This window comes from Nocardiopsis sp. NPDC049922 (genome assembly GCF_040660275.1).
Lineage (GTDB): Bacteria > Actinomycetota > Actinomycetes > Streptosporangiales > Streptosporangiaceae > Nocardiopsis.
Map to the genome: position 1 here is coordinate 1 of NZ_JBFAME010000019.1, position 55,529 is coordinate 55,529.

The window sequence follows — 55,529 nt, forward strand, 5'->3', positions numbered from 1 at the left end:
CCGGCCGTGCGGCGCACGGGAGCGTGTGTTCGGCCAGACCGGCGCGGAGTCGCGCCGTGGTCTGGGACTTCGGTTCGGGGATCACAGGACCTCCTTGGATCGGAAGCGAAGCCCGGTTCCTGCTGGCGGCTATGAAGCAGGGCCTCGGGCTGCCGTGTCTTCGACGGTACGGACTTATGTCATAAGCGTCAAGACATATGCAATAAGTTCTTGAGAGTGTCGCCCCACGGGAAGACCCAGATGCCCCGCACGGCTACCGTGGAGGGACCACACTTATGTCAGAAGACGGAGGCCCGATGAGCAGCCTCGAAGCGCCGAAGGCGCGGTACAAGCAGGTCGCGGACCTGTTGCGCGACGCCATCAAGCGCGGGGAGTACCCGGCCGGTTCATCGCTGCCCAGTCAGCCGGAGTTGGCACGCGAGTACGACCTGAACCAGAGCTCGATCAGCCGGGCCATGGCCATGCTCCGCGCTGAAGGGTTGATCCGCACGGAGCACGGCAAGGGCTCCGTCGTCCTGGAGGTGCCCACGGTCAAGCGCGTCCGGCGCATCGACAGGGACTACCGGACCCGCCCCACTGGCAGCAGCTTCGCGGAGGAGTTGACCAAGGCGGGGCGCACCTCGCGCACGGAGCTGGTCGTCTGCGACGCCGTTGATGCGCCCGCCGACATCGCAGAAGTCCTCCGGCTGGACGAATCCGAACAGGCGCTACTGCGCAAGCGTCACATGTACGCGGAGGACAAGCCGGTGCAGATCGCGGCCTCCTACATCCCCATGAGCGTGGCCGGAAGCGTCGACATCGCCACGCCGGACACCGGCCCCAGCGGCATGTACGCCCGGATCGCGGATCGAGGGTTCGGACCGGTCCGGTTCACCGAGGACATCGAAGTGCGTGGGGCCAAGGAGGATGAGGCGACCTTCCTGAACATCACCCCTGGACAGCCGGTGTTCGCCATCCTGCGCACCGCCTTCGACAAGGACGACCGGCCCGTAGAGACCTGCCTGAACGTTCTCGCGGCTCTCCAATGGAAGCTCACCTACGCATGGGAACAGGACGTGAGGTCATGACCAGCGAGCTGCCCCGCCATAGCGTCAGCGTCACCGGTGTGGTCGTCCGGCCCACGGACGGCAAGGTGCTGGTGATCAAGCGGGCCGACGACGGCCGTTGGGTCCCGCCCGGCGGAGTCTTGGAGCTGGACGAGACTCCGGAACAGTGCGTGGTGCGGGAAGTCCGAGAGGAGACCGGGATCGAGGCCAAGCCGGTCCGGTTGGTCGGCGTGTACAAGAACATGAAGCTCGCCGTGGTCTCACTGGCCTTCCGATGTGAGCCCGTGGGCGGCGAGCTGCGCACGAGCGATGAGTCGAGCGTCGCCACGTGGCTGTCGCCGGAAGAGGCTGTGGAGCGCTGCCCCGAGGCGCGGGGGGTGCGCATCAGGGACGCACTGTCCGACGACGGCCCCCACGTTCGAGCCCACGACGGCACTTCTCTACTCCCGGGAAGCTGATCCCCACTGGGAAGGTTCTGCAATGCGGTTGGCACTAACCTCTGAGAGCGACATCAGCGGGTTGCATGCGCAGGGCCAGAATGCGGCCAACTGGAAGAATGACGCGTTCAGCCAAGAAACAGGCCGGAGGTGTGACAAGCCACCACCGGCCCTCAGTAGCGGATCGCTACTTCTTTCTCTTCGGCTTCTCGACCACAGTCGTCCTCGGGTGGCGAGCAGCGGTCGCCTTGCTCACGTAGCGGCCACTGATGGCGCTACGGGCCTTGCCGGACCCCTGACCCGAGCCAGACGGCTTCCTTTTAGCCATAGTTGACTTCACCCCCGTTCCAAGCCGGACACCAGCTCTTGACGGGGCCCTCAACTTGCCTTGAAGGCACGTCGTGTAGGGTCGAGGCCTCTGCCACGAGAACACAACCCCAGCACTGGCATCGTCCCCAGACGGTTTGCCCGTGCTGGGGTTTTCAGCTTGTGGAGATGTTATCAGTTACTCGGGCTATATCACCACGCACGACACAACATAGGCAACCATGCCCCCCTCATGGACACAAGATCTAGGGGTGAGGTGCCGGAGTCGGAGCTAAGTTGTCAGGACTCCGGGCGGCCCAAGTGTGCGCGCTGGAGGTGCCGCAGAACCCTCAGAACCTACAGAACTGGCATTCTTGCAGGTCAAGGTGTCATGTGGCGGAATCACAGAACTCCGCGATACCTCCGCAGAACCACCAGCCGGAGGGTTCTGCGGTTCTGCGGCGGTTCTGCGGGGAAGTGCGGATTGGCCTCGCGGAACGTTGACCAGCCGGGACGGGGGTTCTGCGGGTTCTGTAGGTTCTGCGGCGGGGTCCCGCTCCCCAGGAGGTGATCTTGGGCAAGCCTCTCGAAAAATCGGCTTCACCCGATGCCCGCAGACGGGCAAACGCAACCCTCCGAAGGTGATCCATCATGCGTGGAGAACCGCCACTCAGGGGCCATCTGAGGGGGCCAAATGGGGGGCCACCGGTTGCGTACTCGCCCGAACCCTGGCGAACGCTGGCGCACAGCGAGAGACACCCTTGACCTGCGTTCGGAGGCCGGTAAACTGGTCACCCACCATCGAACATGTGTTCGGGACGAAGAGGTCGTGGGTTCAAATCCCGCCACCCCGACGGAGGAACGGGTGTCCACGCAGGTGGGCACCCGTTCTTTGTTGTGCGCGCCTCACCCCACGCGGTGGCGGCACGAGGTCGTGGACACGTTCGCTGAACGGCCGTGCCCCGCCCGCGGACCACCGCGGGCGGGGCACGGCCTCCTCCTACCGCTCCTCGGCGGTCGTTCCGCCCCGGACCTGGGTGCCGACGTCGAGCGTCGCCCTCTCCTCCGCGAGACGGCGCAGCGCCTCCTCCTGGGTGATCCGCGTGCGCGGGGTGACCAGGCTGACCACCACTCCCGCCACCAGGGCCACGGCCAGCGACGGGAGCACCGCGTTCCCCCAGAACGCGCTGTAGGCGTCCACGTTGTTCACGACCAGCGCCGCCGCCGAACCGCCCGCCATCGCGGCGATCCCGCCCTGCCATGTGGCGCGGGGCCAGAACTTGCCCAGGATCGCGGCCACCAGCAGCCCCGTGAGAACCGTGGAGATCATCATCGTGATGTAGCCGATGATCGTCGTGGCCAGCAGCGCGAACACCAGGGCCAGCAGGAGCACCGCCCCCAGCGCCCACCGCGAGTAGGCCACCAGCCGCTCCGCCTTCGGCAACCGTCCCGTCACCACCTGGGAGACGTCGCGCATCAGGATGGTCACGCCGACGATCGCGTCGGAGTCACCGGAGGACATCGTCGCCGACAACCCCGCGACCAGCAGGAACGCACCCACCCAGAGCGGGAACAGGGTCGTGGCCAGGTAGGGGAAGGCCATGTCCGGGTTCTCCAGCCCGGGCGCCAGCGCGTTGGCGGACATCCCCGCGACGGCCGGGAGGAGGGAGAAGACGGCGAACAGCCCCCCGGCGAGCAGGAAGCTGCGGCGCACCGTGCGAACGTCGACCGCGGAGTAGATCCGCTGGCGGTAGGACGGCGTGGCCAGGACCCCGACGGCGATGACCACCGCGAGCGACAGCGCGGGCAGCGGGCCCAGGGCCTCGACGCCCAGCAGGGAGGCGGCCTCGTCGGAGGTGCCCTCGCGCATCCCGTCGAACCCGCCGACGGTCACCAGCGCCAGCACCGCGAGGACGGTGAAGCCGAGGAACAGGATCGTGCCCTGGACAGCGTCGGTGATGACCACCGCCAGGTACCCGCCGACCACTGTGTAGAGGCCGAAGCCCAGGGCGATGACCACCTTGGCCAGGTTCTCGTCCATGCCGGTGAGGAAGGACAGGTACATCGCCCCGCCCATGATGTGCGCGCCCAGCCAGCCGACGGAGGCCAGGAAGAGCAGGACGGCCACGACGCCCTTCACCGCGCGGCTGGCGCCGTAGTAGTAGCTCATCTCCTCGGCGAAGGTCATGAAACCGTGCTCGCGCACGTCCGCGAAGAGCCACAGGAGGAGGAAGACGCCGAGTGCGCCGCCGATCCCGTACAGGGCGCCCGCCCAGCCGTTCTGGTAGGCGAAGCCCACCGCGCCGAGGCTCGATCCGGTTCCGACGAGTGTGGCCAGCGTGCTGCCCATCACCAGGGGGGTGCTGAGTCTGCGTCCGGCGAGCAGGAAGTCCTCACCGCTGCTCGTGCGCCGGGCGACCCACCAGCTGATACCGAGCATGAGGAGGACCGCGGCGAGCAGGGCCACCAGGTAGCCCATGGAGGATTCGATCATGACACACGTCCAAAAGTCATGGGGGGAGTGACGCTCGGTGGGACCACGGGGTCCGGAGCGGTCGGGGGGTGTGGGGCCCGCCCGGCACACGTCGTGCCGGGCGGTGTCGGTTCTGGTCCCGGGCGGTGGGGACGGACCGCGTCGCGGCTCGGCCGGGCTACTCGGCGGGCTTGTACAGCACGGCGTCGACCTCGATGAGGAAGCCCGGCAGGTCGGCCTGGATGGTGGTGCGCACCGGCGGCTCGTCGCCGAAGTACTCGGCGAAGACCCCGTTCATGGCCTGGAAGTCGTCCAGGTCGCGCAGGTAGACCCGCGCCTGCACGGCGTCGGCCAGGCTCGACCCGGCGGCCGCTGCCACGGTCGCGAGGTTGTCGAAGGTCGCGCGGGCCTGTTCCTCGAACGGGCCGTCCACGAGCGAGCGGTCGGCCCGGTGCGGGGTGGCCCCGGCGAGGTGGACGAAGTCGCCGGCGATGACCGCCTGCGAGTACGGGCCTCCGGGCGGCGCGGCGTCCGGGGCCGTGACGACCTGCTTCTTCCTGGCCATGTGATACTCCTTCGGTGTGCGATACGCCGGTTCTCCGGCGCGGTCAGAACAGGGTGCGGACGGCGTCCACGACCCGGTGGTCGGCGTCGAGCACCGGCCGCGACAGCTCCGGTGGGTCGGTCATCGCGGCGCTCCCGTGGCGGTGGGGTCCTCCGACTCCCGGTCCGGGCGGGGGAAGGGTTCGTCGAAGTCCTCGGGCCGGTCCAGGTGCCGGACGGAGGCGCGGACGCGTCCGTGGCGGTCGGCCTCGGCGCGCCGCTGGGCGTCGCTGAGCGGGACCCACACCGGCGGGGGCGCGGCGACGTACGGCGGCAGGAGACGCCCCGCGGCGTAGGTGGCGGTGTTGGTCAGGCGGATCGGGGCCTCGCGCACACCCCCGTGCACGTCGACGGTGGGGAACCGGCCGTGCTCGGCCGCGAACACGGCGATGTCGGCACGGGCGCCGACCTCCAGCGTCCCGGCGGCGAGCCCGAGGGCGCGGGCGGGGCGGACGGTCGCGGCCGCCACCGTCTCGGTCAGGCCCATCCCGGCGGCCAACGCCTTGCCCATGACGGTCGGCAGGTCGAAGGCGGGGCCGTGGACGGACCGGATGTGCAGGTCGGTGGAGACGATCGGCTCGATCCCGGCGGCCAGTTCGGTTTCGAGGACGTCGAAGTCGAAGGCGCCCGAGCCGTGTCCGAGGTCGAAGACCACTCCGGCGTCGCGCAGCCGCAGGAGGGCGTCCGTGGGTCGGCCGTCGGCGACGAGGTCGGTGGCCACGCCCGTGGCGCAGTGGGTGAGGATGTCGCCCTCGGAGAGGAAGGGCTCGACGTCGGCGAGGTCGGGCGGCCCGTAGCCGATGTGCACCATGAGCGGCCGTTGGAGCCGTCGGGCGAGGTCCGCCGCCCGGCGCAGCGGTTCGAGCCCGTGCTCGCCGACGGTGTGGCGGTCGATCCGCGCCTTGACACCGCGGACCAGGTCGCCGTGCTGGGCGGCGACCGCGACGGCGGCGTCCACGTCGAGGTTCTCCAGCACGTGGTGTTCGCCGGTGCGGCCGACGAGCCCGAGCCCGGAGACATTGATCATCGCGTGTACCCGGAACGGCGCGGGGTCGACGACCGCGCGGCGCAGGCCCTCCATCGCGTAGGCCCCCGCCGATCCGGCGTCGACCCAGGTCGTCACGCCGGTGCGCCAGGCCAGCGCCTCGGGGTCGAGCCCCCAGTAGGTGGCGCCGTGCCACACGTGCGTGTGCAGGTCGACCAGCCCCGGCAGGACCAGCCGACCGCACACGTCGACGGTCGACGCGGCCCGCTCCTCGGGGAGCCCGGTGGCGACGGCGGCGATCCGACCCGCGCGTACGGCGACGTCGACGGTCTCGTCACGCCCCGACGCCGGGTCGATGACGCGACCGCTCCGCAGCAACAGGTCCCACACGCCAACCATTCCCTTCGATGCTGCACTATACGCAACAGTGTTGCGCATTTTCCATCGCCAGGAATAGCATTCGGTCGTGCCGCGGGTCAACACCCCGCGTGACGCGGACAACAGTCGGGAGGTCGTGGGTGAACGAGCCGCAGCGGACCGAGGACGAGGCGCGCTCCCCAGCCGAACGCCCGAATGAGCCGACGGTCGACGCCGTCTGCGTGGGCGAGACGATGGCGCTCCTGGTCCCGCACGGCCCCGCGCCGGGCGACCGCTCCCCGGACCCCGCGCCCCTGTTCCGCGCCGAGATCGGCGGCGCCGAGTCCAACGTCGCCGTCCACCTCGCCCGTGCCGGGCGGCCGGTCGCCTGGCACAGCGCCCTGGGCGACGACCCGTTCGGCCAGCGGATCCGCGACCGCCTCGCCGCCGCCGGGGTGCGCTGCGCCGCCCGCACCGACACCGCGCGCCCCACCGGCCTGTACATGAAGGAGCCGCTGCCCCGGGGCACGCGAGTGCGCTACTGGCGGCGGGGGTCGGCCGCCTCCGCCCTCACCCGGTCGGACGCCGTCGAGGTCTGGCGCCTGCGCCCGCGCCTGGTCCACACCTCCGGGATCACCGCGGCCCTGTCCGCGTCCGCGCACGGGCTGGTCGAGGAGCTCCTGGACACCGCCCCCACCGGAACCCTGCGTTCCTTCGACGTGAACTACCGGCCCGCGCTGCACGGCGACCACAACGCCGCGCCCCTCCTCGACCTCGCCCGACGCGCCGACGTCGTCTTCTGCGGGCTCGACGAGGCCCAGGCGCTGTGGGGCGTCACCGACCTGGCCGAGCTGCGCGACCTCCTGCACGGCGCCGCGCCGCACGGCCCCGTCCCGCACGGGCCCGACCTGCTCGTCATCAAACAGGGCGCCGAGGGCGCCACCGCCGTCCGCGGTGACCGGACCTGGTTCCAGCCCGCGCCCAGCGTCGAGGTCGTCGAACCCGTCGGCGCCGGTGACGCGTTCGCCGCGGGGTTCCTGGACCGCCTCCTGGACGGAGCGCCGATCCCCGACTGCCTGGCCGAGGGCGCCCGGCTGGCCGGGATCGTCCTGCGCCTGACCGGCGACATCCCTCCGCCACGGACGGGCGCGGCCGCGGCCTGGGAGACTGACTCAGGCCCTGACCTGGGGTCGTGCCCGCAGTGACGAGAACGAGGGGGAGGACCGGCGGTGTCCAACAGCGTCGAACGTGCCATGCGCATCCTGGTGGAGCTGGCGGAGGGCCCGACCACCATCAGTGAGCTCGGCCGCCGTCTGGACGTGCACCGCACGACCTCGCTCCGCCTGCTGCGCACCCTGGAGGAACAGCGCTTCGTGCGCCGCACGGACGACGGCAGGTACCAGTTGGGGCCACGCATGGCCACCCTGGCCGCCGCCGCGCTGGAGGGGTTCGACGTGCGCGGACTCGCCGCGCGTCACCTCAGGGACCTGGGCGCCTCCAGCGGCCAGACCATCCACCTGGGAGCGTTGGAGGGCGACCGCGTCGTGTACCTGGACAAGGTCGAGTCGCGGCACGCCGTCCGCATGTACTCCCACATCGGCGCGCTCGCCCCGCTGCACGCCACCGGCATCGGCAAGGCGATCCTCGCCCACCTGCCGGGGCGCGAGCGCGACACCCTGCTCGGCGACCCGCCGTTCGCCCGGTGCACGCCGAACACCCTCACCGACCGGGCGGCGCTCGACCAGGAGCTCGCCCGGACCGCCGAACGCGGCTGGGCACTGGACGACTTCGAGCACGAGGAGTTCATCCACTGCGTCGCCGCGCCCGTCTTCGACGCCTCCGGGAGGGTGCGGGCGGCGATCTCGATCTCGGCGCCCAGCATGGTCCTCGACCGGCAGGACCTGCTCGCCCTCACCGGAGACCTCACCGCCGCAGCACGCGACATCAGCGAGGAACTGGGTTGGAGTCAGACATGACCAGCACGCGCCCCGCCGCCGAGACCCCCGGCGGCGCCGGTTCCCCGGCCCGGCCGGTGACCGGCTGGGCGGACTTCTTCGCCGACGGCCTGTCCCCTGTTCCGCTCATGCTGATCCTTCGGGGCGCCGCCCCCGACCGCGCGGTCGCCGCCGCCCGGGAGGCCTGGCGGGCCGGTGTCCGGCTGGTGGAGGTCACGCTGGAGAGCGAGGCGGGCCTGCCCGCGCTGGAGGCGGTCGTCCGTGCCGCCGAGGGGCGCTTCTCCGTCGGGGCCGGGACCCTGACCACCCCCGAACGGCTCCGCCGCGCGGTCGACGCGGGCGCGCGGTTCGGGGTGGCGCCGGGACTGGACGCCGACACCGTCGCCGAGGCCGCCCGCCTGCGTGTCCCGTTCCTGCCGGGCGTGGCCACTCCCACCGAGGTCGGACGGGCCGCGCGGATGGGGGTCACCGCGGTCAAGGCGTTCCCCGCGAACCTCCTCGGGCCGGGCTGGGTCTCGGCCCTGCGCGGCCCGTTCCCGGAGCTGCGCGTGGTGGCCACCGGCGGCGTCGACGCGACGAGCGCGCCCGAGTACCTGCGCGCGGGCGCCCTCGGGGTGGGTGTGGGCCGGTCCCCGGCCGAGAGCGGCGGCCTGCCCGACCTGGTCGCCGCGCTGTCGCGCTAGCGCGGGCCGATCGCGCCGGTCACTCCGTCTCCTCCAGCAGGGCGACCGCGCGCTCGGCGATGGCGATGAGGAGTTCCTCGTCGCCGGTGAAGTCGGCCTCGCCGGTGCTGTTGCCGTAGGGCTCGCTCGCCGTGACCGAGACGAGGACGGTGCCCACGCGCGCCAGCACCTCGGCCTCGCTCTGCGGCTCGTCGTCGGGTCCGTCGACGTTGTGGGAGACCAGCGACTCGTCGCCGAGGTCGAGTTCGTCGGACTCGATGACCTCCAGCCAGGCGTACTCCGAGTCGGTCTCCCCGAGCAGGTTCTCCGCGTCGGCGGCGTACTGCCGTTCCGCCGCCTCCTCGTCGACGACGGGCTCGTAGTCGTCGTCCGTGGGCAGCCGGAAGGCGACCCGGAGGTACCCCACGGTGCCGTCCGAGAACTCCGCGTACCAGTCGCACGAGACGGCGCCGTCGTGGTACGACTGGCTCCCCAACGTGGCGGAGACGGCGCCCAGTTCCGAACGCGTCGCCGCGGCGCACGGCTCGGCGGGCAGCTCGTCGAACTCGGGCTCCGGCGTGGCCGCACCCGATCCGGTCAGGGCGAACGCCGCCCCGACCGCTCCGGCCACCAGGACGAAGGCCGCGAGCGTCACCGCGACGGTGATCCCCACGGTGCGCCCGGTCCCGCTCCTCGGCGCGGGCGGCGGTACCGGTTGGGGTGCGGGGTACGGGGCGGGGCCTGGCTGCATGACGGGGTCTCCTGGTGTCTGGGGGAGGGGCGGCTATCCGAACACGTCGGCGATGACATCGGCGAGCAGCGTCTCGGCCCCGGCGGTGTCGAGGTCGTCGCTGCCGCTGGGGAGGATCGCCCTGATCGAGCCCACCACGTCCCCCTCGCGGACGATGACGGTCACGCGCTGGGTGATGTCGTACTCGTAGTCGTAGTCGATGTCCGTCAGGACGAGCACGCTCTCGTCCCCGAGGTCGAGGTCGGCCTCCTCGGTGCCGACGACCTCCGTCGCCGACCCCTCCACGACGTAGCCGAGTTCTCCGGCGGACTCGACCTCGTCCTCGTACATCGTCCCGGCGTCCCGGGGGACGTCCTCGTCGGAGACCTCCTCGACCAGCTCGGCGTCGTCCTCCCGCATCGGCGCACTGTGGCTGACGGACAGCATCACCTCCTCCTCCCCGTGGAGGGAGACCTCCCAGCCGCACCCACTGGAGTAGGTGGACACGTACCAGGAGGTGACCTCCGCGTCGAGGTCGTCCAGGGCCTCCGCGCCGACGGACGCGCAGGGGTCGGCGGGCAGACCCCCGACGGGCCGCGCACCGGAGGAGCCGGGGAGGCCGAGGGCGTAGACGCCGGTGCCCGTGAGGGCTCCCGCGACGACCAGGGTCACGAGGGCCGTGACGGTGACCGTCAGGGCCCTGCGCGGCGGCCGCACGGGCGCCGACGGCGGCAGGGGCTGGCCGGGGAGACCGGGGTGGCCGGGGTACGCCTGCTGGCCCGGGTGACCGAAGGGGGGCTGGGGTTGCCCCGGATGCCCCGGGAACGCGCCCTGCCCCGGCTGACCGGGGTGGCCCGCGTGGGGCGGCTGGCCGGGCTGTCCCGGTGGGGGCGGGGGCTGCTGACCAGGAACCCCGGGAAACGGGGGCTGCCCCGGAGGACCGTGATGGGGCGGTTGGCCCGGCTGGGGCGGATGAGGGGGCTGTCCCATGAGCGAGGGTCCGTCCGAGGGAGATTCGAGGCCTGACTCCACGTATGTTCCCACGGCGCACGCACCGAACGTGCGCCAAACCCCCGTCGTGGCACATACCGGCCAATGACACCGGGACACGCGGTACGGGCGGGAGCCACCCCCACGGCACCGAGGGGCATCGCCGCCCGAACGGCGGTCACCGGCTGGCCGGGACCGGCCCCCGTCGAGCGCTCCCCCTCAGTGGGGGGCGACACCGCGCACGTGCTCGTCCCCCCAGACGGCGAGCGGTTCCAGCGCCGCGTTGAGGGACCGCCCCACCGAGGTCAGCGAGTACTCGACGCGCGGCGGGACCTCACCGAAGTCCTCCCGGTGCACGATCCCGTCCTCCTCCAGCTCCCGCAGGTGGGCGGCGAGCACCTTCTCGGTCACGCCCGTGACCAGACGGCGCAGTTCCCCGAACCGGCGCGGCCGCTCGGCCAGGGCCCAGATGATGACGACCTTCCACTTGCCCCCGATCACGTCCAGCGCGGCGTCCAGACCGCAGTTGTACGCGCCGGGCCTGCGCGTGGCGCGCATGCTCCCCACCTCCACCTGCACGCTTACCCCGGGGTGCGCACCCACTTCCAAGTGCGTACTTGTGGGCCCCCGGGGCCTGCCAGGAGCCTAGTCGACATGACCGAACACACCATCGAGAAGCCCCGCGTCTCCCTGCTCGGCCTCGGCGACATGGGGTCCGCCTTCGCCCGCGCCTGGTTGGCCGCCGGACACCCGGTGACCGTCTGGAACCGCACCGCGTCCCGCACCGAACCCCTCGCCGGGGAGGGCGCCGACGTCGCCGCCACGGCCGCCGAGGCCGTCGCCGCGAGCGACCTGGTGGTCACCGTGCTGCTGGACGACGCCTCCGTCGGCGCCGCCCTCGCCGACGCGGACCTGAACGGGAAGGATCTGGTCAACGTCACCACGAGCACCCCCGACGAGGCGCGTGCCCGCGCGCGGTGGGCGGACGCCCGCGGCGCCCGGTTCGTCAGCGGCGGGATCATGGCGGTGCCGACCATGGTCGCCGTCCCCGAGACGGGCGGCTACGTCTTCTACAGCGGGTCCCGCGAGGCCTTCGACCGCCACGAGGGCACGCTGTCCGTCCCGCTCGCGACCGCGTACACCGGTGAGGACGCCGGGCTGGCCGCCCTGAACGACATCGCCCTGCTCAGCGCGATGACCGGCATGTTCGCCGGTGTCGCCCACGCCTTCGCCCTGGTCCGGGACGCGGACGTGGACCTGGGATCGTTCTCCGACCTGCTCTCCGGGTGGCTCACCGCCATGACCGCGACCGTCCCCGGCACCGTCGAGCACCTGGAGAGCGGCGACTACACCACCGGCGTGGTCTCCAACCTCGCCATGATGGTCAGGGGGAACGCCACCCTGCTGCGGACGGCCGAGGAGCGGGGCGTGAGCACCGAACTCCTGCGGCCGTACATGCGGCTCATGGAACTCCGCCTGGCACAGGGCGGCGCGGACGAGGACGCGACGGGGGTGATCGACCTGCTCAGCGACGCGCGGCGCTGAGTCCCGCCACCGTGACCAGCGCGGTGCGCGCCCCGGTCGGGCGCCGCGTCGAGTGGGCTCGCGCCTCCCCGCCGGTGGTTCCCGGCCCGGGGAGGGAGCCGGGCCGGGAACCGGGTGGGGGCGGCATCGTCGGAGCGGACCCCGAGCGGGGGCCGGACGCGCGGTCCGCCCCGGCGGATCAGGCCGCCGCGCCGATGTTGACGTCCATGCAGGAGTAGAAGGCGTTGGCCGTGTCGGCGATGTTCCACACGGCGAGGATCTTGTGCTGGCCGCTGTAGGCGGTCAGGTCGACGGTGTGGGCCACGGTCCACGGCGGACGGTGGCCGCCGTAGCCGAACCGCGCGACCTCCTGCCCGTCGACGTAGTACACCCAGTCGGTCGTGGCGTGTGCCGCCGTGAACGTCCACGTGAAGGTCAGCGTCGAGCTGACCGGGGTGACGTCCCATCCGTAGTCGTCGTCGTCCAGTTCGGCGAACCTGGCGTTGCCGCCGGAACAGCTGTAGAGGCCCTTGGGCCCCTCGACGCTCTGCGGCTCCCACTTGATGCCTCCGCACTCCACGACCCTGGCGGCGCACTGCGCCTGGCGACTGGGGGGAGAGGAGACGTAGCCGTGGGCGCTGGCCACGCCGGCGGGCATGAGGGTGAAGGCCATGGCCGTCGCGGCGGCGACGGCGGTGATCGAGCGGAGTCTGCCGCGAATCTTCATCAGTGAGCCCTTCGTGACGGGTCACGATCCCCGGGCCGGTCGTCGGGGGTGGGGTGACCGGGGGTCGTAGCGGGAGGACCCGGGCCCTTGCGAACCCAGGGCGGACGGAGGCCGTGCGCGGAGTCGGATATTCTCCGGCGAAGGTCGACGACATTGTCATGGTTTTCCGGGTTTACCCGAAAAGTCCATTCCGCCCGCTTGGGATGACGGTAGGAAGGCGGCCACCACCCGTCAAGACACCCACGCGACCGGCGCGGACACCCCAGGCCGTACCAGCATCCAGAGGCCGTGGCGGCTCGGCCGCACTGGTATCGACGCCACCGAGGCGACCCTTTCCACACTCAACTGGAAATATAATTAACAGTTAGACGCGGTGGTCCACTCCGGGGTGACCGGAAATGGCGTACGCAAGCGCGCCACGCCGACCGTACCTGTCCTTAGGGCTATATTTTCCTGTCCCGTAAAGTAGACACCGTTCGTGCGTGTCGGGCCCGAGGCCCCGAGCCCGCACGGACGGGAGCGAACCCGCACGGGCGCGCCACACCGCCCCGGAACCATCGTTGTCCTACGATCCAGACATGGGCCGATCGTCCGAAGATTCACCACTGCGCCGGATCCACTCCGAGGCCAGTCTGCTCGGGGGCGCCGCCTACGCCATCCTGCTCCAGATCGCCCATCCGAGCGTCGCGCAGGGCGTGCACGACCACAGCGACTTCTCCTCGCGCCCCCTCGACCGCCTGCGCGGCACGCTCTACTACGTCTACGGCACCTCGCTGGGCACCGGCGAGGAGCGGGCGCGGGTCCAGGCCATCGTCCGCGCCGTGCACCGCCGGGTGAACGGCCCCGGATACCGGGCGCTCGACCCCGACCTCCTGCTCTGGGTGGCCGCGACGCTGTTCCACACGTGGACGCGGCTGTACGAGCTGACCGTCGGGGAGATCGACGAGGACGAGTTCCCCGTGTTCCTGCGTGAGGCGGCGGTGTTCGCGACCGCGCTGGGCCTGCCCGAGGACGAGTGGCCCGCCACGCCCGCGGCGTTCGACGCCTACTGGAGCGAGGCGGTCGAACGGCTGGAGGTCGGCGAGACGGCGCTCGGCATCTCCCGGCAGCTCTTCTGGCCCGCCAACCGGCTGCTCTGGCCGATCACGCACGTCCAGCGGTTCCTCGCGGGCGGCCTGCTGCCGCCGAAGCTGCGTGAGAACTTCGAGATCCCCTGGTCGACGGCCCGGCAGCGGTGGTTCGACCGCGTGGTCCGGGTGACCCGCGCCGTGTACCCGAGACTCCCGCGCGTCCTGCGCGCCCTGCCGAGCAGGCTGTACCTGTGGTCCATGCGCCGGAACGGGGGATGGACGAGACCGCGCGGCGCGCGCGGGAGCCGGGCGTACCACTGAGGGGCGGGACGTCCTCAGTCGCGATCGAGCCCGGCCAGGGCCTCGCGCGCCTGCTCCAGCTCGGGCACACCCATCTCGGCGAAGGCCCGCTCGGCGTCCCGGAGCAGGGTGCGGGCGCGGTCGGTCGGCACGGTCGGCACGGGCAGGCGTCCGAGCGCGAGCGCGGCCCGGGCCGCGATGTAGCGCTCGTTGCGTTCGGCCGCGATGGCGTACGCCCGCTCCAGCTCGACCGCGGCCTCCTCGTGCCGCCCGGCGGCGTGGTAGGTCATGCCGAGGTCGGTGAGGATCTCGGCGTCACCGCTCCGGTTGCCGGACGCCTCGCCGAGTTCCAGGGCCTCGGTGTGGCACTCGACGGCCTTCTCCCAGCTCCCGGCGGCGCGGTGGGCGACCCCGAGGGCGTTGTGGATGTAGATCTGACTCGCCACGAGCTGCTGCCTCTGCGCGGACTCCAGGGCCTCGTTCAGGGTGCGGAAGGCGAGGTCCGGCTCACCGAGGCCGAGATGGGTCTCACCCATCGTGAGCCTTGCCCGCACCCGCATGTCGGCGTTGTCGTCATCGCTGGACTTGCTGAGCGCCTGCTCACAACTGCGCAACGCCTCCGGGTAGTCCCCCAGAGTCCGGTGGAGCAGCGCCAGATTCCCCCACTGCAGCGCCTCCACCTTCGTGTTCCCGGTGGTGATCGCGTACTCCAGGACGCGGCGCAGCGCCACCCGGGAGTCATCGAAGCGGCCGAGCCGCTCGTAGACCATGGCCAGGTTGGCCAGGGCGCGGTTGAGACCCTTGCGGTCCCCGACCGCCTCCAGCAGGTCACGGGCCTCCGCGAGCAGTTCCAGGGACTCGTCGAACCGCCCGGAGAGGCAGTGGGCGATGCCCAGTCCGATGAGGGTCACCGCCCGACCACGCTGGTTCCCCTGCTTGTCACTGGCCTGGAACGCTCTCTCCTGCGAGCTGATCAGCAGCGACATGTGGCCGTGCAGCGCGTAGTAACGCCACACCGACTCCGCCAGACGCCAGGCGCTGTCACCGTTGTCACCAGCGGCGAAGTACTCGATGGTGTCCGTGAGGTTCTCCTGGTGGAGGGAGAACCAGCTCTCCGCGTCCTCCCGGTCCGCGAGGTTGGTGCGATGACGGAGGGGATCCTCGTCCGGGTCCTGTACGCCCATGAGTTCCGCCGCGTGCTGGGCGGTCCTCAGGTAGAACTCCGCCAGTCGGGCCTTCGCCGCCCCGACCTCGCCGTCGGTGAAGTCGGCCAGGGCCCGGTCGAGGGAGAACGCCCTGATCAGATCGTGGAGCCTGTACACGTCCCCCTTCGGCTCGTTCAGGAGGCACACCCCGACGAGTTCCTGGAGGATGTCGTCGGCCTCCTCCAGATCCATGTCCAGGAGGGCGGCCGCTCCACCGAGGTCGACCGTGTTCCCGATCATCAGACCGAGCAGGAGAAAGGCTCGACGCTGGTCGGCGGTGAGGCTCTGGTACGAGAGGTCGATCGCGGACTCGACGCTCTGCCCCTCGACCCGCAGCTCGCGGAACTTGCGGTTCCGTTCGCCGAGCCGCCTCGCGACGTGCGCGAAGGACCACCGGGGGCGGCTGACCATGCGCCCCGCGAGGACCCGGAGCGCCAGGGGCAGGCCGTCGCAGATGCGAACGATGTCACGTGCCGCCTCGGGTTCGGCCCGCACACGATCCCGGCCGACGACACGTTCGAGGAGTTCCAGGGACGTCGCCTCGTCGAACATCCCCAGGGAGAGGAATCGCGCACCGCTGAGACCGGCGAGGTCGTTGCGCGTCGTGATCAGGGTCATCGACCCTGGCGAGGACGGCAGAAGAGGACTGACCTGCGCATAGCTGGCCGCGTTGTCCAGGATGACCAGCGTCTTGCGCCCCATGAGCGTGGCCCGCCACAGGGCCGAGCGCTCGTCGAGGGACTCGGGAAGGGACTCGGGACCCACCCCGACAGCGCGCAGGAGCGCGGCCAGCGCCGAGGCGGGGTCGAGGGGGTCCTTGTTCGCCGTGTAGCCGTAGAGGTCGATGAACAGCTGCCCGTCGGGAAAGCGCTTGCCGGCCTCGTAGCCGAACCGGACGGCGGTGGTCGTCTTCCCCTCGCCGCCGGCTCCCGTGATCACACAGACCTTGGCCAGACCGTCGTCACCGCTGGCCATCTCGTCCAGGATCCGCAGGGGTTCGCGACGCCCCGTGAAGTCCGGCAGGTCCCGGGGGAGGTCGTTGCGCACCACGTATCCGGGATCGGGCCCGTCGGAGGGCACCGGGACCGCTCCCGATTCCGTCCGAGCGTCGTCCCGGAGGATCCTGCCGTGCAGTGCGGTGAGCTCCGGCCCCGGATCGACCCCGAGCTCCTCCGCCAGGTGGGCGCGGAACGACTCGTACACGGCGAGTGCCCTGGCGCGTTCGTTGTCCCTCCACAGGGCGGTGATCAACAGGTGGTGCAACCGCTCGCGGAACGGCTGCTCACTCACCATCGGGGTGAGCCGGGAAACCACCTCCGCCTGTCTCCCGAGGTCCAGGGCGCATGACGCCCACGCGACCACGGCCGACCACTGCTCCTCACGCAGGGGGGCGACCACCGAGTGTTCGAGGAACTCGGACCCGATTCCGGAGAACGGAACCCCGCGCCAGCAGTCCAACGCCTGGTCCAGGAGTTCGACGGCGACCTCGGGTTCGGCGCTCGCGGCTCTCGCGCGCAGGGCGCGAAATCGGTGCAGGTCGACGGTCTCGGGGTCGACGTCCAGGGTGTAGCCGCCGGACGTCGTCGTGATCCGGTCCGGCAGGAGTTGGCGCAGGTGGTGGATCTGGACCTGGATGACCGAACGCGCGGTACGCGGGGGATCCTCGTTCCAGAGGTAGCCGATCAGCTGATCGACCGTGACCTCACGGCCGAGGTGGACCAGCAGGGCGCCGAGCACACAACGCTGGCGTGGTCCGCCGACCGACAACGGTCGGCCACCGGACCACGCGGCGACAGGGCCGAGCACGCCGAATTCCACAAGAGGCAACCCTACAAGGGGAATTCGCAGGCAACGAGAACGTGTGCACGGAGAACACTCCGAGTACCCCCCTCTGCACAAGTACTCGGAGTGATCGAACGACGCTCAGCGCATTACGTGTTGTTGCCGTCGTTCTCCTCGGAGGGCGTGGTCCGTGCGGGCTGCTCCTCTTCCGAAGTACTGCGCTCCGGGTCGGGCTCGCGCGAGGGGCTCATCTTCGCCTCGACGTCAGCACCGGCGATGATCGCCTCGAACTGCTCGTCGACCGTCAGCATCCTGGGCACGCGCACTCCTCTTCTCACCGCACTCGCGTAGAGCCGTAACGTGGCCCTTCGTCGTCTGTGCAGCATCATGGGGGATTCACCTCCTACGACGGAGGGCCACCCGTGGCGGTTCCGCCTGGCTCGCCACGGGTGGCATGTGTCCAACGAACGTCGGACCGGTCAACACTCACGAGCCGTCCTCTCGTGGGAACCGGTCTCGTCGAACGTGTTCCACACTGACGACATCCTCTTCCGTTCCACTTACAGTCCGCTTTCAGCGCGTGCCCGGCACGCGGACTGACGGAACGTCGTGACACGTACACCCTGGGTCCGATTTCGCCACTCCGCCAGTGTCTGGCCGAATGCGGTCAGAGACGGTAGTCGGAACACGGCAAAGGGTAAGCGGCCCGATCCTCCCACGACACCAATACCGGCATTCCCGAACGACTTTCCCGCCGACCGGCAACGGAACGGCACTTCGATGGCGCCCGTTGTCCGCACCGAAAGAACAAACCCACTCCGCATACGCCCTTTCGGACCCCCGTGCATGCGTGCGACCCGCCGAGCGATGACGAGGACGTCCGGGCCATGGGTCCATGAGGATGGCCGTGCCCGACGACGGGGCGGTCGAGGCGTGATCCGCGCCCGGCGGGCATGATCGTCCGTGGCGGATCGTTGTCCGGGAAGGGTGGACGGCCGGTCGGCCGAGCGCGACGCGAGAGAGGGAGTGCCTGATGCAGGACGGCGACGGGAACGGCTGGGTGAGTCTGCCCGACGGGACCCGGCGGTGGGGGGTGTACGGAGCGGCGGGGCTGCTGTTGTACGCCACGGACGTGGCCGGAACCGGACACGTGCTCCTCCAGTACCGTGCCGGGTGGACCCACATGGGCGGCACCTGGGGTATCCCCGGAGGAGCGCGCAACCGCGACGAGACGCCCCTGGAGGCGGCGGTGCGCGAGTTCCGCGAGGAGGTCGAGGGCGATCTCGGCGAGTTCACCGTCATCGGCTCCTACGAGCACGACCTCACCGTGTGGCGGTACGACACCTTCCTGGCCCGCACGCCCGACCTGCTGCCCTTCCGCCCCGGCAACTCCGAGAGCGAGGAGATCCGGTGGGTGCCGGTCGTCGAGACGGGGTCGCTGCCCCTGCTGCCCGCCTTCCGTTCGACCTGGGCGCACCTGCGCGCGGACCTGGCCGAGATCGGGAACGGAGCCGGGCCGGGCACTCCGGCGGGCGCCTGATCGTTGGATCCCCGTAGGGCACGCGCCCGACGGGAAGCGCGTGGTCCGTCCCCCGGGTCGGTCCACCGCCTCCGTCCACAGGTCGCCGGCGACAGACATGCTCGGGTGATGTGGGGGGAAGGTCAGGGACGGGCCCTGATGTTTCGACGACCCCCGGGGCGCATGCTGAAGGGGACGGCCGGAACGGGCGTCACTCGATTCGACTGGAGCAGTGGACATGACGCTGGAGCGCGGTAACGCATTCACTCCCGTCGCCTCGGCGACGATGATCTGGCCCTGGACCACCTCGCTGCTGGGCGGCGCGGCCGGGGGCACCCTCTTCTTCCTGCTGAACATCGGCAGCGGCGCGATCGGCGCCGGGCTGACCGCGGGGATCATCTTCTTCTCGCTGATCGGCGGCATCGGCGGTGTGATCAGCAAGAAGTCCGACCGTCGGGGCAGGCGCTGGGCCGCCAGCTACCCGTTCCGGTACGCGACCGCGCCCGCGCTGGTCGGCGGCGCCGGGTACGCGATCGTCTCCTACGCGACCTCCATCCTGACCTCGCCGATCGGCGGTCTGTTCGGCGCGGTCTTCTCCGGCCTGTTCGTCGCGGCGGCGATCTGGCTCGTCGTCGGGGTCATCGCGATGGTGGTGGGGAACAAGAGCGCCTAGGCTCGGTGTTTTCCGCCCGTGGGCGGAACCAGAACACTCACCTACGGGAGACGACCGGGCGCCGATGACTGAAGCTGCTCGTCAGAAAACGGTCGAGCGGGTCCGCGGGCTCCTCCGCATGGCGGAGGACCCCGCGGTCACCGATGCCGAGAGCCAGGCGTTCACCGCCAAGGCCGCCGAGCTGATGACCCGCCACGCGATCGCCGAGGCCGAGGCCCGCGCCGAGCGCGGCGAGGAACCCGACGCGATCAGCCGCATGAACTACGCGGTACCGGGGGTCGGCGGCCACGGCAAGGCCCGGGTCCGGGCCCTGGCCGACATCGCCGCGGCGTACGGCTGCCAGTCGGCGGTGCGCGGCAACACGGCGGAGAACACCGAGCGGACCATGATCCTGGTGGGCACGGTGAGCGCGCTGGACGCGCTGCGGATGCTGCTGCCGTCGATCTCGATGCAGATGGAGGCGTCGGCGAAGTTCATGACGTCGTCGCACGTGAGCGATATTCGGGAGCTGCGCAACTACACGCGTTCGGAGCTGGAGACCGAGCGCAAGCGCTACTACCGGTCCTTCGTGCGCGCCTACGGTCGCGCGGTGGCCGAACGGATCCGGGAGTTCCGTGCCCGGCTCCAGGAGAACGCGTCGCACGGCGGCGGATCGACCGGGTCGACGGACTGCGACGGGACGGAACCGTCGGGTCGGGGCGCGGAACTGGTGCTGCGGGACGACATCCACCGTGTGAACGAGGAGTTCCACAAGCAGTTCCCGCAACTGCGCAAGCACCGCCCCGAACGCACCCACAGCGCGGCCGGATACCGCGCCGGATACCGCCGGGGACGCGAGGCCGAACTGGGCCTGGACACGCCGGTGACCGGTGGCGGGACGTCGACCCTGACCGAGGGCGAATAGCGCCGATCGCGACGTTGTCCACAGGCTGCGCCGTTCTGTGGACTATCTGCGTTACCGCACGTCAGAGGCGGAATGCGAAGGATTTCCGGGCTGACTTCGGGGTTCGCCGGCCGTGCTGGCCGTCGGTTATCCACAGGAATGACACCGAACCTGTGGACAACTGTGGATAACCTGTGGACAACTGGGGAGAAGTCACGGAGAAAGCGTGTTCCCCGGCTCAGGAAAGCCTCAGGGGCTGCACCAGATAGCGGAAGGACGGCGCGTCCCCCTCCTTGGCCGGAACGTCGGTGAACACGGCGGGTTTGGTCGGCGCGGTGAAGTTGAGGCGCGCGGCGTCGGTCTCCATGGCCGCCAGACCGTCCATGAGGTAGTCCGGCCGGAAGGCCACGCGCAGCGGATCGCCCTCGTAGTCGACCGCGATCGCCTCGACGGCCTGGGCGTCCTCCCCCGACCCGGCCTCCAGGACCACCTCGTTCGGGGCGAAGGCCAGGCGCAGCGGCGTGGCGCGGTCGGCCACCAGGGCCACGCGCTTGACCGCCGCCAGCAGCGGTGCGACGGCGACCTGCGCCCGAGCGGAGAACTCGGTGGGGAACCACGACGCGTACGTGACGAAGTCGCTGTCGATGAGACGGGTGGTGGTGCGGCGCTCGCCGTTCTCGAAACCGATCATGCCCTCGCCCGGCGCCGTCCCCGCACCCGACGCTCCGGCCGACAGCGCGATGTCCACGTTGGACTGGCTGAGCAGCCCGCGCACGATGTCGCCCAGCGTGCGCGCGGGCACCAGCGCGGCCGCGTCGAACTCCGGGTCCTCGGGCCGCCACCACAGGTCGCGGGCGGCGATGCGGTAGCGGTCGGTGGCCACGAGGGTCAGGGTGTCGCCGGAGAAGTCCAGGTAGGCGCCGGTGAGCATGGGGAGGGTGTCGTCCCGGCTCGCCGCCGGGGTCACCTGGCGGACCGCCGTGGCCAGGGTGTCGGCGGGCACGGAGCCGACGCGGTCGGGCATCCCGGGCAGCGAGGGGTAGTCCTCCAGGGGCATGGTGACGAGCGTGAAGCGCGCGGCCCCGCCCGTGACGAGCAGTCGGGCCCCGTCGGCCTCGACGCGCACGGTGCCCTCCGGCAGGTTGCGCACGATCTCGGCGAGCAGGCGGCCGGGGACGAGCGCGGCGCCGGTCTCCTCGGAGAGCACCTCCACCGACGCTCGCGCGGAGACCTCGTAGTCGAATCCGGACAGGTGGAGCCTGGTCCCGTCTCCGGAGAGCTCCAGGCGCATCCCGGCGAGCACGGGGACGGCGGGCCTGGTGGGGAGTGCCCGGGCCGTCCAGGCGACCGCCTCGGCGAACGCGTCGCGGTCTACTCGCAGTCTCACGGTGGGACCTCCTCGTCAGCGCGGTTCACCGAGGAACGTACCCACGGGAGGCGACAATCGACGGCCCCGCCCGGGCGACGCGGGCGGGGCGAGGAGTGCGGAGGAACCGGGCTACTTCCGGTTCGGGCGCAGTGTCCACACGACGGTCATGCGGCCGGTGACGGTGCCGTCGTCGGTGCGCAGCTCGATCTCGACCGGGAACTCCGGGCGCGTGCCCTCGTCCAGCTCGGCGACGATCTCCTCGCGCGGGCGGCCGAGCGTGGCCTCGGCGGTCACGTCCCCCATGGCGAGCTTGAGGTACCTGATCTCGGCGCTGACGGCGAGCGGGACGGCCCGCTCCAGCTGGTCGCCGAAGGTGCCGATGACGATGGCGCCGGAGGCGGACTCGGCCAGGGTGAACATGGCCCCGGCGTGGGGCCCGCCGACGTGGTTGTGGTGGTCGGCGTTGTCGGGCAGGCGCATGACGGCGCGGCCGAAGTCGAGTTCGGTGAAGGTGACCCCGAGCGTGCGGGCGAAGGGCACCGCGGCCAGGAATCCGGACTTGACCATCTCCGCCGTCTCGGCGTTCATCTTTGCCATGACGCCAATGTTACTCCTGAGTAACCTCACGGCGCCACCCAGGAAGCCACCGACTTTCCGTTAAGGCGACGTGAATGGTAGTTCTGGGAGATGACCGACTGGGACCTCCGTAAACTGCGCGTGCTCCGCACCCTGGACGAACTCGGCACCGTCCGGGCCACCGCCGAGGCGCTGCGCATGACCCCCTCCGCCGTGTCCCAACAGCTCTCCTCGCTGTCCAAGCAGACCGGCGTCCCCCTCCTGGAGGCCCACGGCCGCCGCGTACGGCTCACCGACGCCGCCCACGTGCTGCTCCGGCACACCGACATCGTCCTCGCCCAACTGGAGCGGGCCGAGGCCGAGCTGGAGGGGTTCGCGCGCGGGGAGGCGGGTCACGTGCGCGTGGGGTCGTTCGCCACCGCCATCCCCAGGCTCGTCGTCCCCGCCGTGAGCGCGCTGCGCCGCGACCATCCCGGGCTCACCGTGAAGGTGCACCAGGCCGACGCGGCCGAGGTCTACGACCTGCTCTCCGCCGGTGAGATCGACATCGGCCTCTCCCTCGCCGCGCAGGCCCCCACCGGCCAGGACGGCAGGTTCGACCGCGCCGAACTGCTCACCGACCCGCTCGACGTGGCGCTGCCCTCGCACCACCGGCTGGCCAACGCCCCCGGCCCCCGCCTGGCCGAGCTCGCCGACGAGCCGTGGATCTACGGCGACGCGGGCCCCTGGCGGGACATCACCATCGCCGCGTGCGCCCAGGCGGGGTTCGTGCCCGAGCAGGCGCACGTGGCGGCCGACTGGCGGGCCATCCTCGACATGGTCGCCGCCGGAATGGGCGTCGCGCTGATCCCGCGCCTGGCCGCCGCGAGCCGCACCCCCGGGGTCGCCCTGCGGGTCCTGCCCACCGACCAGCCCCGCCGGCACGTGGTCTCGGCCGTGCGCTCCGGAGCCCGCGAACGGCCCTGGATCGCCCTGGTCACCCGAGCCCTGAACGACGCCGCCGTCGCCTTGCCCAATGTTCAGTAATTCAGAACAGACTGAGCAGAAAGTGTCGATGGACGTGACCGATTTCTCCTGAGAGCCTGAAAGCGTCCACGGACACCGGCCCTCGGGAGAGACATGACCGCACCCGCCCCCTTCGATCCGCGCGCCTTCAACGCCCAGCCGTACCAGGGAGGGGACCCGTACGCGGACTACCGTGCCGCCAAGCGCGACTTCTCCACCCTCGTGGACCTCGCCGATCGCCGACTGGGGGGCGGTGTCGTCGCCGCCAACGACGAGTTCTTCGCCGAGCGGGAGAACCTGCTCAAGCCCGAGCCCGCCGTGTTCGACCCCGAGGCCTTCGGCCACAAGGGCAAGGTCATGGACGGCTGGGAGACCCGCCGCCGCCGCGGTGTGAGCGCCGAGCAGCCGCACCCCACCGGCGACGACCACGACTGGGCCCTGGTCCGCCTCGGCCTGCCCGGCGTCATCCGCGGGCTGGTCGTGGACACCGCGCACTTCCGCGGCAACCACCCCACCGAGATCAGCGTCGAGGCCGCCCACCTGAGCGGCACGCCCTCCACCGAGGAGCTGCTCTCCGCCGAGTGGACCGAGATCGTCCCCCGCACCCCCGTGTACGGGCACGCCGCGAACGACTTCGAGGTCACCCGGGAGCGCCGCTGGACGCACCTGCGTCTCAAGCAGTTCCCCGACGGCGGTGTGGCCCGCCTGCGCGTGTACGGCGAACCGGTCGCCGACCCCGCCTGGCTCTCGGCGCTGGACAGCTTCGACGTGGCGGCGCTGGTCAACGGCGGTCTGGTCGAGGACGCCTCGGACCGGTTCTACTCGCCGCCGGAGAACATCATCGCCCCGGGCCGCTCCGCGAAGATGGACGACGGCTGGGAGAACCGGCGCCGCCGCGACAAGGAGAACGACTGGGTGCGCTTCCGGCTCACCGCACAGGCCTCGGTCCGCGCCATCGAGCTGGACACCGCCTACCTGAAGGGCAACTCCGCCGGGTGGGTGACCATCCTCGGCTGTGACGCGGAGACCGACCCGGACACGTGGTTCGAGATCGTGAGCCGCACCAGGCTCCAGCCGGACAGCGCCCACCGGTTCCTGCTCGACTCCCCGGCCACCGTGACGCACATCCGCACGGACGTCTTCCCCGACGGCGGCATGGCCCGCCTGCACGTCCTCGGCTCCCTGACCGGAACCGGCCGCACCGCCCTGGCCGACCGCTGGGAGTCCCTCACCGGCTGACCCCCACCAGCCGCGTCGCCCCCGACGCCCGTGCCCCCGGCGTCGGGGGCGCGAACGTACCGGGGTGTGGATTGACGGGCCATGCCCTAACATGACTGGCGGAGACCAGCGCTCCCCCAGGAGGGTTCGCATAGCGGCCGAGTGCAGTGCTCTTGAAAAGCACCAAGTCCTTGACGGGGCTTCGTGGGTTCAAATCCCACACCCTCCGCCGAAGCCGTGAGTCGCAGCAGGTCGGCGACTCACGGCGAAGACACCGAAGGCCGGTGGCCCTGGCCCGTTGCCCATTCATCGCACACGGGCCGGATGGCCACCGGCCTTCGTCGTTCCCGCACTCAGGCGCCAAGGGTTGCGCCAGCCGTTCGGCCCGGGTCTACTGACCAGTAGGCGTAGACCCCCACGATCACAGATGTGGAACCCACCGGATGCGATACCGCCCACCACCGCGCAGATGGATGCTCGTCACGCTGGCGGTCTGCTTCGTGGTTCAGCTCATCCTCGTCCCTTTCGGCGTGTACATCCTGGTGACCACCGGCCGTTGGAGCAGTCTCGCGATGGCGGCGGCGTGGACGGTGACCCTTCCCGTTCTCATCGTCCAGCAAAGACGTGCCTACATCGAGAACCAACGCACATCCTCGGAAGAGCAGTAGGTGTCAGCCATGGCGGACCGACTCGGCCTGATATCCCTCGTGAGCACCACCCTCATGGCCGTACTCACGGCGGGGAACCTGGCCGAGGACGACTTCCTGGCGGCCGCGTGTACCGGGGCCGCCGCAGTCGTGTGCGCGGTCGTGAGCGTCAAGGGGTACGTCCAAGCGCAACGAAGGCAGAGGGCCGGAACCAGCAGGGGCACAGCGCGTCCTGACGGCCCCCGGACATGACCGCGCGAAACCTGCTCTGGGCTGTCCTGTTCATCCCGTAGCCCTGGTCAAGGTCGTGGTGTCGTCGTACAGGCGCACAACGAAGCGGTCACACAAGCACTGGCGACGAACGTCCTCGACATCGTCGAAGAAGACCGGCGACTCGTCCCGCCCCGGGGCGGCGTCCACCGACGCGGTGTCGGAGGACGCCGCCCCGTCGGCGTCCTCGGCGACCCGCGACCGCTACGCGTACTCCTCCGCGTGCTTGGGCAGCACCACCACCGGGACCGTCGAGTGGTGCAGCACCCCCTGGCTGACCGAACCCAGCAGCGGGCCGCGCACGCTCCCCCGTCCGCGCGATCCCACCACGATGGCGTCCGCCCCCTCGGCCGCCCTCACCAGCGCGTCCACCGCGTTGGACTGGGTGCGCACCACGCTCACCCGCACGTTCACGTCCTCGCGCTGCTCGTCGACGACGTCCGCCAACAGCTCCGCCACGAGCTCCTCCGACTTGCGGTCCAGCACGTGGTCCTGCGGCTGGTACCCCGCGGCGGTGAGCGCGACGGGATCGTAGGGGAAGGCCACCTCCCAGCTGTTGACCACGACCAGCTCCCCGTCGCTCTCCTGCGCCAGGTCGACCGCCAGCCGCAGCGCCCTGCGGGCGGTCGAGGACCCGTCGACCCCGACCACGATCCGGTCCAGGCTCGTGCTCGCGGGCTTGCTGTCCTCCCCCACGGGCACGACCACGACCGGGCACGGCGCGTGTCCCGACAGCCGCACGCTGACCGAACCCGCGAACATCGACGCCACGGTTCCCATGCCCCTCGTGCCGACCACGATGAGGTCCCCCGGGTGGGCCTGCCGGATGAGCGCCAGCGGCGCCTCCTCCAGTGCCGTCAGCGTCCGCACCGTCACCGACGGCGCGATCGCCCGCGCGTACTCCGTGGCGCGCTGCAGGATCTTCCCGGCCTGCCCCGACATCTCCTCCGTCGGCTGGAAGCGGACCGGGCCGCCGTATGCCGTCACGACCAGGGGCATCCCCAACGCGTGGAGGACGGTCAGCGGCGTCCCCCTGCGCCCGGCCTCGACCGCCGCCCACTCCAGCGCCGCACGCGCGTTGTCCGACCCGTCCACCCCCACCAGGACCTGGGGTGAGTGCCGCTTGCTGTCTGCCATGGTCTCTCCTTCGAACCCTTCGTCACCGAGCGGACCGCCCCGACGCGGGAGCGGCGCGGCTCAGGTGTCCTCGGAATGCGGGGGCAGCACCGCGACCGGGACGGGCGCGTGGCGCAGCACCCCCTGGCTCACCGAGCCGAGCAACAGCCCGCTCACCCCGCCGCGGCCCCGCGAGCCCACCACGATCAGGTCCGCGTCCCGCCCCGCCTCCAACAGCGACTCCACCGGGTCAGCTTGCATCCGCACGGCACTGATGTCCAACTTCTCGGTCCGGTCGTCGATCACCTCGGCGAGCACGCCCGCGACGATCTCCTCCGACTGCCGGTCGAACACCTCCTCGTGGGCCTCACGCGCGTCCGCCTCCAGCGCGGTCGTGTCCGCGGGCAGCGGCACCTCCCAGCTGTTGACGACCTGGACGGACGCTCCGGTGACCAGGGCCTCCTGGAGACCGAACCGGAGCGCGCGGCGCGAGGAGTCGGATCCGTCGACGCCCACGACGATCCGCCCCCTCGGCTTCGGCGGCCCCTCCGCCGGGGTGGGCTCGTCCTCGTGCGCGGGCACGAACACCACCGGGCACGGAGCCTCCGTCGCCCGCACACTCACCGACCCGTGCAGGATCGCGCGCACCGCGCCCAACCCCCGGGAGCCGACCACGATGACGTCCCCGTGCCGGGCCTCGCCCATCACCGAGCCCGGACCGTCCTCCGCGGACAGGACGGTCACCACGTCCACCCCCGGATGGGTGCCGCGCACCAGGTCGGCGGCGTCCTCCAACAGGCCCCGCGCGTACCTGCGCGCCTCCTCGGCCGCCGCGCGGCGCTCCGGGGAGCCGTGCGCCACGACCACGGAGGGCTCGCCCATCCCGTGCACGATCCTCAGTTGCGCCGCGCGCCGTGCCGCGGCCTCGGCCGCCCACTCCAGGGCGGCGTGCGCCGCGGGCGTGCCGTCCACCCCGACGACGACGGCCGACGGACGTTCCTCTGCGCTCATGATCAACCCCCTCCACTCTTCATTGTCGGGGCTGCGCGCGGAGAAACCGGGACCGCCGTGTGCCCGTCGTCTCATCCCCGCGAGGCGAAGCCCTCCCCGACGCTCGCCGCCAGGTTCAGGTAGGCGTCGCTGGTCGCGGGGGAGAGCTGTTCCAGATCCACCTCCGCCCCCTCCTCCAGGTGGCCGTCCCACGGCACCCGCACGACGGCGCGGCACCGTCCGGCGAAGTGCTCCTCGAGCCGACCGAGGTCGACGCTGCTCCTGCCGTTGGACCGGACCATCGACAGCACGACGACGGCCCCGCGGACGAGGTTCACGTACCCGTGGGCCTCCAGCCAGTCGAGGGTGGCGCTCGCGCTGCGCGCCCCGTCCACGGACGCCGAGCTCACGAGCACCACCTGGTCCGCCAGTCCCAGCACCCCGCGCATCGCGGAGTGGAGCAGACCCGTGCCGCAGTCGGTGATGCAGATGGAGTAGAAGTGCTCGACGATCCGGGCGACCTCCCGGTAGTCCGCCTCGCTGAACGCCTCCGACACCGCGGGGTCCCGGTCCGAGGCCAGGATCTCCAACCGGCTGGGCGCCTGGGAGGTGAACCCGCGGATGTCCGCGTAACGGGACACCAGGTGGCGCTCGTTGAGCAGGTCGCGAATGGTGGCCGCGGTCTCCAGCCGCACCTTGTCCGAGAGCGTGCCCCGGTCGGGGTTGGCGTCCACGGCCAGCACCCGGTCTCCGCGCAGGGAGGCGAGGGTGGCGCCGAGGGCGACCGAGGTGGTGGTCTTGCCGACCCCGCCCTTGAGGCTCAGCACCGCCACCCGGTGGTGCCCCGACGCCACCGGTGTGCACGCGCGGGCGACGAGCTCACGCTGGTGCAGCACGCGCGGCGACTCCCCGGGGTTGACCAGGCCGAGGGTGGCGGTGTGCACGGCCCTGCGCCAGCCCCCGGTCGGTCCCTGGCGCCGGTTGCGGACCAGCGTGGCTGCGCTGAGCGAGTCGGCGGTCTCGCCGGCCTCTCCCGGGGGCCGGGCGCCGGTGTCCGGGACGGGCCGCCGGGTGGACGGCGTGACGGCCGCCCGTGGACCGGTGAGGGAGGGCGGCGGCTCGGGACCGGTCGGGCGCCAGGGCGTGATGACCCCGTCCGTGTCCGCACCCGCCGCCGGCGGTGGCGCGTCGACGCGTTCGGCCTCCAGCGGCGGCAGCTGCTCGGGTTCGGGCACGTCGGGATCAGGACGAAGCAGGCGCGGCGCCAGGGGGTCCGGGACGGCCTGGTCCGCGCGCCCGGGACGGATCGGACGCCGCGGGCGCTCACGCGGCGCGGGGGGTTCCGCGTCGGCGCGCTCGTCGGGATCCGCCGACTCCCCCTCCGGCTCCGCGGCCTCGGGAATCCGGTCCCCGGACGCCACGGGTCCCGGTTCCTCCTCCGGAGCCGGGGCGTCCTCGGGCAACCGGGCGTAGGGCGGCGGCGGTGGCGCCGCTCCCTCGAACTCCCCGAACCACTGCTCCCTGGGGGTGGGGGCGGCCGGGCCGGGAGCGGCCTCCCCGTCCGAACCGTTCTGTTCCTGGTGTGCCACCAGAGTTCTCCTCAAGAGGCGTCAAGGGGTGTGCTGAGGGGGAGGGGCCCCACGGGGCGTGACCGGGGCCACCCCCGGTCCCACTCATACCCGCACTCGCCAAGCAAAGCATCCCGGTCGCGGACGTGAACGCGCGGATCCCCGCACCCGTGGGCACCCGCCACTGGGTACTGTCAGCCTCATGTACGCGATCCGCATCACCGAGCCCGGCGGCCCCGATGTGCTGTCGTGGTCCGAGGTTCCCGACCCGGTCGCGGGGCCGGGCGAGGTCCTCGTCGACGTGACCGCCAGCGCGGTCAACCGGGCCGACGTCGCCCAACGCCAGGGCGCCTATCCGCCGCCGCCCGGCGCCTCCGAGTACCCGGGCCTGGAGTGCTCGGGCACGGTGGCCGCGCTCGGCCCCGGAACCGAGGACTCCGGATGGTCCGTGGGCGACCCCGTGTGCGCCCTGCTCTCCGGTGGCGGCTACGCCGAACGCGTCGCCGTGCCGGTGGATCAGCTGCTCCCCGTGCCGAAGGGGGTCGGCCTGACCGAGGCGGCCGCCCTGCCCGAGGCCGCCAGCACCGTGTGGTCCAACCTGGTGATGGTCGGCGCCCTCCAGAGGGGGGAGACGCTCCTCGTGCACGGCGGCGGCAGCGGGATCGGCACCTTCGCGATCCAGTTCGCCCGCGCCCTGGGCGCCCGGGTGGCGGTCACCGCGGGCAGCGAGGAGAAGCTGCGCGCCTGCCGTGAGCTGGGCGCCGAGATCACCGTCGACCACCGCTCCGAGGACTTCGCCGAACGCGTGCGCGCCGAGGGCGGCGCCGACGTGATCCTCGACATCATGGGCGGCTCCTACCTGGACGCCAACCTGCGGTCGCTCAGGACCGACGGACGCCTGATCGTCATCGGTCTCATGGGCGGCCGCGGCGCGGAACTCGACCTCGGGCGCATGCTCGCCAAGCGCCTCTCGGTGCACGCGACCACGCTCCGCTCCCGCCCCGTCGAGGCGAAGGCGACCATCGTCGCGGGAGTACGGGACGAGGTCTGGCCGTTGGTGGAGAAGGGGGCCGTCCGCCCCGTCGTCGACCGGGCCGTGCCGATGCGGAACGCGGCGGAGGCGCATCGCGTCTTGGAATCGAGCGCGCACACGGGCAAGATCCTGCTCACCCTGTGACAGCCGACGACATCCGATGAAGGGGACTGATGACCAGCGCAGACAACCACAACGAGCAGCCCCACATCCTGGTGGTGGGCACTGACCACCACGGCGGGGGCGACGACGGCCACGAGGAGCCCCGCACCCTCACCGACATGGTGGAGCAGCCCGCCAAGGTGATGCGGATCGGCAGCATGATCCGCCAGCTCCTGGACGAGGTGAAGGCCGCTCCCCTCGACGAGGCCAGCAGGGCCCGGCTCAAGGAGATCCACACCTCCTCGATCAAGGAGCTGGAGGACGGCCTGGCCCCCGAGCTCATCGAGGAGCTGGAGCGCCTGACCCTGCCGTTCGCCGACGGAGCCGCCCCCAGCGACGCGGAGCTGCGGATCGCCCAGGCCCAGCTGGTGGGCTGGCTGGAGGGCCTGTTCCACGGGATCCAGACCACCCTCTTCGCCCAGCAGATGGCGGCCCGGGCCCAGCTGGAGAACATGCGCAAGGCGCTGCCGCCGGGCGTCTCCGGCCTCCAGGGCACGGCCGGACCGGGCGAGGACGGCGGGATGTCCGCGGGCGGCCCCTACCTGTAGCCCGCCCACGCACGAACGGAGCCCGAACGGACGTCATTCGGGCTCCGTGCGTTGTGCGCCGTCGCGGTCCTACCGCTTCCTCGGAGCGGTCACCGGCTCCAGGACGTCGCGGCCCAGGTACGGACGGAGCGCCTCGGGAACGACGACGGATCCGTCCTCCCGCTGGTGGTTCTCCAGGATCGCGACGATCCACCGCGTGGTGGCCAGCGTCCCGTTGAGCGTGGCGGCGAACCGCGGCTTGCCCTCGCCGTCGCGGAAGCGCACGTTGAGCCGCCGGGACTGGAAGTCCGTGCAGTTCGACGTCGACGTGAGCTCGCGGTAGGTCTCCTGGGTCGGGATCCACGCCTCGCAGTCGAACTTGCGCGCCGCGCTCGTGCCCAGGTCGCCGCCGGCGATGTCCACCACGCGGTAGGGCAGGTCGAGCTTGTCCAGCATCTCCCGCTCCCAGGCCAGCAGCCGCAGGTGCTCCTCGTCGGCCTGGTCCGGGTGCGCGTAGACGAACATCTCCACCTTGTTGAACTGGTGGACGCGGATGATGCCGCGGGTGTCCTTGCCGTAGGAGCCCGCCTCCCGGCGGAAGCACGGCGACCACCCGATGTAGCGGTTCGGCAGGGAGTCGGGGGGCAGGATCTCCCCGGAGTGGTACCCGGCCAGCGGCACCTCGGAGGTGCCGACCAGGTACAGGTCGTCGTTGTCCAGGTGGTAGACCTCGTCGGAGTGCTCGCCGAGGAAACCGGTGCCCTCCATCGTCTCCGGCTTGACCAGGACCGGCGGGATCATCGGGGTGAAGCCCGCCTGAACCGCCTGGTTCATCGCCATGTTGAGCAGTGCCAGCTCCAGCTGGGCGCCCACGCCGGTGAGGAAGTAGAACCGCGCGCCGGAGACCTTGGCGCCGCGCTCCATGTCGATGGCGCCGAGCATCTCGCCCAGCTCCAGGTGGTCGCGCGGGGTGAAGTCGAAGCTCCGCGGCTCGCCCACGGTCTCCACGACCCGGAAGTCGTCCACGCCGCCCTCGGGGGCGTCCGGCTGGACGATGTTCGGCACGCGCGAGAGCACGGCGTCCAGCTCGTCGGCGAGTCGGCCCGCCTCCGCCTCGGCCTCCTTGACCTCGGCGGCCAGCGACTTGGCCCGCCGCAGGAGCTCCTCGCGCTCCTCGGGGGAGGCCTTGGAGACGGACTTGCCCACGCTCTTCTGCTCGGCGCGCAAGGACTCGAACCGGGTGAGCGCCGATCGGCGACTGGCGTCGAGTTCGAGCAGCCGGTCGGCGACGGAGGCGTCCTCCCCGCGGGCCCGCTGCGAGGCACGGAGTCGTTCGGGGTCTTCTCGAAGAGCGCGAAGGTCGATCACGTCTTGCAGGTTACCGCCCGACCCACCCGGCACCGACACTTTTCCCGTAGTCGCGTCATAACCGGGAGCGATCGCCGTCCTCCTCCACGACGGGGACGACACGCGCGCCGACGGCCGTCGGCGCACCGGCACGGGGGAGACACAGCGTGAAGCCACTGAGCGAGATGACGACCGGGGAGCTCAGCGAGGCCCTGGTCGCCCTGGACGCGTCCCGGCCCGAGGACACCGCCCTGCGGTTGGCCCTCCACCTGGAGCTGCGCCGGGCCGCGGCGGAGGAGTGGCCGCTCGACGACGGGGCCGCCGGTCGCCTCGGACCCTGCGAGGAGGCCGGATCGGAGGACGGGTAGGGCGTGTCAGTCCACGTACCCCGCGCGGACGCGGGCCAGCCACCGCTCGGCCTCGACGAAGTCCGCGTCCGTGGTGGGCCGCGGCCGCAGCGGCGGGTCGATCTCCGTGGCCCGTCCGCTGCGCGGATAGCTGCCGAGGAAGCGCACGTCGCGGCAGACACGGCGGATGCCCATGAGCGCCTCCCCGACCCGCGCCTCGGCCACGTGGCCCTCGGCGTCGATGCAGAAGCAGTAGTTGCCCAGCCCGTCGCCGGTCGGACGGGACTCCAGCCGGGTCAGGTTGACCCCCCGCACGGCGAACTGGTTGAGCAGTTCGATCAGCGCGCCGGGGTGGTCGTCGGCGATGAACGCGACCAGGGAGGTCAGGTCGGCCCCCGTGGGCTCGGGCAGCACCCCGGGCCGCGACAGGTAGATGAACCGGGTGGCGGCGTCGGAGCGGTCGCCGACCCCGGTGGCCAGCGCGTTCAGGCCGTAACGCTCTCCGGCGATCACCGCGCAGATCGCGGCGTCGTAGGGCGCGCCGGGCTCGGACACCGAACGCGCGGCGGCGGCCGTGGAGGACACGGTGTGCGTGTCGGCGTCGGGCAGGTGCCGCGACAGCCATCCCCGGCACTGGGCCAGGGCGTGCGGGTGGGTCGCCACCCGCTTGACGTCCTCCAGCACCGTCCCGGGCCGGGCGAACAGCGCGAACTCCACCGGAACGGCGGTCTCCCCGGTGATGACCAGCGGGTCGCCGTTGATCAGCTCGGCGATGGTCGCGGTGACGCTGCCCTCGACCGAGTTCTCCAGCGGCACCACGCCGCCGTCGACCGCACCCGACCGGACCGCGTCGAAGACGGCGGCGACCCCGTCACAGGGGACGCGGGCGCCGTCGGGCGCGCCGGGACGCAGGTCGCGCAGCGCGGCTTCGGTGAAGGTGCCCTCGGGGCCGAGGTAGGCGTAACGGTTGGGCATGGTGTTCAGGCTATACGGCCGGGGTCAGGCGCGCTCATGCCCCGGCGCCCGGCACGCCCGCCGGGTCGCTCACCGGCTCGTTCCCGGAGCGCTCCGCGGGCTCGTCCCGTGTGTCGTCCACCCTGATCACGGTCACCGGGAACTCCTCGGCGTCGGCGGGCACGGCCTCGTCGCCGGGCACGGCCTCGTCGCCGCGCGCGTCGGCCCGGCCCTGCTCGGCCTCCGGGGCGTCGGTGGTCGTGGAGGCGTCCGCGGCGTCCGGCTCCTCGGTGTGGACCTCGGCGTCCTCGTCCGGGACGACGGCGGTCGCGCCGACGCCGTTGCCCAGACGGGCCGAGCGGATCACCCGGTACTCCTCCGGGCTGAGCAGCGTGTCGGCCTCGCCGCGGGTGACCTCCTTGGCGTAGGTCCGCGACTCGGTCCGCCCGTTGATCGAGGTGAGCACCACGCCGTCGCCCTCGCTGTTGAGCATCGCGAGGGAGAACGAGCGCGCGCCCGACATCTCCTCCAGCGCGTCGTAGTGCAGGACCGCGACGTCGCGGACGGCGCGCGGGTCGATGCCGGAGGCGCTGAGCGAGACCGTCCGATCGGCCAACGCGCGGGCGTCACCGCTGATCTCGCGTGTCCGGACCAGCGCGTACCCGCCGAGGACGAGCCCGCCCACACCCGCGAACATGCCTATCGAAGTCAGGATCGAAGTGAACACAGCGCGAGCGTAGCGCTACACAACGCACGGATGGGGCTACTCGCGGCGATTCGCACGAGTAATTTGCCCGACTTTTCGAGAAAGATCACCCTTCGTGGAACGTGCCCGCCCCCGGGCCCGGTCCCACTGGCGCCGCACGGTCGACCGGAACTCGCGCACCGCGAGCGCCCTGGCGACGTCCGCGAACTGCCGCGCCCGGTGCGCCTGCGCCCGCAGGTCGGTGCCGGTGGCCCGGTGCTCCAGGGGCACCTCCACCTCGACCACGCGCAGTCCCGCCCGCAGCACGTCGATGGTCAGCCCGGTCTCCACGCCGAAGCCGGGCGCCAACGGTCGGGCGGCCTCGAACGCCGCCCGTGTCAGACACCGCTGGCCGTTGAGCGGCTGCTCGGGCTCCCACCCGGTGGCCCTGCGCACGCCCCCGCGCGCCAGCCGCACCACGAAACCGTGGCCGCCCAAGCGCATCCGGGTGGCCGGGAACAGGGCGATCGTCATGTCGGCCCGGCCCTCCAGGACCGGGGTGACCAGTGGTTCCGCCCTCTCGGCGGTCGCCCCCAGGTCGGCGTCGAGGAACAGGAGGTGGCGCGGAGGCCGGCCGGCCTCGACGGCGAGGACGCCCTCGGCCCCGGTCTCCATGGCCGCGCCCTTGCCCCGGTTGCGTCCGTGCGCGAACACGCGGGCGCCCGCCTCGCGCGCGACGTCGGCTGTGCGGTCGGTCGACCCGTCGTCCACCACGACGACCAGGTCCACGCCCGGCAGCGCTCCGGCCGCGCGGACGGTCGCACCGATCCGGTCCGCCTCGTCCTTGGCGGCGATCACCACGGCGATCCCCGCGGGGTCACCGGTCTGCCCCTGGCCCACGGTCGCCCGGTTACTCGCCGGCGCCGGTGCCGGTCCCCGCCGCCACCGGCAGCGCGTCGAGCCCGGAGTGGATGGTGAAGACCTCGTGCAGCCCCGTGACCTCCAGGACCTTCATGACCGCGGCCTTGGGCGCCACGAGCTCCAGGTCTCCACCCTTGTCACGGGAGCGCTTCATCGCGGACAGCAGCACGCTGATGCCGGTCGAGTCGCAGAAGTCCGTCCGCGACATGTCGATGACCAACCGCCGTGCCCCGTCCTCCAGGGCCTCCAGGAGGCCGCTGCGCAACTGGGGTGCCGTGTACAGGTCGATCTCACCGCCCACGGTGACCACCGCGACGTCATCCTGAGACCGGCTCGATATCTTCAACTCCACAGTCGTGACTGTAGCGTCCCGACCAGCCCCGGGCCACCTCGTTGACGGTGTTTCGCGACATCGGTCACGTTCCTCCGCGCGGTCGCGCGCGACCGCGTCAGAGCAGGGCGCCCCAGGCCGGGGCGCTCTCCCGCACGCGTGTGCGCACCTCGCCGACGTCGTGCTGGGGATGGTCCGCGCCCGCCTCGACGCGGTGGCGGTGGACCGCCACCAGACGCTTGGAGGCGAGGTCCTCGGCCCCGATCTCCAGGACCGCCCAGACCGTGGTGGTGGTCGCGTCCATCTCGGTGCCCCACTGCCCGGCGAGGGTCTGCACGATGCCCAGCCCCCGACCGCCCAGACCGGACACGGACGGCCGCGCCACCCGCGGCATGGTGCTGGAGCCGCCGTCACGGACCGCGATCTCGACCCACCCGCCGGCGGGGGACCGGTGGTCGACGCGCACCCGCCAGGACACCCCGACACTGTCCTGCGGATCCGACAGCGGGGAGGCGTGCCGGAGGGCGTTGCTCACGAGTTCGCTGAGGACGAGCGAGGCGTCGTCGACGCGGTCGTCGCCGATCTCCATGGCGCGCAGGTCGCTGCACAGCCGTTGGCGCGCGCCGGTCACGCTCACGGGGGCGTGGGGAAGCGTGACACTGCGCTCGACCCGGTACGGGAACGACCCGCCGTCGAGTGGTGTGTTGTCTCCTGACACAGCTTTCGTCCCTGCGCGTCGGTCCTTCGTCGGGCGGTGCGGAACCCGCCCGAAGTGTGCCAGCGAATTCCACCAGGGGTGGAAATGCCCCGATCACCTCGGGTGGAAACCCACCCCGGGGTGAATCACGGACGACGACTCGCGCCTCGGGGCGCGGATCGCTGACGCGGCAGGCGTTCTGGGCTTGGGGAGGTTTTTGCGGTCTCTTGTGGCTCAGGGTGTTGATGTGGGCGCTCATCCTCGTGCACGAGCACGGTGAACCGCATCCGCGTGCCCCGCTCCCGCCGCTGCGCGGTGACGTCCCCGCCCTGCGCCCGCGCCAGCTGGCGGACGATGTACAGACCCAGGCCGAGCCCGCCGATCCGTCGGCGATCGCCCCGCGCGCCCGATCGCACGAACCGGCCGAAGACGCGGTCCTCGTCCCCCGGAACCAGCCCCAGCCCCTCGTCGTCCACGACGACCACGGCCTCGCCGTCCTCCACCCGGGCGCTGACGTTGATCGTGCCGCCCTCCGGGGAGAACTTGATCGCGTTGTCCAGGAGCTGGTCCATGATCATGCCGGTGGCCAGCGGATCCCCGACCGCCGTCGGAAGGTCGTCGTCGGTCTTCAGGACCATGTCGTGCTTCTCCGACAGGGGACGGAAGGCCCGTACCGACCGTTCCAGGAGTTCGCCCAGGTCGAAGGGGATCCGGTCGACGTTCAGCTCGCCCCGCGACACGTCCGACCCGAGGCGGAGCCGCTCCACGAGCGTGGCCAGGGTCGCCGACCGGTCGGCGATCGTGCCGACGGCCTCGCGCTGGGACCCCGGGCTCAACCGCGACCACTTGCGGACCAGCGTCGTGGCGAAGCCGTGGATGACCGTGATCGGTGTGCGCAGCTCGTGTCCGGTCGTGGCCAGGAAGAACTCCTGCTCCTCCTCCAACGCCCGCTGCGCGGTGATGTCGCGGAAGTCCACCACCCACTCATGGGTGCGCGGGATGCGCGCCATGAGGATCTCCAGCCAGCGGCCGTCCTTGAGCTTGTGCTTGATCGGCTCGCCGTGGGCCGCGGGCAGCGGGAAGGGCGGGTGCCGCCCCTCCACGCTCTCCGCCGGGTAGCCGGTGAGCTCCACCGCCGACCGGTTCCACTTGCGCACCCGGCCGCCGAAGTCCAGGACCGCGATCCCGTCGGCGCTGGAGTCCGCGACCACCTGCTCGTGCACGCGCTGGAGATCCAGCTCCTCATAGGCCATCGCGTTGCCGATCGCCACGCCGGCGTGCGCGGCCAGCAGCTCCAACAGCTCCAGCTCCACGTGCCCGACCTTGCGCTCGCTGTAGAGCGCGTACAGCGCGCCGTAGGGGCGGCCGTGCACGTTGGACACGCACAGGGCGATGGTGTGCAGCCCCGGCAGATCGGCCCAGACCAGGTCCTGCAGACCGCGCGTGTCCTCGTTGGCCAGCAGGACCGACTTGCCGCTCCGGAGCAGCTCGCCGAACAGGCTCGTCTCCAGGGGCGTGCTGAAGCCCTGGAGCCGGTCGGACAGGTCGGTGAGGCTGACCAGCTCCACGCGGTCCTCGTTGAGCAGGACGAACCCGCCCGCGTCGGCGCCGGTCAGCTCGGTGATGCTGCGGGAGATCCGGTCCAGCACCGACTTGAGGCTGAGATCGGCGTTGATGTCGACCACCACGTCGGTGAGCCTGCGCACGAGGCGGGCCCGTTCCATGGCCGCCGCCCGGACCTGCGCCTCGTTCTCGCACGGCTGGAAGGTCAGCACCCACCCCTCGGCCCCGCCGTCGGGGTCGAGCACGCAGCTGGCGCTCGCCCGCACGTCGATGACCGTGCCGTCGCTGCGCACGCGACGCGTGACGATGGACAGGGACGTGCCCGAACGGACCTGTTCGAGCACCGCGTCGAACTCGGAGCCCAGCTCCGCGGGGACGAAGGGCGGTTCGCGGCCGACCACCTCCCGCGCCGCCCAGCCGAACATGCGCTCCGCCGCCGGATTCCACACGGTGACGCGGCGCTCACCGTCGACACCGACGACCGCGTCCGCCGACGCGGCCAGCACGGTTTCGGCGCTGAGGGGCGCGCGATCGGAACTCACCACGTCATAGTGCCACCCGAGAGCGCCCCAGGGGCAGGGCTTCGCGCAATCCGACGAAAATCGGCGGCGGACCGCCTCAGATCACCGCGGGCTCCGCTCCGGACTCGGACGCCATGTCCCGACCGGCGTGCTCCCAGGCCCGCATGCCGCCGGCCACGTTGACCGCGTCCCACCCCGCCTGGTTGAGGGCCATGACCGCCTGGGCGGAGCGTCCGCCCACCCGGCAGACGACGTAGACCCTCCGGTCCTGGGGGATCTCCCCCGCGCGCTCTCCGAGCAGCCCGAGCGGGATGTGCACCGCGCCCGGGACGTGGCCCGAGCGCCACTCGTCGTCCTCCCGGACGTCGAGCAGGTAGGCGTCCTCGGGCACCTCCGCGACGACCGTCTCCGGAACCTCTCGTCCGAACATGACCATGACCCCCTGTGTGCGTGCCGTGGGAAGGAAGAGAATGAGAGTCGAGGAGGAAATCGTGTCCACCCCGGAACCGCGCGTACACGCGGTGCGTCCAAAGCGTATGGCTCAGTACCCCTCGGTGACGGCCCTGCCGATCCGCCTCGCCGCACTCGCAGCCCTCGGCCTGCTTCCTATCACGGCCTGTGGCAACGAGCCCGACGGGGCGAGCACGGTCTCACCCGACGCCTCCAGTCCCTCCGAACCCTCCACGCCCGACGACGCCTCCCCCGAGCAGTCCCCCGACGACACGGGGGAGGGGGACGGCACCGACGACCAGACGGGCTCCGACCAGGAGGCCGCGGTCTCCCTGGTGATCGAACGCACGCTGGGCGACGATCAGTCCCTGTCCCCCGAAGCCGGCTACGAGGAGGGCACGTGGACGCTCACGTGCTCGCCCGTGGGCGGCGACCACCCCGCCCCCGAGGCGGCGTGCGCCGAGATCGAGGAGGTCGGCACCGAGCCGTTCCTCCTCGACACCACCGACATGATGTGCACGATGCAGATGGGCGGCCCCGAGGTCGTCCACGTCACCGGCCACATCGACGGAACCCGGATCGACACCGAGTTCAACAAGGTCGGCGGGTGCGAGATCGACCGTTTCGAGACCGTCGACGCCGTGATCACCCCGTAGACCCTCCCCGCCTCGGCCCCCGCCCCGCGACGGGCGGGACGGGACGGGGGAGGGGACCGGTCGCGGGCGCGCCGGTCCCCTCCCCCGTGTCCCGGATCGTCCGGGTTCGGCCGTGGGCGTCCCCCGTCGGGGAGCCGTCTCCGGTCGGCGGCCGGTTCCGGTCAGGAGGAGTACGGGGTGTCCCAGAAGGCCACCTCGTGCCGCATTCCCTCCAGGAAGAGGCGCTCGGCGCGTTCGGGGTCGGGCTCGGCCTCCTCAAGCCTGCGGCCGTAGTGCTCGGTCAGCCGCGTGAACCCGGGGTCGGCGTAGGTGTCGACCCAGCGCGCGTACCTCGGGTCGCCGGGGCGGGACTTGGCCAGTTCCAGTCCGAGCTGGTTGTAGCCCCACATGCACGGGTACACGGCGGCGAGCCCGTCACGGTAGTCGGCGGCGGCCTCCAGCAGCCACGCGGTGTAGGCCGCGCAGGCGGGCCCCTTCTCCTTCGTGGTCAGGTCGGCGCCGAACTCGCCCGACAGCGACCGGTGCAGTTCCAGTTCCTCGTTCAGCGTGCTGTGCGCGATCCCCACCAGGTCGGCGAGGTGGTCGTCCGGCGCCTGCCACGCCAGGCGCGAGAACGCCCGCGCGTAGTCCAACAGGTACAGGTGGTCCTGCTCCAGCCAGTAGCGGAACGCGCGCTCGTCGAGGTCGCCGCGGGCGATCCCGGCGACCGTGGGGTGGGCCAGCTGCTCGTCGACCAGCGGGCGCCCGATCTCGTGGAGTCGTTCGATGATGCTCACGACCGCAGTGTGCCATCCGGCCCCGCGACCGCTCCGAGGCAGGTCCCGGGCACAAAAGAGACCCGGTGGAGACCGCAGAGCGATCCCCACCGGGTATGTTGTGGGCGAGGAGGGATTTGAACCCTCACGTCCTTTCGGACACACGGACCTGAACCGTGCGCGTCTACCGTTCCGCCACCCGCCCGGGTGACCTTCATTCAGTTTTATGGCCAGGTGGTTTCGGTCCTTTCGGTCCGTTCCGCCTGGCGACATGGATAAGGCTAGCACGGTCTGAACGCGACTCGCACACGCTTTACGGTCCACCCGTGACCGGTCGGCCGCGCGCGGTCTCCCGGCAGCGCACGGGGGGTACACCTGAATCCGTGGGCACCCCAGCCCGGTTACGATCGTCTACACATACGGAGTGGAGTACAAGGGAGGTACCTCGTGGGAGTGCTCCAACGCTTCGAACGCAGGCTTGAGGGCATGATCGAAGGCACCTTCGCGATGGCCTTCAAGTCCGAGCTCCAACCTGTCGAGGTGGCGAGCGCCGTTCAGCGGGAGATGGACGAACGAGCCGCGATCGTCGCGCAGGGACGCACGCTCGTCCCGAACGACTTCATCGTCGAGCTCGCGGCCAGTGACAAGGAGCGGCTGGAGGTCTACGCCGACAGCCTCGGCCAGGAGCTGGCCAAACTCGCCCGCGACTACGCGACGGAGCAGGGTTACTCCTTCGTCGGCCCGGTCCGCGTCCATTTCCGGCCGGAGGAGGGCCTCAAGACCGGGCGCTTCCGCATCCGGTCCGGCGTCGTCCGCGGCACCATGGTCGGCAAGGACGGCGAGGTCCGCCAGCCGGTCGGTGACCCGGGCGGCGGCCACGGCGAGCGCCAGGCCGGACGTCCGCGCCTGCTCATCTCCCCCGGTGGAGCGGCCACCGAGGGCACCATCGCCAGCCACGGCCAGCAGCAGTCCTTCGAGCTCACCACCCCCGTGACGCTCCTGGGCCGCGGCACCGACTGCGATCTGCGGCTCGTGGACAACGGCGTGTCCCGGCACCACGTGGAGATCCGCCTGGACGGCGACGAGGCGATCCTCGTCGACAAGGGCTCCACCAACGGGACGTTCGTCAACGGCCAGCAGGTCAGGCAGGCCCGCCTGGTGGACGGCAGCCGGATCAGCCTCGGCCGCACCACCATGACGTTCCGGCGCGACTGACCGTCCGGCACCGGGCGTTCGACCGATCGGACGCGGAGGAACCGCAACCAACCCCGTTCCACCGACATCTGACTGGTCGAAATCCGGTGGCGGCCGGTTGTGGTACCGCTGTCGGATATGTGTCCGGGACGGTAGTCTCCGCGAAGACCTGACCGATCGGGCAGACTGGCCACGGCTCCGGAGCCGTGGACCGGTGACCACGACAACTCACCGACCCGAAGGTGGGGCAGACTCGGTGGCGGCGCCGACGACCGTCACCCAGGCCGGAGCACGACAGGGGCTGAAGAGCGGTTCGATGTCCAACTTGACCCTCATATTGATCAAGATCGCGTACCTGGCGGTGCTCTGGCTGTTCGTCCTCATGGCGGTCGGGGTCATCAGTACCGACCTCTTCGGCCCGTCGAAGAGGAAGGCCAGGAAGAAGCGCCCCCGACCCCAGCCGCGTCCCGCCTCGCACGGGGGTCAGCAGAAGCAGGACGCCCCGGCCCGGCAGCAGCGTCCGCAGCGCCAGCGCCGCAGCGGGCCCACGGTCCTCGCCGTGACACAGGGCTCCCTCGCCGGAACCACCGTCGACCTGTCCGCCCAGCCGATCCTCATCGGCCGGGCGCCCGACTCGACACTGGTCATCACCGACGACTACGCCTCGGGCCGCCACGCCCGCGTCTACTCCGAGGGCGGCCGCTGGTTCGTCGAGGACCTCAACTCCACCAACGGCACCTATCTCGGCCAGCAGAAGCTGAACCGCCCCCAGCCCATCACGGTGGGTCAGCCCATCCGTATCGGCAAGACCGTCCTGGAACTGCGCAAATGACAATCGCTCTCCGATACGCGGCGTACTCCGACGTTGGATGCCTCCGCGAAGGCAACGAAGACTCCGGCTACGCCGGCCAGCACCTCCTCGCGGTGGCCGACGGCATGGGCGGCTACGCGGGCGGCGAGGTGGCCAGCTCGATCGCGATCTCCACGATCCGCCGCCTCGACGCCGAGTCCCCCGCCGCGGAGGAGATGGCCGAGTCCCTCCAGCGCGCGGTCGAGCAGGCGAACGCGTCCCTGTCCCGGCGGATCATGGCCGAGCCCCAGCTCGAGAACATGGGCACGACGCTGACCGCCATGCTGTGGTCGGGAGCCCGCGTGGCGCTCATCCACATCGGCGACTCGCGCGCCTACCTGCTGCGCGGTCCCCGCTTCGAGCAGATCACCCACGACCACACCCTGGTGCAGACCCTCGTCGACGAGGGCAAGATCACCGAGGAGGAGGTCGCCACCCACCCGCAGCGCTCGCTGATCCTGCGGGCGCTGGACGGCAAGAGCCCGGTCGACCCGGACATCTCCATCAGCGAGGCCAAGCCCGGCGACCGGTACCTCCTGTGCTCGGACGGGCTGTCCGGGGTGGTCACCAAGAAGACCATCCACGAGACGCTCGCGACCGAGGCCGACCCGGAGGCGGCCGCCAGGAAGCTCATCGAACTGGCCATCCGCGGCGGCGGTCCGGACAACATCACCGCCGTCATCGCCGACGTCATCCAGACCGAGACCGACCGCGAGGGCCCCACGGCCAAGCCGAAGGTGGTCGGCGCGGCCGACCAGCGCGGCGAGGTCGACGACCAGGCGGGCGACACCCCCGCCAGACGGGCGCAGGGACTGCGCGGACCGGCCGGGGACACCGCCGAGATGACCCGGGTGGACGACGTTCCCACGCCCGCGCGGGCCGCGTCCCCCGACGAGCCCTACGACGACTTCGACCGCCGTCCCCCGCGCGGACGCGGAGCGGAGGAGCAGGAGGCCGAGTACCGTCCCCGCCGCTGGTGGCCGGTGGTCCTGGTCTTCGTCGTCATCGTCGCGCTGGTGGCGGGCGCCGCCTACTACTTCGGCCGCCAGTACGTCGACAGCCAGTTCTACGTCGGGCCCTCCGCCTCCGGCGACACCGTGAGCATCTACCAGGGCATCGACACCGACATCGCGGGCTTCAGCCTGTCGGAGGAGGTCGAGCCCTCGCAGATCCGCATGGACGAGCTCAGCGAGGGCGACCGCTCGTCGGTGGAGAACACCATTCCGGTGGAGAGCCTGGAGGAGGCCCGGAACCGGATCACGGCGCTGAGCGAGAGCATCGCCGAGGCCGCGGCGAACACCACCGACCAGGACTCGCGCGACACCGGGTCCGACAGCTCGGACACGGCCGACGCGGGCGCGGAGGGCTCCGAGGGCACCGAGGGCACCGAGGGCACCGAGGGCACCGAGGGCACCGAGACCGGAGACTCCTCCACGGACCCCGCCGTCCCGCCCACCGAGACCCAGGAATCGGGGTGACCCCTTGAGCACCGCCACCGCTGAGGCGCCCACCGCGCTCCCCCCGATCAAGCGGCGCAACGCCGAACTGGTCCTCGTCGCGGTCGCCATCGCCATCACCATGGCCGGGATCGCCGTCGCCGGGCTGAACCTGAACGGACGCGTCCCGTCCGCGATGTGGACGGTCGGGCTGACCTTCGGCGTCCTGTCCATCGCGGCCCACGTCGCCATGCGGTTCTTCGCGCCCTACGCGGACCCGCTGATCCTGCCCTGCACCCTGTTCCTCAACGGGATCGGGGTCGCGATGATCTGGCGGCTGGACGCCATCGGGGCCGAGGACATCGAGCGCGCCGGTGCGGGCTCCCAGCTCGTCTTCTCCGGTATCGGGATCGTCTTGTGCTTCCTGATCATCATCTTCCTGAAGAACCCCAGGGTCCTCCAGCGCTACACCTACATCAGCGGTCTGTCCGCGCTCGTCCTCCTGCTGCTGCCCGTCATCCCGGGGCTGGGCTTCTCGGTCTACGGCGCCCGACTGTGGATCAGCATCGGGCCGTTCACCATGCAGCCCTCCGAGTTCGCCAAGATCGCGCTGGTCATCTTCCTGGCCTCGTACCTGATGAACAAGCGGCAGGTCCTGGCGATCGTCGGCAAGCCGATCAAGGTCGGCCGCTTCAAGATCATCGACCTGCCCCGCGGCCGCGACCTGGCCCCGATCCTCGTCGGCTGGGTGCTGGCCATCGGCGTGCTGGTCCTCCTGCGCGACCTGGGCACCTCCCTGCTGCTCTTCGGCACCTTCCTGGCCATGCTCTACGTGGCCACCCAGCGCTCCTCGTGGGTCACCATCGGCCTGGCCATGTTCATGGGCGGCGCCACCCTCGCCTACCTGCTCTTCTGGCACGTCCAGGCCCGCGTGAACATCTGGATGAACGCCTTCGACCGGGAGGTCTACGACGCGGTCGGCGGCAGCCAGCAGCTGGTCCAGGGGCTCGTCGGCATGGGGTACGGCGGGCTCTTCGGCACCGGCATCGGCGGTGGCGAGGCGCACAACATCTTCGCCGCGGACAGCGACTTCATCCTCGCCTCGCTCGGCGAGGAGCTCGGGCTGACCGGCCTGCTCAGCGTGCTGATCGTGCTGTTCCTCCTGGTCGAGCGCGGCATGCGCGTCGCCCTGGCCTCCACCATCCCGTTCGACAAGCTACTGACCAGCGGCATCGCCTTCGTCCTCGCCTACCAGGTCTTCATCGTCCTGGGCGGGCTGACCAGGGTCATCCCGCTGACCGGTTCCACCACACCGTTCATGGCGGCCGGCGGTTCGGCCCTCATGGCGAGCTGGATCATGATGGGCATCCTGTTGCGCATCAGCGACAACGCCCGCCGCCCGGCACCGCAAGCGATTCAGGACGAGGGCGCGACCCAGGTGATCAGACGATGAACACACCGATCCGCCGACTGAGCATCTTCACGATGGCGCTGTTCGCGGTCCTGATGCTGAACCTGACCTGGATCCAGGGGTTCCGCGCGGACGCGCTGATCGAGGACCCGCTCAACACGCGCCAGTACAGCGAACACCTCAGCCGACCGCGCGGGCCGATCGAGATCGCGGGCGAGAGCGTGGCCTTCTCGGAGAACGTCGCCGAGGAGGGCGGCTCCCCGCTGTACCAGCGCGAGTACACGGGCGGCGACATGTACACGCCGATCACCGGCGCCCTCAGCGTCTACAGCACGACCGGCATCGAGCGGGCGCAGAACTCGCTCCTGGACGGCACCGACGACCGGCTCGCCGTGCGCAACTTCCGCGACATCATCACCGGCCGCGAGCCCGAGGGCGCGCGGGTCGAACTGACGCTCAACCCCGCGGTCCAGGAGGCCGGGTACAACGGCTTCCGCGACGGCGGCTTCCAGGGCGCCGCGGTGGCGCTCGACCCGAACACCGGCGCGGTGCTCGGCGCCGTCTCGGCCCCGAGCTACGACGCCAACGACGTCGCCAGCGTCACCGACCGGGACACCGCGGTCAACAACTTCGTGGAGCTGGAGAACGACCCGGACCAGCCCCTGCTCAACCGGGCCTTCAACGAGCTCTACCCCCCGGGCTCCACGTTCAAGGTCGTGACCGCCGCCGCCGCGATCGAGAGCCAGGGCGCCACGCCCGAGTCCACCATCGAGGCCCCGGACGTCCTGGAGTTCGCGAGCGGCCCCGTCCTGCCCAACGCCACCCCCGGCGGCACGTGCAACGGCGGCGAGCCGGACACCCTGGCGCACTCGATCCAGATCTCCTGCAACACGTCCATGGCCAACTGGGCGATGCAGATGGGCGGGCAGGCCCTGTCCGACCAGGCCGCCGCGTTCGGCTTCAACCCGGCCGAGGGCGAGGAGCTCCAGGTGCCGCTGAGCGTCGAACCGAGCCTGGCCCCGGTGGAGACCGACAACAGCATCCTCGGCCGCGCGGGCATCGGCCAGTCCAACGTCCAGGCCACGCCGCTCCAGATGGCGATGGTCGCCGCCGGGGTGGCCAACGGCGGCGAGGTCATGCGCCCCTACGTCGTCGACTCGGTGCTGGACTCGGACATGTCCGTGGTCACCGAGACGCAGCCGGAGACGTTGTCACAGGCGGTCAGCGCGAGCACCGCCGAGGACCTCACGGACATGATGGTCCTGGTCACCACGGCCCCGGAGGGCTCGGGTCTGAACGGCGCGATCGACGGCATGGAGGTCGCGGGCAAGACCGGTACCGCCGAGACCGGCGGCGGTCAGGCCACGCACAACTGGTTCATCGGCTTCGCGCCGGCGAACGACCCCGAGATCGCGGTCGCGGTCGTCATCGAGCACGGTGGCGGCAGCGGCGGCACCCTCGCGGCGCCGATCGCACGCGCCATGATGGAGGCAGTGGTACTGGAGTGAGCGCATACGAGCCCTCGGATGGTCCCGGTGGACTCACCGGGACCGTTCTGAGCTCCCGTTACCGCCTGGAGGAACAGGTGGGCTCCGGCGGCATGGGCGCCGTCTGGAGGGCGACGGACACGCTGCTGAACCGGCCGGTCGCCGTGAAGCTCCTGCACCCGTCGCAGATGGCGGAGCCGACGGCCCGCCAGCGGTTCCGCACCGAGGGGCGGATCGCCGCGGGCCTGTCCCACCCGGGCATCGCCCAGGTCTACGACTACGGCGAGGAGGACGGCCGCGCCTTCCTCATCATGGAGCTCGTGGTCGGAGTCTCCCTCTCCCAGGTGTTGCGGGAACAGGGGCGCCTGAGCCCGGACCAGACCCTCGACTTCGTGTGCCAGTCCGCGCAGGCCCTGGCCGCCGCGCACGCGCGCGGCGTGGTGCACCGCGACATCAAGCCCGGCAACCTGCTGGTCACCGGTGAGGGCCAGATCAAGCTCACCGACTTCGGCATCGCCCGCGGCGACATGTCGGTGACGCTCACCCAGACCGGCATGGTCATGGGCACCGCGCAGTACATCTCGCCCGAACAGGCCTCCGGACGCCCCGCGAGCTCGGCGTCGGACCTGTACGCGCTCGGGGTGGTGGCGTACGAGTGCCTGGCCGGTCAGCCGCCCTTCACGGGCGACAACCCGGTCGCGCTCGCGCTGGCCCACACCCGCGACGAGCCGCCGGAACTGCCCGACGACATCCCGGCCGACATCGACGACCTCGTCTCGGCGCTCCTGCTGAAGGACCCCGAGGAGCGCCCTGCCTCGGCGAGCGAGGTGGCGCACATGGCCGCCGTCATCCGCTCGAACGCCGGGACCGGCCCGCTCACGCCCTCCGCCGGGTTCGGCTCCGTCGCCCGGACGGCCGTGGTCGGCGCGGTGCCGGACACCGGAAGCGGCCCCGTCCGCAGGCGAACCGCCGACCAGCAGACCGTAAGCCCTGGTGAACAAGGGGACTCGGTTAGGCTGTCGGAAGCGTCCCAGCGGCGGATCAGGCTCCCGGTCGTCCTCGCCGTGGTCGTGGCGGCGTTCCTCGTCGCGGCCGCCGTGGTGGCCGGTTTCCTGTACGGCGGCCCGCCCGAGGCCGACCCCGTACGCGAGACCGTCGAGCCTCCGGCCTCGTCGGGGTCGCCCGCCCCCGCCCCCTCGGAGGCGGCGGTCGAGGGCGACGGAACGGAGCAGCGGCCCGTGGAGGACGAGCCCGGCACCGGATGGAACACCCAGCCGGAGGGGAACGCACAGGAGGAGGAGCCGGCACCGGAGGACGGAGAGCAGACCGACGGGGCGACCGGCGAACCGACCGCCCCCGACGACGGCGGCGAGACGCCCCCCGACGACGGCGGGGACCCCGTCGACGACGGAGACACGACACCGGACGACCCCGTGGGCGAGGACCCCGAGACCCCGCCCGACGGCACTGACACATGACGAGGAAATGAGCGAACGACGCTCAGGGTAGGCGGCGGCCCGCGGGCGGCCACCGGACGACACGAGGATTAGTACACGACATGTCCCAGCCCCGGCTCCTTGGTGGACGCTACGAACTCGACACCGTCGTCGGGCGCGGCGGCATGGCCGAGGTCCACCGCGCACGCGACCTCCGGCTCGACCGGCTCGTCGCGATCAAGACCCTCCGACACGACCTCGCCCGCGACCACGTGTTCCAGGCCAGGTTCCGCCGCGAGGCGCAGTCCGCGGCCTCGCTGAACCACCCGGCGATCATCGCGGTCTACGACACCGGCGAGGACGTCGTCGACGGCGTCTCCCTCCCGTACATCGTCATGGAGTACGTGGACGGACGCACCCTGAAGGAGCTGCTCGACGACGACCGGCGCCTGCTGCCGGAGCGCTCGGCGGAGCTCGTCGACGGCATCCTCAACGCGCTGGAGTACAGCCACGACAACGGGATCGTCCACCGCGACATCAAGCCCGCCAACGTGATGCTGACCCGCAACGCCGAGGTCAAGGTGATGGACTTCGGCATCGCCCGGTCGATGGGCGACGATCAGGCCACCATGACCCAGGCCTCCCAGGTCATCGGCACGGCGCAGTACCTCTCCCCGGAGCAGGCGCGCGGCGAGCGGGTGGACCCGCGCAGCGACATCTACTCCACCGGGTGCGTGCTCTACGAACTGCTCACCGGTCGGCCGCCGTTCACCGGGGACTCCCCCGTGTCGATCGCCTACCAACACGTGCGTGAGGAACCCGTCCCGCCCTCCGAGGTCGACCCGCAGGTCCCCGAGTGGCTGGAGGACATCACCCTCCGGGCGATGACCAAGGACCGCGAGGAGCGCTACCAGAACGCCGCGGAGATGCGGGCGGACATCCAGCGCGGCCTGGCGGGCATGCCCACGCAGGCGGGCACCATGGCGATGGCCGCCGCGGGCGCCACCACCGCCCTGCCGCCCGTGAACGGCGGCGGGTACGACGGGTACGACGACCGCTACGACGACCGGTACGACGAATACGACGACCGGTACGAGGAGGAGCGCAAGGGCGGCGCCGGCAAGGCCGCGCTCTGGGCCCTGCTCGCGGTCGGCGTGATCGGCTCCCTGGTGCTGGCCTTCTGGCTGATCAACCGGGAGAACGTGCCGACGGTCGAGTCCGTCGCCGTCCCGGACGTGGTCGGGGAGACGGAGGACGGCGCGCGGGCGACGCTGACCGACGCGGGCTTCGAGGACGTCACCACCGAGGAACAGGCCGACGAGGCCGAGCCGGGCACGGTTCTGGAGACCGATCCGGCGGCCGGGACCGAACACCCGGTGGACGAGGAGATCGTCCTGGTCGTGTCCGCCGGCCCTGAGGCCGTGGAGATCCCGGACGTGCAGGGGCAACCCGAGGCGCAGGCCAGGAGCACCCTGTCCAACGGGGGCTTCGACAACGTCCGGACCGAGCAGCGGGCCAGCGACGAGGTCGCCGAGGGCAACGCGGTCGGGACCGACCCGGCCGCGGGCCAGGAGGCGGCTCCGGGCAGCGAGATCACCCTGTACATCTCCTCCGGGCCCGATCAGGTGGAGGTGCCGGACCTGATCGGCATGAACCGGGTCGGCGCCGAGGCCGCGCTCCAGGAGCGCGGGCTGGTCGGGGAGTTCGTGGAGCAGGAGACCGCCGACGCCCCGGCGGGCGAGGTGATCTCCCAGTCACCCCAGGCGAACCAGCCGATCGAGCCCGGCAGCACGGTGACGGTGACCATCGCCGCGGCGCCGCAGACCGAGCAGCCGCCGCCGGGCAACGGCGGCCCGGGCGAACCGACCGATCCGAACGTGCCGACCGTGCCCGACGAGCCGGAGCAGCCCGGTGACGGCGACGACGACGGGGGCTTCCCCTTCCGGAGGCCCTGAGGGAGCCACGGACGATGAACGGGGGCCGCGCTCTTCGGGGGCGCGGCCCCCGCCGTGTGCCGGGAGGACACGGCGCGCGGATCGTGTCCGGGCGGCGGTGACGGAGGCCCACCCCGGGGCGTAGACTGTGGAGCGTTTCGAACCGCCCACCTCTCTGGAGCAGCGCCCGTGCCCAAGTCCCGCAGCGACCGCAAGAAGAAGGCCGTCTACACGCCGCCTCCTTCGAAGGAGAAGCCCAAGGTCACACCGCGCTGGCTGGTTCCGACCATGCTGGGCTTCTTCATCGCGGGCATCCTCTGGATCGGCGTCTACTACATCGCGGGCCAGTTCGTTCCGTACATGCGGGACCTGAACAACTGGAACCTGGCGATCGGCTTCAGCGGCATCATCGTGGCCGTCATCCTGTCCACGCGCTGGCACTGACGGACCCACCACCCCGGTTTTCCACAGGGTTATCCACAGGCTGTGGGTAGCCTGGTTCGCCGTGTCCGCGTCCCTGGCGGTTGGGACCGGCCACACACACGTGCGAGGGCCTCGGACGCGTGTCCGAGGCCCTCGCGCACTGTTGGGGGAGTCCCGGGCCGCTCGACGGTGACCGTGTACTCCGGAGTCGGTCAGACCAGTCCCAGGACGCCGGGGAGGACCAGCAGCGCGGCCACGAGCAGCACGGCGAAGGCCGCCGCCGCCACCGTGTGCACGACCGTGCGGCGGGTCGGCCCCGCGTTCCGCCCCGGCAGGTAGGCGAAGACCGCGCCCAGCGCCAGGCCCGCCACCAGGCCGCCGATGTGGGCGGTCCACGAGATGTTCGGGATGGTGAAGGTCAGCACGAGGTTGATCGCCAGGAGCGCCGCGACCATCCGCAGGTCCAGACCGAGCCGTCGGCCGATCACGAACACCGCGCCGAAGAGGGCGAAGATCGCCCCGGACGCCCCGACGGCGAACCCGTACGGCTCGACCAGGGTGGTGAGCACCGACCCGGCGACGGCGCCGAGCACCCACAGCGCCAGGAACCGCCCGTGGCCCAGCCAGCGCTCCAGCTGGGTGCCGAGCAGGTACATCGCGTACCCGTTGAACAGCAGGTGGAAGATCCCGCCGTGCAGGAACGCGGCGGTGATCAGCCGGTACCACTCCCCGGAGAGGACTCCGAGCGTCTCCCCGCGCTCGGTCGCCCCGAAGCCCAGCATCCCGAACTCCCAGACGAGGGGCGAGCCCCCGACCGAGAGGGCGGACGCGGCCGTCGCCATCTGGGCGAGGTAGCCCGCCGCGATCAGGCCCAGGATGGTCCAGGTGACGTAGGGCCTGCTCACCGCCCGCCCACCGAACACGGTCCGGGTCGGACGGGTGGACCGCCTGCCCGCGGCGACGCAGGTCGGGCACTGGTAGCCCACGGACGCCTCGACCATGCAGTCCGGGCAGATGGGCCGTTCGCACCGGGTGCAGCTGACACCGGTCTCGCGGTTCGTGTGCCGGTAACAGGTGCGCGGTGCGCCGGGGGGCGGTGGCGACGCGGTCATGGGCGGGTTCTCACTCCTCGGTGTCCGGGCACGGCGGCTCCGCTAGCGGGTGATCTCGACGCTCTCGACGACGACGTCCGTCAGCGGACGGTCGTTGGGGTCGGTCTTGACGGTGGAGATCCTCGTGACGACGTCGGAGCCCTCGACGACCTCACCGAAGATGGTGTGGGCGCCGTTGAGCCAGTCCGGCTCGTTGACGGTGATGAAGAACTGCGAGCCGTTCGTCCCCGGGCCGGCGTTGGCCATGGCGAGCAGGAACGGCCGGTCGAAGCGGAGCTTCGGGTGGATCTCGTCGCCGAACTTGTAGCCGGGGCCGCCGCGACCGGTGCCGAGCGGGCAGCCGCCCTGGATCATGAAGCCGTCGATGACCCGGTGGAAGATCGTGCCCGCGTACAGGCTGTCGGTGACCATCCTGCCCGTGGTCGGGTCCATCCACTGCTTCGAGCCCTCGGCCAGGCCGATGAAGTTGGCGACCGTCTGGGGGGCCTCCTCCTCGAACAGCCGAATGACGATGGTTCCCTCGGAGGTGGTCAGCCGCGCGGTGGGCTGGCCCTTGGAGTCCGACACCTACGTGCCTTTCGGTCGTGTGCGCTTACGTGCTCACGTTACCCGTCCGACCTCCTCACTTCGCCGGAACCCCGACGACCTGTGGACAACCCGTCCGGTGTCGGAACCCCAAACTCCGAAGGAGAGGACGTACGTTGAGATAACACCCAGATAACATGGCGGGCATCCGCCGCTGGATGCGGGACCGAGAACGACCGAAGGAGTTGACGACGTGCCCATCACTTCGAAGCGTCGCAAGGCACGCAAGGAGGCCGAGGCGACCCTCGCCCGTCTCCAGGACGTGGCCCGAACGCAGGCGGACCGGTTCGGGCCGTACGCCGACCAGGCGCGGGACCAGGCCGCCCTGAGGCTCCTCCAGGCGCGCGGTTGGACCGCTCCCAGGCTGGAGACGGCCGCACAGCGCGTCGAGGACACCGTGGCGCCCCGCGTGGCCGGGGTGCTCACGGCGGCCGCCCACCGCGTCGACCCGAATCCGCGTTCGCGCGCGATGAGGCGTCTGCGCCGGAGCGGCCGGGTGCCGCGCGCGGTGCTGATCGGGGGCGCCGCCGTGCTCGGGGGAGTGATCGTCTACTCGCTGATCCGGCTCCGCCAGGCGTCCCAGGACGCGGAGTGGCAGGAGCACCTCGACCAGGCCCGGGAACAGGTGCGCGAGACCCGCGAGAACCTGGAGGAGAAGGCCACGGCGGTCAAGGAGAAGGTGAAGGCCGCCGCGGGGCACGAGCGGGCCGGGAAGAACGGCCACCCGGGTCAGTGACCCGCCGAGGGCGCGGCGGAGGACCCCCGCGCCCTCCGCTCCGACGACTCAGTCGTCCTTGAGGAGACGGAAGAACATCGGGTACCGCCAGTTCTTCCCCATGAGCGCGGCCAGCGAGGCGATGGCCGGGAGGCAGAGCACGCCCACGACCGCGTACAGGGTGACGAGCAGCGGGAGGACCAGGAAGAAGAGCAGGAGACCGCCCACGCCCGCGATGAGGCAGAAGAGCTGGAAGTTCAGCGACTCCATGGCCTGGCGGCGGATGTACGGCGAGTACCGGTCGCTCGCGAGGAAGATCAGCAGCGGCGCCACGACCGGGAAGAAGTAGTTGCCCGCGTGGGCGCAGGCGGCGATCACCCGTTCCACCGGCGTGCTGGGCAGGGGGGTCTTGGGGTCCGCGGCGGCCTCGGGGGTTTCGGGCCCGCCCGGAACGCCGCCCGAGGCGGCCTCGAGGTCCCGGGTGAGCGGTTCGAGTTCGGCGTGGACCTTGGCCCGCATGGCGCGGTCGAGGCGCTCGTCGAACTCCTGCTCGTCGAGCTGGCCCAGACTGTAGGCCTCGCGGAGGACCTCGGCCACCGCGTCCCGGTCGGCGTGCGTGAGGCGGAGCTGCGGCTGCTCCTGTGGGCGCCGCATCGGGTACCGACGGTCCTGCACTGCCACTCCCACTCCCAACGCCGAAGGGGGCACGGCCGTCCTCGCACCGTGACCGTGCTCCCTCCATCATGGGCCATCCCGGGGCGAACGGACATCGGGGCACTCCCTGATCCTCCCCTGATCCCCTCCGTCAGGGGCGCCCCGGCGGCGCTCTCCGCGGTTCCCCTCGGCGCGGTACCGCTTCCGTGCGAGCGCCCTGGGCGACCGCCCGCCCGGCGCTAGGGGCGCGCGGCGACCGGCGCGGTCCCGGGGGACCGCCCCTCCTCGTACCGCCGCTCGGCGGAGGTCAGCAGCTCGTACCAGTCGGTGACGTCCTTGCGCCGGCGCAGGAGGGCCCGGCGTTCGCGTTCGGTCATGCCTCCCCAGACACCGAACTCGATACGGCTGTCCAGCGCCTCCGCCAGGCACATCGTGCGCACGGGGCAGCCCCGGCAGATGAGTTTGGCGCGGTTCTGGGCGGCACCCTGCACGAAGAGGGCGTCGGGGTCGATCTCCCGACATTTGGCACGGGCCGCCATCTTCTCATTCCACATGTTGCCCCACTCCCAAGATCAGCATGTGTGGTGATCGGAAATCCCCCGGCTGACGCGACCGCCGATGGGGGAGGAGGAACGGCCGATCCGAGGACTGCCAGACGGGGGGCCGCGGCTCGTCTTCGGGGGTTGATCGTTTCGGCACGCTGTGTTCCTCGTTGTCGCTGGTGTCGAAACTACGGATCGTCCCTGTTCACCAACAGTCCCCAAGTGGCCTATTTCTCATATGGCCCACTAGGGCCATTGCACTTCGGGGAAGTGTCATCATACACACACGGAGAGTGATCGCATGTGGTAGAGGTGAAGGCATTCCATGGATACCGGGATGACCTGCGGTTTCCCCGCATGCCCGTGGTGCCCGGCCGGGTGGGACGAAGCGGTCACCCCACCCGATCGGACTAGAACCGTGCACACACCGCGACGGCCGCCCAGGCGGGCGCCCGGGTGACCGTCGGAGGGGTTCGGGGGTCGCCCTCCCCTGGGAAATGACGGAACGACCCGGCGCGACGGACGGAGTCCCCCGAGCGAGGTCGTTCCGGGGTGGAGTGGAGCCAGGGGGAGACGACGCGGGGAATGTGCCCCCTATGCGCGACGGCCACCCGGGGCGATCGCCCGGGTGGCCGTCCTCACGTCCGTGACGTGGCAAGAGATGAGTGGAGCCAAGGGGAGTCGAACCCCTGACCTCCGGTATGCAAAACCGGCGCTCTGCCAGCTGAGCTATGGCCCCTGAACCCAAGGAGAGCATACCTTCATCAGAAGGCGGTCCCGGTCACAGAGACCGCGAAGCCGTGGGTCGCACCACGGGAACAACCGGCCCACCCACGTCTTCGTGTCACGGACGGACGAGCGCGGGACACCCCGCTCGTCCGCCGTCCGATCAGCTGTCGCTGGCCGCCGTGGCCTCGGTCCACAGGTCGAGCTCGGCGCGGTCCGCCTGGATCTTGCGGTAGACGGCGAAGGCCCCGAGGGCCACCAGCGCCAGAATGATGATCTTCTTCACTGTCTGGACCCTTTCATCGAGTTCCAACACACGAGCGCCCGCCGACTGCGGGAGCTCCACAGAGAACTTTATGATGTTGTCACCAAGAGACTAGCAAGGGATCCGACCCTTGGCTCAGGTGAGCAGGGCCATGCGCCGAAGGATCTCGACGGTGGCCTCGGGGGACGCAGAGATGCGGGTCAGTTCGGACCACACGCGTTCACACGAGTCAACCGCCTCCTCCGCCTCCACTATCGTCCCGCCCTGGGTCGCCTCCACGTAGGCCAGTGCCGCCTCGCCCTCGTCGAACTCAAGGACGGAGAACGGTCCCGCCACACCGGGATGGGGACCGGCGGAGGTGGGAAGGAGCTGGATCGTCACGCGCTCCGACGCGGCGAGTTCGAGCATCCGGGTGGTCTGGGCCCTGAGCAGGGCCAGGTCCGAGGCGATCCGGTGGAGGGCGTCCTCCTCGACGACGGCGTGGTAGCGGACCAGACCCCCGCCGTCGAGCACCTCCTGGCGCTTGAGGTGGGCCGCGACCATACGCTCCGCGCCCTCCTCGCCATGGCCCAGGGCCCGGGCGACGACCGCGGTGTAGTCGGGGACCTGGAGGAGGTCGGGGACGAGGATGCCCGAATAGACGCGCACGGCGACCGCTCCCGCCTCATTGCCCACATAGGCCGAGGAGATCACGTCCTCGTACTCGGTCCACCACGGCCTCAGCCGTGACTCCCGTACCAGGGTGAGAATGGCCTCGCGCTGTCCTCCGGTGACCCCGTACAGGTGCAGGAGGGCCGAGATCTCCATCACCGAGGGCCACTTGC

The 55,529-nt window shown here is 71.3% G+C and carries 57 protein-coding genes and 3 tRNA genes (1 of these 60 running past the window's edge); 29 read left to right on the forward strand and 31 right to left on the reverse strand.

The genetic code is table 11. The annotated features are described in order from the left end of the window. Positions 1 to 296 precede the first annotated feature (296 nt). Both AB0I72_RS25200 and AB0I72_RS25205 read left to right on the forward strand, forming a co-directional pair. Entirely contained in the window at positions 297 to 1,067 is a 771-nt protein-coding gene (locus AB0I72_RS25200; protein ID WP_358572889.1) for a GntR family transcriptional regulator, read from the forward strand. After that, entirely contained in the window at positions 1,064 to 1,504 is a 441-nt protein-coding gene (locus tag AB0I72_RS25205) for an NUDIX domain-containing protein (protein WP_358572891.1), read from the forward strand. The genes AB0I72_RS25200 and AB0I72_RS25205 overlap by 4 nt, the downstream gene beginning before the upstream one ends. 1,285 nt (positions 1,505 to 2,789) lie before the next feature. Here AB0I72_RS25205 and AB0I72_RS25210 read toward each other — a convergent pair. The 3 genes from AB0I72_RS25210 to AB0I72_RS25220 all read right to left on the reverse strand — a co-directional run bounded on the left by AB0I72_RS25210 (position 2,790) and on the right by AB0I72_RS25220 (position 6,240). Continuing rightward, entirely contained in the window at positions 2,790 to 4,283 is a 1,494-nt protein-coding gene (locus AB0I72_RS25210) for a sodium:solute symporter family protein (RefSeq protein ID WP_358572893.1), read from the reverse strand. Positions 4,284 to 4,440: 157 nt separating this feature from the next. Then, on the reverse strand, positions 4,441 to 4,827 hold the full coding sequence (locus AB0I72_RS25215; protein WP_358572895.1) for a RidA family protein: 387 nt from the start codon (positions 4,825 to 4,827) through the stop codon (positions 4,441 to 4,443). Positions 4,828 to 4,947: 120 nt separating this feature from the next. Further along, positions 4,948 to 6,240, reverse strand: coding sequence for an amidohydrolase/deacetylase family metallohydrolase (locus AB0I72_RS25220; RefSeq protein WP_358572897.1), 1,293 nt, complete (start codon positions 6,238 to 6,240; stop codon positions 4,948 to 4,950). A gap of 209 nt (positions 6,241 to 6,449) precedes the next feature. Here AB0I72_RS25220 and AB0I72_RS25225 point away from each other — a divergent pair, with 209 nt between their 5' ends. The 3 genes from AB0I72_RS25225 to AB0I72_RS25235 are packed head-to-tail and all read left to right on the forward strand — an operon-like array spanning position 6,450 to position 8,845. Next, positions 6,450 to 7,412 (forward strand): sugar kinase, encoded by a 963-nt coding sequence (locus AB0I72_RS25225; RefSeq protein WP_358572992.1) that lies wholly within the window; start codon positions 6,450 to 6,452, stop codon positions 7,410 to 7,412. 24 nt (positions 7,413 to 7,436) lie between these two features. Beyond that, complete coding sequence (locus AB0I72_RS25230; RefSeq protein WP_358572899.1) at positions 7,437 to 8,183, forward strand: IclR family transcriptional regulator; 747 nt, start codon at positions 7,437 to 7,439, stop codon at positions 8,181 to 8,183. Then, the gene (locus tag AB0I72_RS25235; RefSeq protein ID WP_358572901.1) at positions 8,180 to 8,845 is read left to right on the forward strand and encodes a bifunctional 4-hydroxy-2-oxoglutarate aldolase/2-dehydro-3-deoxy-phosphogluconate aldolase; all 666 of its coding nucleotides are present in this window, start codon (positions 8,180 to 8,182) and stop codon (positions 8,843 to 8,845) included. The genes AB0I72_RS25230 and AB0I72_RS25235 overlap by 4 nt, the downstream gene beginning before the upstream one ends. A gap of 19 nt (positions 8,846 to 8,864) precedes the next feature. Here AB0I72_RS25235 and AB0I72_RS25240 read toward each other — a convergent pair whose 3' ends face one another. Next, positions 8,865 to 9,575 (reverse strand): hypothetical protein, encoded by a 711-nt coding sequence (locus AB0I72_RS25240; protein WP_358572903.1) that lies wholly within the window; start codon positions 9,573 to 9,575, stop codon positions 8,865 to 8,867. Positions 9,576 to 9,608: 33 nt separating this feature from the next. Then, positions 9,609 to 10,226: a hypothetical protein gene (locus AB0I72_RS25245; protein ID WP_358572905.1), complete on the reverse strand. Its 618-nt coding sequence runs from the start codon at positions 10,224 to 10,226 to the stop codon at positions 9,609 to 9,611. An 84-nt stretch (positions 10,227 to 10,310) separates the two neighbouring features. Here AB0I72_RS25245 and AB0I72_RS25250 point away from each other — a divergent pair, with 84 nt between their 5' ends. After that, positions 10,311 to 10,580: a hypothetical protein gene (locus AB0I72_RS25250; protein ID WP_358572907.1), complete on the forward strand. Its 270-nt coding sequence runs from the start codon at positions 10,311 to 10,313 to the stop codon at positions 10,578 to 10,580. Positions 10,581 to 10,763: 183 nt separating this feature from the next. Here AB0I72_RS25250 and AB0I72_RS25255 read toward each other — a convergent pair whose 3' ends face one another. Then, positions 10,764 to 11,102, reverse strand: a complete 339-nt coding sequence (locus AB0I72_RS25255; protein ID WP_358572909.1) for a helix-turn-helix domain-containing protein — start codon at positions 11,100 to 11,102, stop codon at positions 10,764 to 10,766. Positions 11,103 to 11,198: 96 nt separating this feature from the next. On the opposite strand from AB0I72_RS25255, the gene AB0I72_RS25260 reads away from it, so the two are divergent. Beyond that, positions 11,199 to 12,089, forward strand: coding sequence for an NAD(P)-binding domain-containing protein (locus AB0I72_RS25260; protein ID WP_358572911.1), 891 nt, complete (start codon positions 11,199 to 11,201; stop codon positions 12,087 to 12,089). Between the two features lie 178 nt (positions 12,090 to 12,267). On the opposite strand, the gene AB0I72_RS25265 is transcribed toward AB0I72_RS25260, so the two are convergent. Next, complete coding sequence (locus AB0I72_RS25265; protein WP_358572913.1) at positions 12,268 to 12,795, reverse strand: lytic polysaccharide monooxygenase auxiliary activity family 9 protein; 528 nt, start codon at positions 12,793 to 12,795, stop codon at positions 12,268 to 12,270. A gap of 578 nt (positions 12,796 to 13,373) precedes the next feature. Between AB0I72_RS25265 and AB0I72_RS25270 the strand changes: the two genes are divergently transcribed. Further along, complete coding sequence (locus AB0I72_RS25270; RefSeq protein ID WP_358572915.1) at positions 13,374 to 14,186, forward strand: oxygenase MpaB family protein; 813 nt, start codon at positions 13,374 to 13,376, stop codon at positions 14,184 to 14,186. A 14-nt stretch (positions 14,187 to 14,200) separates the two neighbouring features. Here the strand turns inward: AB0I72_RS25270 and AB0I72_RS25275 are convergent, their stop codons facing one another. Beyond that, entirely contained in the window at positions 14,201 to 17,176 is a 2,976-nt protein-coding gene (locus tag AB0I72_RS25275; protein WP_358572917.1) for a BTAD domain-containing putative transcriptional regulator, read from the reverse strand. 125 nt (positions 17,177 to 17,301) lie between these two features. After that, the gene (locus AB0I72_RS25280) at positions 17,302 to 17,472 is read right to left on the reverse strand and encodes a hypothetical protein (protein ID WP_358572919.1); all 171 of its coding nucleotides are present in this window, start codon (positions 17,470 to 17,472) and stop codon (positions 17,302 to 17,304) included. A 713-nt stretch (positions 17,473 to 18,185) separates the two neighbouring features. Here AB0I72_RS25280 and AB0I72_RS25285 point away from each other — a divergent pair. The 3 genes from AB0I72_RS25285 (at position 18,186) to AB0I72_RS25295 (ending at position 20,248) form a co-directional block, all read left to right on the forward strand. Beyond that, positions 18,186 to 18,692, forward strand: coding sequence for an NUDIX hydrolase (locus AB0I72_RS25285; protein ID WP_358572921.1), 507 nt, complete (start codon positions 18,186 to 18,188; stop codon positions 18,690 to 18,692). A 217-nt stretch (positions 18,693 to 18,909) separates the two neighbouring features. After that, on the forward strand, positions 18,910 to 19,344 hold the full coding sequence (locus tag AB0I72_RS25290; RefSeq protein WP_358572923.1) for a hypothetical protein: 435 nt from the start codon (positions 18,910 to 18,912) through the stop codon (positions 19,342 to 19,344). 64 nt (positions 19,345 to 19,408) lie between these two features. Continuing rightward, positions 19,409 to 20,248 (forward strand): DUF2786 domain-containing protein, encoded by an 840-nt coding sequence (locus AB0I72_RS25295; RefSeq protein ID WP_358572925.1) that lies wholly within the window; start codon positions 19,409 to 19,411, stop codon positions 20,246 to 20,248. Between the two features lie 217 nt (positions 20,249 to 20,465). Here the strand turns inward: AB0I72_RS25295 and dnaN are convergent, their stop codons facing one another. Both dnaN and AB0I72_RS25305 read right to left on the reverse strand, forming a co-directional pair. Beyond that, positions 20,466 to 21,614 carry a DNA polymerase III subunit beta gene (gene dnaN, locus AB0I72_RS25300; protein ID WP_358572927.1) on the reverse strand — a complete coding sequence of 383 codons (1,149 nt, stop codon included), beginning with the start codon at positions 21,612 to 21,614 and terminating at the stop codon, positions 20,466 to 20,468. A gap of 111 nt (positions 21,615 to 21,725) precedes the next feature. After that, positions 21,726 to 22,184, reverse strand: coding sequence for a DUF4442 domain-containing protein (locus tag AB0I72_RS25305; protein WP_358572994.1), 459 nt, complete (start codon positions 22,182 to 22,184; stop codon positions 21,726 to 21,728). Positions 22,185 to 22,283: 99 nt separating this feature from the next. On the opposite strand from AB0I72_RS25305, the gene AB0I72_RS25310 reads away from it, so the two are divergent. The 5 genes from AB0I72_RS25310 to AB0I72_RS25330 all read left to right on the forward strand — a co-directional run bounded on the left by AB0I72_RS25310 (position 22,284) and on the right by AB0I72_RS25330 (position 25,294). Beyond that, positions 22,284 to 23,198, forward strand: coding sequence for a LysR family transcriptional regulator (locus tag AB0I72_RS25310; protein ID WP_358572929.1), 915 nt, complete (start codon positions 22,284 to 22,286; stop codon positions 23,196 to 23,198). Positions 23,199 to 23,291: 93 nt separating this feature from the next. Further along, positions 23,292 to 24,416 carry an allantoicase gene (gene alc / locus AB0I72_RS25315; protein WP_358572931.1) on the forward strand — a complete coding sequence of 375 codons (1,125 nt, stop codon included), beginning with the start codon at positions 23,292 to 23,294 and terminating at the stop codon, positions 24,414 to 24,416. Positions 24,417 to 24,535: 119 nt separating this feature from the next. After that, a tRNA-Ser gene (locus AB0I72_RS25320) sits at positions 24,536 to 24,624 on the forward strand. A gap of 214 nt (positions 24,625 to 24,838) precedes the next feature. Next, positions 24,839 to 25,063 (forward strand): hypothetical protein, encoded by a 225-nt coding sequence (locus AB0I72_RS25325; RefSeq protein ID WP_358572933.1) that lies wholly within the window; start codon positions 24,839 to 24,841, stop codon positions 25,061 to 25,063. 9 nt (positions 25,064 to 25,072) lie between these two features. After that, complete coding sequence (locus AB0I72_RS25330; protein ID WP_358572935.1) at positions 25,073 to 25,294, forward strand: hypothetical protein; 222 nt, start codon at positions 25,073 to 25,075, stop codon at positions 25,292 to 25,294. Positions 25,295 to 25,516: 222 nt separating this feature from the next. Here AB0I72_RS25330 and AB0I72_RS25335 read toward each other — a convergent pair whose 3' ends face one another. The 3 genes from AB0I72_RS25335 to AB0I72_RS25345 all read right to left on the reverse strand — a co-directional run bounded on the left by AB0I72_RS25335 (position 25,517) and on the right by AB0I72_RS25345 (position 29,007). Continuing rightward, positions 25,517 to 26,449, reverse strand: a complete 933-nt coding sequence (locus AB0I72_RS25335) for a universal stress protein (protein WP_358572937.1) — start codon at positions 26,447 to 26,449, stop codon at positions 25,517 to 25,519. A 60-nt stretch (positions 26,450 to 26,509) separates the two neighbouring features. Next, the gene (locus AB0I72_RS25340) at positions 26,510 to 27,439 is read right to left on the reverse strand and encodes a universal stress protein (RefSeq protein ID WP_358572938.1); all 930 of its coding nucleotides are present in this window, start codon (positions 27,437 to 27,439) and stop codon (positions 26,510 to 26,512) included. Between the two features lie 71 nt (positions 27,440 to 27,510). After that, positions 27,511 to 29,007, reverse strand: a complete 1,497-nt coding sequence (locus AB0I72_RS25345) for an AAA family ATPase (RefSeq protein ID WP_358572940.1) — start codon at positions 29,005 to 29,007, stop codon at positions 27,511 to 27,513. 181 nt (positions 29,008 to 29,188) lie between these two features. Here AB0I72_RS25345 and AB0I72_RS25350 point away from each other — a divergent pair, with 181 nt between their 5' ends. Together AB0I72_RS25350 and AB0I72_RS25355 are read left to right on the forward strand one after the other, a co-directional pair. Further along, a complete protein-coding gene (locus AB0I72_RS25350) occupies positions 29,189 to 30,163 on the forward strand; it encodes an NAD(P)H-quinone oxidoreductase (protein WP_358572942.1) in 975 nt (324 codons plus the stop codon). 29 nt (positions 30,164 to 30,192) lie between these two features. Further along, a complete protein-coding gene (locus AB0I72_RS25355; protein ID WP_358572944.1) occupies positions 30,193 to 30,729 on the forward strand; it encodes a bacterial proteasome activator family protein in 537 nt (178 codons plus the stop codon). Between the two features lie 69 nt (positions 30,730 to 30,798). Here the strand turns inward: AB0I72_RS25355 and serS are convergent, their stop codons facing one another. Next, entirely contained in the window at positions 30,799 to 32,076 is a 1,278-nt protein-coding gene (serS, locus tag AB0I72_RS25360; RefSeq protein ID WP_358572946.1) for a serine--tRNA ligase, read from the reverse strand. Positions 32,077 to 32,222: 146 nt separating this feature from the next. On the opposite strand from serS, the gene AB0I72_RS25365 reads away from it, so the two are divergent. After that, positions 32,223 to 32,423 (forward strand): hypothetical protein, encoded by a 201-nt coding sequence (locus AB0I72_RS25365; protein WP_358572948.1) that lies wholly within the window; start codon positions 32,223 to 32,225, stop codon positions 32,421 to 32,423. Positions 32,424 to 32,429: 6 nt separating this feature from the next. Here AB0I72_RS25365 and pheA read toward each other — a convergent pair whose 3' ends face one another. The 7 genes from pheA to AB0I72_RS25400 all read right to left on the reverse strand — a co-directional run bounded on the left by pheA (position 32,430) and on the right by AB0I72_RS25400 (position 38,504). Then, positions 32,430 to 33,377, reverse strand: coding sequence for a prephenate dehydratase (pheA, locus tag AB0I72_RS25370; protein WP_358572950.1), 948 nt, complete (start codon positions 33,375 to 33,377; stop codon positions 32,430 to 32,432). A 34-nt stretch (positions 33,378 to 33,411) separates the two neighbouring features. After that, complete coding sequence (locus AB0I72_RS25375) at positions 33,412 to 34,083, reverse strand: DUF4446 family protein (RefSeq protein WP_358572952.1); 672 nt, start codon at positions 34,081 to 34,083, stop codon at positions 33,412 to 33,414. Between the two features lie 36 nt (positions 34,084 to 34,119). Continuing rightward, positions 34,120 to 34,941: a glycosyltransferase gene (locus AB0I72_RS25380; protein WP_358572954.1), complete on the reverse strand. Its 822-nt coding sequence runs from the start codon at positions 34,939 to 34,941 to the stop codon at positions 34,120 to 34,122. A 10-nt stretch (positions 34,942 to 34,951) separates the two neighbouring features. Continuing rightward, positions 34,952 to 35,314 (reverse strand): STAS domain-containing protein, encoded by a 363-nt coding sequence (locus AB0I72_RS25385; RefSeq protein ID WP_358572956.1) that lies wholly within the window; start codon positions 35,312 to 35,314, stop codon positions 34,952 to 34,954. 97 nt (positions 35,315 to 35,411) lie between these two features. After that, entirely contained in the window at positions 35,412 to 36,011 is a 600-nt protein-coding gene (locus AB0I72_RS25390) for an ATP-binding protein (protein WP_358572958.1), read from the reverse strand. A 125-nt stretch (positions 36,012 to 36,136) separates the two neighbouring features. After that, complete coding sequence (locus AB0I72_RS25395) at positions 36,137 to 38,095, reverse strand: PAS domain S-box protein (RefSeq protein WP_358572960.1); 1,959 nt, start codon at positions 38,093 to 38,095, stop codon at positions 36,137 to 36,139. A 76-nt stretch (positions 38,096 to 38,171) separates the two neighbouring features. Then, positions 38,172 to 38,504, reverse strand: coding sequence for a rhodanese-like domain-containing protein (locus AB0I72_RS25400; RefSeq protein WP_358572962.1), 333 nt, complete (start codon positions 38,502 to 38,504; stop codon positions 38,172 to 38,174). Positions 38,505 to 38,610: 106 nt separating this feature from the next. Between AB0I72_RS25400 and AB0I72_RS25405 the strand changes: the two genes are divergently transcribed. Continuing rightward, positions 38,611 to 39,180 (forward strand): SSI family serine proteinase inhibitor, encoded by a 570-nt coding sequence (locus tag AB0I72_RS25405; protein WP_358572964.1) that lies wholly within the window; start codon positions 38,611 to 38,613, stop codon positions 39,178 to 39,180. Positions 39,181 to 39,341: 161 nt separating this feature from the next. Here the strand turns inward: AB0I72_RS25405 and AB0I72_RS25410 are convergent, their stop codons facing one another. Then, positions 39,342 to 39,956 carry a TenA family protein gene (locus AB0I72_RS25410; RefSeq protein WP_358572966.1) on the reverse strand — a complete coding sequence of 205 codons (615 nt, stop codon included), beginning with the start codon at positions 39,954 to 39,956 and terminating at the stop codon, positions 39,342 to 39,344. A gap of 101 nt (positions 39,957 to 40,057) precedes the next feature. Then, positions 40,058 to 40,140 (reverse strand) — tRNA-Leu (locus AB0I72_RS25415). 248 nt (positions 40,141 to 40,388) lie between these two features. On the opposite strand from AB0I72_RS25415, the gene AB0I72_RS25420 reads away from it, so the two are divergent. From AB0I72_RS25420 to AB0I72_RS25455, 8 genes are all read left to right on the forward strand, one after another. Next, positions 40,389 to 41,150, forward strand: coding sequence for a DUF3662 and FHA domain-containing protein (locus tag AB0I72_RS25420; protein WP_358572996.1), 762 nt, complete (start codon positions 40,389 to 40,391; stop codon positions 41,148 to 41,150). A 295-nt stretch (positions 41,151 to 41,445) separates the two neighbouring features. After that, on the forward strand, positions 41,446 to 41,961 hold the full coding sequence (locus AB0I72_RS25425; RefSeq protein WP_358572968.1) for an FHA domain-containing protein: 516 nt from the start codon (positions 41,446 to 41,448) through the stop codon (positions 41,959 to 41,961). Continuing rightward, on the forward strand, positions 41,958 to 43,457 hold the full coding sequence (locus AB0I72_RS25430) for a Stp1/IreP family PP2C-type Ser/Thr phosphatase (protein WP_358572970.1): 1,500 nt from the start codon (positions 41,958 to 41,960) through the stop codon (positions 43,455 to 43,457). Before AB0I72_RS25425 ends, AB0I72_RS25430 begins: the two co-directional genes overlap by 4 nt. Positions 43,458 to 43,461: 4 nt before the next feature. Continuing rightward, positions 43,462 to 44,868 carry an FtsW/RodA/SpoVE family cell cycle protein gene (locus AB0I72_RS25435; protein WP_358572972.1) on the forward strand — a complete coding sequence of 469 codons (1,407 nt, stop codon included), beginning with the start codon at positions 43,462 to 43,464 and terminating at the stop codon, positions 44,866 to 44,868. Continuing rightward, entirely contained in the window at positions 44,865 to 46,334 is a 1,470-nt protein-coding gene (locus tag AB0I72_RS25440) for a penicillin-binding protein 2 (protein ID WP_358572974.1), read from the forward strand. The genes AB0I72_RS25435 and AB0I72_RS25440 overlap by 4 nt, the downstream gene beginning before the upstream one ends. Continuing rightward, a complete protein-coding gene (locus tag AB0I72_RS25445) occupies positions 46,331 to 47,791 on the forward strand; it encodes a protein kinase (RefSeq protein WP_358572976.1) in 1,461 nt (486 codons plus the stop codon). Before AB0I72_RS25440 ends, AB0I72_RS25445 begins: the two co-directional genes overlap by 4 nt. Before the next feature lie 80 nt (positions 47,792 to 47,871). Then, positions 47,872 to 49,704, forward strand: coding sequence for a Stk1 family PASTA domain-containing Ser/Thr kinase (gene pknB / locus AB0I72_RS25450; protein ID WP_358572978.1), 1,833 nt, complete (start codon positions 47,872 to 47,874; stop codon positions 49,702 to 49,704). A 168-nt stretch (positions 49,705 to 49,872) separates the two neighbouring features. Beyond that, the gene (locus tag AB0I72_RS25455; protein ID WP_075925303.1) at positions 49,873 to 50,127 is read left to right on the forward strand and encodes a cell division protein CrgA; all 255 of its coding nucleotides are present in this window, start codon (positions 49,873 to 49,875) and stop codon (positions 50,125 to 50,127) included. A gap of 191 nt (positions 50,128 to 50,318) precedes the next feature. Here AB0I72_RS25455 and AB0I72_RS25460 read toward each other — a convergent pair whose 3' ends face one another. Further along, positions 50,319 to 51,218, reverse strand: coding sequence for a rhomboid family intramembrane serine protease (locus tag AB0I72_RS25460; protein ID WP_358572980.1), 900 nt, complete (start codon positions 51,216 to 51,218; stop codon positions 50,319 to 50,321). A gap of 42 nt (positions 51,219 to 51,260) precedes the next feature. Beyond that, entirely contained in the window at positions 51,261 to 51,785 is a 525-nt protein-coding gene (locus AB0I72_RS25465; RefSeq protein WP_358572982.1) for a peptidylprolyl isomerase, read from the reverse strand. Between the two features lie 211 nt (positions 51,786 to 51,996). On the opposite strand from AB0I72_RS25465, the gene AB0I72_RS25470 reads away from it, so the two are divergent. Next, on the forward strand, positions 51,997 to 52,539 hold the full coding sequence (locus AB0I72_RS25470) for a hypothetical protein (RefSeq protein WP_358572984.1): 543 nt from the start codon (positions 51,997 to 51,999) through the stop codon (positions 52,537 to 52,539). Positions 52,540 to 52,587: 48 nt separating this feature from the next. Here AB0I72_RS25470 and AB0I72_RS25475 read toward each other — a convergent pair whose 3' ends face one another. From AB0I72_RS25475 to AB0I72_RS25495, 5 genes are all read right to left on the reverse strand, one after another. Beyond that, positions 52,588 to 53,199, reverse strand: coding sequence for a DUF1707 and DUF4870 domain-containing protein (locus AB0I72_RS25475; protein ID WP_358572986.1), 612 nt, complete (start codon positions 53,197 to 53,199; stop codon positions 52,588 to 52,590). A gap of 212 nt (positions 53,200 to 53,411) precedes the next feature. Next, positions 53,412 to 53,726 (reverse strand): WhiB family transcriptional regulator, encoded by a 315-nt coding sequence (locus AB0I72_RS25480; protein ID WP_358572988.1) that lies wholly within the window; start codon positions 53,724 to 53,726, stop codon positions 53,412 to 53,414. 654 nt (positions 53,727 to 54,380) lie between these two features. Further along, positions 54,381 to 54,453, reverse strand: a tRNA-Ala gene (locus AB0I72_RS25485). Positions 54,454 to 54,603: 150 nt separating this feature from the next. After that, positions 54,604 to 54,726 (reverse strand): DLW-39 family protein, encoded by a 123-nt coding sequence (locus AB0I72_RS25490; protein WP_262391221.1) that lies wholly within the window; start codon positions 54,724 to 54,726, stop codon positions 54,604 to 54,606. A gap of 114 nt (positions 54,727 to 54,840) precedes the next feature. Continuing rightward, on the reverse strand, positions 54,841 to 55,529 hold the 3' portion of the coding sequence (locus AB0I72_RS25495) for a helix-turn-helix transcriptional regulator (protein ID WP_358572998.1). The gene runs 73 nt beyond the window's last position; only the last 689 of its 762 coding nucleotides appear in the window; its start codon lies off the right edge, out of view — the gene reads right to left on this strand; the stop codon is at positions 54,841 to 54,843.

Bases quoted from the DNA above. Each gene is read 5' to 3' on its own strand.
- AB0I72_RS25260 (WP_358572911.1), top strand. From the start codon at position 11,199: ATGACCGAACACACCATCGAGAAGCCCCGCGTCTCCCTGCTCGGCCTC.
- AB0I72_RS25305 (WP_358572994.1), bottom strand. From the start codon at position 22,184: ATGAACGCCGAGACGGCGGAGATGGTCAAGTCCGGATTCCTGGCCGCG.
- AB0I72_RS25460 (WP_358572980.1), bottom strand. From the start codon at position 51,218: ATGACCGCGTCGCCACCGCCCCCCGGCGCACCGCGCACCTGTTACCGG.
- pknB (WP_358572978.1), top strand. From the start codon at position 47,872: ATGTCCCAGCCCCGGCTCCTTGGTGGACGCTACGAACTCGACACCGTC.
- AB0I72_RS25210 (WP_358572893.1), bottom strand. From the start codon at position 4,283: ATGATCGAATCCTCCATGGGCTACCTGGTGGCCCTGCTCGCCGCGGTC.
- AB0I72_RS25255 (WP_358572909.1), bottom strand. From the start codon at position 11,102: ATGCGCGCCACGCGCAGGCCCGGCGCGTACAACTGCGGTCTGGACGCC.
- AB0I72_RS25200 (WP_358572889.1), top strand. From the start codon at position 297: ATGAGCAGCCTCGAAGCGCCGAAGGCGCGGTACAAGCAGGTCGCGGAC.
- alc (WP_358572931.1), top strand. From the start codon at position 23,292: ATGACCGCACCCGCCCCCTTCGATCCGCGCGCCTTCAACGCCCAGCCG.
- AB0I72_RS25480 (WP_358572988.1), bottom strand. From the start codon at position 53,726: ATGTGGAATGAGAAGATGGCGGCCCGTGCCAAATGTCGGGAGATCGAC.
- AB0I72_RS25340 (WP_358572938.1), bottom strand. From the start codon at position 27,439: ATGAGCGCAGAGGAACGTCCGTCGGCCGTCGTCGTCGGGGTGGACGGC.
- AB0I72_RS25205 (WP_358572891.1), top strand. From the start codon at position 1,064: ATGACCAGCGAGCTGCCCCGCCATAGCGTCAGCGTCACCGGTGTGGTC.
- AB0I72_RS25310 (WP_358572929.1), top strand. From the start codon at position 22,284: ATGACCGACTGGGACCTCCGTAAACTGCGCGTGCTCCGCACCCTGGAC.
- AB0I72_RS25325 (WP_358572933.1), top strand. From the start codon at position 24,839: ATGCGATACCGCCCACCACCGCGCAGATGGATGCTCGTCACGCTGGCG.
- AB0I72_RS25285 (WP_358572921.1), top strand. From the start codon at position 18,186: ATGCAGGACGGCGACGGGAACGGCTGGGTGAGTCTGCCCGACGGGACC.
- AB0I72_RS25270 (WP_358572915.1), top strand. From the start codon at position 13,374: ATGGGCCGATCGTCCGAAGATTCACCACTGCGCCGGATCCACTCCGAG.
- AB0I72_RS25265 (WP_358572913.1), bottom strand. From the start codon at position 12,795: ATGAAGATTCGCGGCAGACTCCGCTCGATCACCGCCGTCGCCGCCGCG.
- pheA (WP_358572950.1), bottom strand. From the start codon at position 33,377: ATGCCCAACCGTTACGCCTACCTCGGCCCCGAGGGCACCTTCACCGAA.
- AB0I72_RS25430 (WP_358572970.1), top strand. From the start codon at position 41,958: ATGACAATCGCTCTCCGATACGCGGCGTACTCCGACGTTGGATGCCTC.
- AB0I72_RS25425 (WP_358572968.1), top strand. From the start codon at position 41,446: ATGTCCAACTTGACCCTCATATTGATCAAGATCGCGTACCTGGCGGTG.
- AB0I72_RS25405 (WP_358572964.1), top strand. From the start codon at position 38,611: ATGGCTCAGTACCCCTCGGTGACGGCCCTGCCGATCCGCCTCGCCGCA.
- AB0I72_RS25440 (WP_358572974.1), top strand. From the start codon at position 44,865: ATGAACACACCGATCCGCCGACTGAGCATCTTCACGATGGCGCTGTTC.
- AB0I72_RS25235 (WP_358572901.1), top strand. From the start codon at position 8,180: ATGACCAGCACGCGCCCCGCCGCCGAGACCCCCGGCGGCGCCGGTTCC.
- AB0I72_RS25350 (WP_358572942.1), top strand. From the start codon at position 29,189: ATGTACGCGATCCGCATCACCGAGCCCGGCGGCCCCGATGTGCTGTCG.
- AB0I72_RS25240 (WP_358572903.1), bottom strand. From the start codon at position 9,575: ATGCAGCCAGGCCCCGCCCCGTACCCCGCACCCCAACCGGTACCGCCG.
- AB0I72_RS25295 (WP_358572925.1), top strand. From the start codon at position 19,409: ATGACTGAAGCTGCTCGTCAGAAAACGGTCGAGCGGGTCCGCGGGCTC.
- AB0I72_RS25330 (WP_358572935.1), top strand. From the start codon at position 25,073: ATGGCGGACCGACTCGGCCTGATATCCCTCGTGAGCACCACCCTCATG.
- AB0I72_RS25335 (WP_358572937.1), bottom strand. From the start codon at position 26,449: ATGGCAGACAGCAAGCGGCACTCACCCCAGGTCCTGGTGGGGGTGGAC.
- AB0I72_RS25355 (WP_358572944.1), top strand. From the start codon at position 30,193: ATGACCAGCGCAGACAACCACAACGAGCAGCCCCACATCCTGGTGGTG.
- AB0I72_RS25400 (WP_358572962.1), bottom strand. From the start codon at position 38,504: ATGTTCGGACGAGAGGTTCCGGAGACGGTCGTCGCGGAGGTGCCCGAG.
- AB0I72_RS25290 (WP_358572923.1), top strand. From the start codon at position 18,910: ATGACGCTGGAGCGCGGTAACGCATTCACTCCCGTCGCCTCGGCGACG.
- AB0I72_RS25215 (WP_358572895.1), bottom strand. From the start codon at position 4,827: ATGGCCAGGAAGAAGCAGGTCGTCACGGCCCCGGACGCCGCGCCGCCC.